General features: G+C 36.4%; 65 protein-coding genes. 52 read left to right on the forward strand and 13 right to left on the reverse strand.

Annotated features, from left to right (window positions below):
- Positions 1-191 precede the first annotated feature (191 nt).
- From EGT49_RS01505 to EGT49_RS01520, 4 genes are read right to left on the reverse strand one after another with little or no spacing between them, the layout of a single operon-like run.
- The gene (locus tag EGT49_RS01505) at positions 192-716 is read right to left on the reverse strand and encodes a hypothetical protein (protein ID WP_135371197.1); all 525 of its coding nucleotides are present in this window, start codon (positions 714-716) and stop codon (positions 192-194) included.
- Positions 717-740: 24 nt separating this feature from the next.
- Positions 741-1,211, reverse strand: a complete 471-nt coding sequence (locus EGT49_RS01510) for a helix-turn-helix domain-containing protein (protein WP_135371198.1) — start codon at positions 1,209-1,211, stop codon at positions 741-743.
- Positions 1,212-1,229: 18 nt separating this feature from the next.
- Positions 1,230-1,805, reverse strand: a complete 576-nt coding sequence (locus EGT49_RS01515) for a hypothetical protein (RefSeq protein WP_135371199.1) — start codon at positions 1,803-1,805, stop codon at positions 1,230-1,232.
- A 53-nt stretch (positions 1,806-1,858) separates the two neighbouring features.
- Positions 1,859-4,552, reverse strand: coding sequence for a glycoside hydrolase family 65 protein (locus tag EGT49_RS01520; RefSeq protein ID WP_135371200.1), 2,694 nt, complete (start codon positions 4,550-4,552; stop codon positions 1,859-1,861).
- Between the two features lie 202 nt (positions 4,553-4,754).
- Between EGT49_RS01520 and EGT49_RS01525 the strand changes: the two genes are divergently transcribed.
- The 4 genes from EGT49_RS01525 (at position 4,755) to EGT49_RS12380 (ending at position 8,721) form a co-directional block, all read left to right on the forward strand.
- Entirely contained in the window at positions 4,755-6,722 is a 1,968-nt protein-coding gene (locus EGT49_RS01525) for a PTS sugar transporter subunit IIABC (protein ID WP_135371201.1), read from the forward strand.
- Between the two features lie 168 nt (positions 6,723-6,890).
- On the forward strand, positions 6,891-7,421 hold the full coding sequence (locus EGT49_RS01530) for a GNAT family N-acetyltransferase (protein ID WP_135371202.1): 531 nt from the start codon (positions 6,891-6,893) through the stop codon (positions 7,419-7,421).
- A 395-nt stretch (positions 7,422-7,816) separates the two neighbouring features.
- On the forward strand, positions 7,817-8,554 hold the full coding sequence (locus EGT49_RS01535) for an Abi family protein (RefSeq protein WP_342772223.1): 738 nt from the start codon (positions 7,817-7,819) through the stop codon (positions 8,552-8,554).
- 23 nt (positions 8,555-8,577) lie between these two features.
- Complete coding sequence (locus EGT49_RS12380) at positions 8,578-8,721, forward strand: hypothetical protein (protein ID WP_167849716.1); 144 nt, start codon at positions 8,578-8,580, stop codon at positions 8,719-8,721.
- 52 nt (positions 8,722-8,773) lie between these two features.
- Here the strand turns inward: EGT49_RS12380 and EGT49_RS01540 are convergent, their stop codons facing one another.
- Positions 8,774-9,631, reverse strand: a complete 858-nt coding sequence (locus EGT49_RS01540; protein WP_135371203.1) for a MurR/RpiR family transcriptional regulator — start codon at positions 9,629-9,631, stop codon at positions 8,774-8,776.
- Between the two features lie 141 nt (positions 9,632-9,772).
- Between EGT49_RS01540 and gnd the strand changes: the two genes are divergently transcribed.
- The 4 genes from gnd (at position 9,773) to EGT49_RS01560 (ending at position 14,619) form a co-directional block, all read left to right on the forward strand.
- On the forward strand, positions 9,773-10,672 hold the full coding sequence (gene gnd / locus EGT49_RS01545; RefSeq protein WP_135371204.1) for a phosphogluconate dehydrogenase (NAD(+)-dependent, decarboxylating): 900 nt from the start codon (positions 9,773-9,775) through the stop codon (positions 10,670-10,672).
- 83 nt (positions 10,673-10,755) lie between these two features.
- A complete protein-coding gene (gntK, locus tag EGT49_RS01550; protein WP_135371205.1) occupies positions 10,756-12,291 on the forward strand; it encodes a gluconokinase in 1,536 nt (511 codons plus the stop codon).
- A gap of 73 nt (positions 12,292-12,364) precedes the next feature.
- Complete coding sequence (locus EGT49_RS01555; RefSeq protein ID WP_135371206.1) at positions 12,365-13,717, forward strand: gluconate:H+ symporter; 1,353 nt, start codon at positions 12,365-12,367, stop codon at positions 13,715-13,717.
- A gap of 239 nt (positions 13,718-13,956) precedes the next feature.
- Positions 13,957-14,619 carry a DPBB and LysM peptidoglycan-binding domain-containing protein gene (locus EGT49_RS01560; protein WP_135371207.1) on the forward strand — a complete coding sequence of 221 codons (663 nt, stop codon included), beginning with the start codon at positions 13,957-13,959 and terminating at the stop codon, positions 14,617-14,619.
- A 123-nt stretch (positions 14,620-14,742) separates the two neighbouring features.
- Here EGT49_RS01560 and EGT49_RS01565 read toward each other — a convergent pair whose 3' ends face one another.
- Entirely contained in the window at positions 14,743-15,456 is a 714-nt protein-coding gene (locus EGT49_RS01565; protein WP_135371208.1) for a VIT1/CCC1 transporter family protein, read from the reverse strand.
- Positions 15,457-16,103: 647 nt separating this feature from the next.
- Here EGT49_RS01565 and eutM (EGT49_RS01570) point away from each other — a divergent pair.
- The 18 genes from eutM (EGT49_RS01570) to eutM (EGT49_RS01655) are packed head-to-tail and all read left to right on the forward strand — an operon-like array spanning position 16,104 to position 30,045.
- Positions 16,104-16,388, forward strand: a complete 285-nt coding sequence (eutM, locus tag EGT49_RS01570; RefSeq protein ID WP_135371209.1) for an ethanolamine utilization microcompartment protein EutM — start codon at positions 16,104-16,106, stop codon at positions 16,386-16,388.
- Positions 16,389-16,401: 13 nt separating this feature from the next.
- Entirely contained in the window at positions 16,402-17,418 is a 1,017-nt protein-coding gene (locus tag EGT49_RS01575) for a DMT family transporter (protein WP_135371210.1), read from the forward strand.
- Positions 17,418-17,699, forward strand: coding sequence for a hypothetical protein (locus tag EGT49_RS01580; protein ID WP_179949605.1), 282 nt, complete (start codon positions 17,418-17,420; stop codon positions 17,697-17,699). Before EGT49_RS01575 ends, EGT49_RS01580 begins: the two co-directional genes overlap by 1 nt.
- Positions 17,700-17,716: 17 nt before the next feature.
- Complete coding sequence (locus EGT49_RS01585) at positions 17,717-18,013, forward strand: BMC domain-containing protein (RefSeq protein ID WP_135371212.1); 297 nt, start codon at positions 17,717-17,719, stop codon at positions 18,011-18,013.
- 18 nt (positions 18,014-18,031) lie between these two features.
- Positions 18,032-18,337 carry a BMC domain-containing protein gene (locus EGT49_RS01590; RefSeq protein ID WP_135371213.1) on the forward strand — a complete coding sequence of 102 codons (306 nt, stop codon included), beginning with the start codon at positions 18,032-18,034 and terminating at the stop codon, positions 18,335-18,337.
- Positions 18,338-18,353: 16 nt separating this feature from the next.
- Positions 18,354-19,781, forward strand: a complete 1,428-nt coding sequence (locus EGT49_RS01595) for an aldehyde dehydrogenase family protein (RefSeq protein WP_135371214.1) — start codon at positions 18,354-18,356, stop codon at positions 19,779-19,781.
- Between the two features lie 24 nt (positions 19,782-19,805).
- The gene (gene cutC, locus EGT49_RS01600; RefSeq protein ID WP_135371215.1) at positions 19,806-22,346 is read left to right on the forward strand and encodes a choline trimethylamine-lyase; all 2,541 of its coding nucleotides are present in this window, start codon (positions 19,806-19,808) and stop codon (positions 22,344-22,346) included.
- 24 nt (positions 22,347-22,370) lie between these two features.
- Positions 22,371-23,321 carry a choline TMA-lyase-activating enzyme gene (gene cutD / locus EGT49_RS01605; protein ID WP_135371327.1) on the forward strand — a complete coding sequence of 317 codons (951 nt, stop codon included), beginning with the start codon at positions 22,371-22,373 and terminating at the stop codon, positions 23,319-23,321.
- A gap of 26 nt (positions 23,322-23,347) precedes the next feature.
- Positions 23,348-24,472, forward strand: a complete 1,125-nt coding sequence (locus tag EGT49_RS01610) for a 1-propanol dehydrogenase PduQ (RefSeq protein ID WP_135371216.1) — start codon at positions 23,348-23,350, stop codon at positions 24,470-24,472.
- A gap of 4 nt (positions 24,473-24,476) precedes the next feature.
- On the forward strand, positions 24,477-24,992 hold the full coding sequence (locus tag EGT49_RS01615; protein ID WP_135371217.1) for a hypothetical protein: 516 nt from the start codon (positions 24,477-24,479) through the stop codon (positions 24,990-24,992).
- The gene (gene eutJ, locus EGT49_RS01620) at positions 24,989-25,831 is read left to right on the forward strand and encodes an ethanolamine utilization protein EutJ (RefSeq protein WP_218960986.1); all 843 of its coding nucleotides are present in this window, start codon (positions 24,989-24,991) and stop codon (positions 25,829-25,831) included. Before EGT49_RS01615 ends, eutJ begins: the two co-directional genes overlap by 4 nt.
- Positions 25,832-25,834: 3 nt before the next feature.
- Positions 25,835-26,143 carry a BMC domain-containing protein gene (locus EGT49_RS01625; RefSeq protein ID WP_246013772.1) on the forward strand — a complete coding sequence of 103 codons (309 nt, stop codon included), beginning with the start codon at positions 25,835-25,837 and terminating at the stop codon, positions 26,141-26,143.
- Positions 26,137-26,400 (forward strand): EutN/CcmL family microcompartment protein, encoded by a 264-nt coding sequence (locus EGT49_RS01630; RefSeq protein WP_135371219.1) that lies wholly within the window; start codon positions 26,137-26,139, stop codon positions 26,398-26,400. Before EGT49_RS01625 ends, EGT49_RS01630 begins: the two co-directional genes overlap by 7 nt.
- An 11-nt stretch (positions 26,401-26,411) precedes the next feature.
- The gene (locus EGT49_RS01635) at positions 26,412-26,984 is read left to right on the forward strand and encodes a hypothetical protein (RefSeq protein WP_135371220.1); all 573 of its coding nucleotides are present in this window, start codon (positions 26,412-26,414) and stop codon (positions 26,982-26,984) included.
- 20 nt (positions 26,985-27,004) lie between these two features.
- Positions 27,005-27,502, forward strand: coding sequence for a BMC domain-containing protein (locus EGT49_RS12695; protein WP_135371221.1), 498 nt, complete (start codon positions 27,005-27,007; stop codon positions 27,500-27,502).
- 21 nt (positions 27,503-27,523) lie between these two features.
- Entirely contained in the window at positions 27,524-29,059 is a 1,536-nt protein-coding gene (locus EGT49_RS01645; RefSeq protein ID WP_135371222.1) for an acetaldehyde dehydrogenase (acetylating), read from the forward strand.
- Between the two features lie 8 nt (positions 29,060-29,067).
- Positions 29,068-29,730: a phosphate propanoyltransferase gene (locus tag EGT49_RS01650; RefSeq protein ID WP_135371223.1), complete on the forward strand. Its 663-nt coding sequence runs from the start codon at positions 29,068-29,070 to the stop codon at positions 29,728-29,730.
- Between the two features lie 33 nt (positions 29,731-29,763).
- The gene (eutM, locus tag EGT49_RS01655; RefSeq protein ID WP_135371224.1) at positions 29,764-30,045 is read left to right on the forward strand and encodes an ethanolamine utilization microcompartment protein EutM; all 282 of its coding nucleotides are present in this window, start codon (positions 29,764-29,766) and stop codon (positions 30,043-30,045) included.
- Positions 30,046-30,108: 63 nt separating this feature from the next.
- Here eutM (EGT49_RS01655) and EGT49_RS12590 read toward each other — a convergent pair whose 3' ends face one another.
- Together EGT49_RS12590 and EGT49_RS12595 are read right to left on the reverse strand one after the other, a co-directional pair.
- Positions 30,109-30,459 carry a GyrI-like domain-containing protein gene (locus EGT49_RS12590; RefSeq protein ID WP_246013773.1) on the reverse strand — a complete coding sequence of 117 codons (351 nt, stop codon included), beginning with the start codon at positions 30,457-30,459 and terminating at the stop codon, positions 30,109-30,111.
- A 168-nt stretch (positions 30,460-30,627) separates the two neighbouring features.
- Positions 30,628-30,945 carry a MerR family transcriptional regulator gene (locus EGT49_RS12595; protein WP_246013774.1) on the reverse strand — a complete coding sequence of 106 codons (318 nt, stop codon included), beginning with the start codon at positions 30,943-30,945 and terminating at the stop codon, positions 30,628-30,630.
- 425 nt (positions 30,946-31,370) lie between these two features.
- Between EGT49_RS12595 and sufC the strand changes: the two genes are divergently transcribed.
- The 8 genes from sufC (at position 31,371) to EGT49_RS01700 (ending at position 39,771) form a co-directional block, all read left to right on the forward strand.
- The gene (gene sufC, locus EGT49_RS01665) at positions 31,371-32,162 is read left to right on the forward strand and encodes a Fe-S cluster assembly ATPase SufC (protein ID WP_135371225.1); all 792 of its coding nucleotides are present in this window, start codon (positions 31,371-31,373) and stop codon (positions 32,160-32,162) included.
- A gap of 13 nt (positions 32,163-32,175) precedes the next feature.
- Positions 32,176-33,351, forward strand: a complete 1,176-nt coding sequence (gene sufD, locus EGT49_RS01670; RefSeq protein ID WP_246013775.1) for a Fe-S cluster assembly protein SufD — start codon at positions 32,176-32,178, stop codon at positions 33,349-33,351.
- A complete protein-coding gene (locus EGT49_RS01675; RefSeq protein WP_135371226.1) occupies positions 33,320-34,549 on the forward strand; it encodes an aminotransferase class V-fold PLP-dependent enzyme in 1,230 nt (409 codons plus the stop codon). Before sufD ends, EGT49_RS01675 begins: the two co-directional genes overlap by 32 nt.
- The gene (gene sufU / locus EGT49_RS01680; RefSeq protein WP_135371227.1) at positions 34,546-34,992 is read left to right on the forward strand and encodes a Fe-S cluster assembly sulfur transfer protein SufU; all 447 of its coding nucleotides are present in this window, start codon (positions 34,546-34,548) and stop codon (positions 34,990-34,992) included. Before EGT49_RS01675 ends, sufU begins: the two co-directional genes overlap by 4 nt.
- Complete coding sequence (sufB, locus tag EGT49_RS01685) at positions 34,985-36,376, forward strand: Fe-S cluster assembly protein SufB (protein WP_135371228.1); 1,392 nt, start codon at positions 34,985-34,987, stop codon at positions 36,374-36,376. The genes sufU and sufB overlap by 8 nt, the downstream gene beginning before the upstream one ends.
- Positions 36,377-36,388: 12 nt before the next feature.
- Positions 36,389-36,706: a metal-sulfur cluster assembly factor gene (locus EGT49_RS01690; protein ID WP_135371229.1), complete on the forward strand. Its 318-nt coding sequence runs from the start codon at positions 36,389-36,391 to the stop codon at positions 36,704-36,706.
- 336 nt (positions 36,707-37,042) lie between these two features.
- Positions 37,043-38,470: a C69 family dipeptidase gene (locus EGT49_RS01695; protein WP_135371230.1), complete on the forward strand. Its 1,428-nt coding sequence runs from the start codon at positions 37,043-37,045 to the stop codon at positions 38,468-38,470.
- 467 nt (positions 38,471-38,937) lie between these two features.
- Positions 38,938-39,771, forward strand: coding sequence for an alpha/beta hydrolase (locus EGT49_RS01700; protein WP_167849717.1), 834 nt, complete (start codon positions 38,938-38,940; stop codon positions 39,769-39,771).
- Positions 39,772-40,049: 278 nt separating this feature from the next.
- On the opposite strand, the gene EGT49_RS01705 is transcribed toward EGT49_RS01700, so the two are convergent.
- A complete protein-coding gene (locus tag EGT49_RS01705) occupies positions 40,050-40,484 on the reverse strand; it encodes an ACT domain-containing protein (protein WP_135371232.1) in 435 nt (144 codons plus the stop codon).
- 116 nt (positions 40,485-40,600) lie between these two features.
- Here EGT49_RS01705 and EGT49_RS01710 point away from each other — a divergent pair, with 116 nt between their 5' ends.
- The 6 genes from EGT49_RS01710 (at position 40,601) to EGT49_RS01735 (ending at position 43,718) form a co-directional block, all read left to right on the forward strand.
- A complete protein-coding gene (locus EGT49_RS01710; RefSeq protein WP_246013776.1) occupies positions 40,601-41,302 on the forward strand; it encodes an NAD(P)H-dependent oxidoreductase in 702 nt (233 codons plus the stop codon).
- A 2-nt stretch (positions 41,303-41,304) separates the two neighbouring features.
- Entirely contained in the window at positions 41,305-41,487 is a 183-nt protein-coding gene (locus EGT49_RS01715) for a hypothetical protein (protein WP_135371234.1), read from the forward strand.
- Between the two features lie 91 nt (positions 41,488-41,578).
- Positions 41,579-42,226: a DUF6198 family protein gene (locus EGT49_RS01720; protein WP_135371330.1), complete on the forward strand. Its 648-nt coding sequence runs from the start codon at positions 41,579-41,581 to the stop codon at positions 42,224-42,226.
- Between the two features lie 132 nt (positions 42,227-42,358).
- The gene (locus EGT49_RS01725) at positions 42,359-42,634 is read left to right on the forward strand and encodes a hypothetical protein (RefSeq protein ID WP_135371235.1); all 276 of its coding nucleotides are present in this window, start codon (positions 42,359-42,361) and stop codon (positions 42,632-42,634) included.
- A 116-nt stretch (positions 42,635-42,750) separates the two neighbouring features.
- Positions 42,751-43,203 (forward strand): MarR family winged helix-turn-helix transcriptional regulator, encoded by a 453-nt coding sequence (locus tag EGT49_RS01730; protein WP_135371236.1) that lies wholly within the window; start codon positions 42,751-42,753, stop codon positions 43,201-43,203.
- A complete protein-coding gene (locus EGT49_RS01735) occupies positions 43,200-43,718 on the forward strand; it encodes a GNAT family N-acetyltransferase (protein WP_342772218.1) in 519 nt (172 codons plus the stop codon). Before EGT49_RS01730 ends, EGT49_RS01735 begins: the two co-directional genes overlap by 4 nt.
- Before the next feature lie 117 nt (positions 43,719-43,835).
- On the opposite strand, the gene EGT49_RS01740 is transcribed toward EGT49_RS01735, so the two are convergent.
- Both EGT49_RS01740 and EGT49_RS01745 read right to left on the reverse strand, forming a co-directional pair.
- Positions 43,836-44,996 (reverse strand): MFS transporter, encoded by a 1,161-nt coding sequence (locus EGT49_RS01740; RefSeq protein WP_135371332.1) that lies wholly within the window; start codon positions 44,994-44,996, stop codon positions 43,836-43,838.
- Positions 44,997-45,152: 156 nt separating this feature from the next.
- Positions 45,153-45,908 (reverse strand): NUDIX hydrolase, encoded by a 756-nt coding sequence (locus EGT49_RS01745; RefSeq protein ID WP_135371237.1) that lies wholly within the window; start codon positions 45,906-45,908, stop codon positions 45,153-45,155.
- A gap of 217 nt (positions 45,909-46,125) precedes the next feature.
- Here EGT49_RS01745 and EGT49_RS01750 point away from each other — a divergent pair, with 217 nt between their 5' ends.
- Positions 46,126-46,737: a WxL domain-containing protein gene (locus tag EGT49_RS01750; protein ID WP_135371238.1), complete on the forward strand. Its 612-nt coding sequence runs from the start codon at positions 46,126-46,128 to the stop codon at positions 46,735-46,737.
- A 66-nt stretch (positions 46,738-46,803) separates the two neighbouring features.
- On the forward strand, positions 46,804-47,850 hold the full coding sequence (locus EGT49_RS01755; protein ID WP_135371239.1) for a WxLIP family cell surface protein: 1,047 nt from the start codon (positions 46,804-46,806) through the stop codon (positions 47,848-47,850).
- Positions 47,851-47,909: 59 nt separating this feature from the next.
- On the opposite strand, the gene EGT49_RS01760 is transcribed toward EGT49_RS01755, so the two are convergent.
- Positions 47,910-48,221, reverse strand: a complete 312-nt coding sequence (locus EGT49_RS01760) for a DMT family transporter (protein WP_135371240.1) — start codon at positions 48,219-48,221, stop codon at positions 47,910-47,912.
- A 184-nt stretch (positions 48,222-48,405) separates the two neighbouring features.
- Between EGT49_RS01760 and EGT49_RS01765 the strand changes: the two genes are divergently transcribed.
- The 5 genes from EGT49_RS01765 (at position 48,406) to EGT49_RS01785 (ending at position 51,694) form a co-directional block, all read left to right on the forward strand.
- Positions 48,406-49,113 (forward strand): hypothetical protein, encoded by a 708-nt coding sequence (locus EGT49_RS01765; protein ID WP_135371241.1) that lies wholly within the window; start codon positions 48,406-48,408, stop codon positions 49,111-49,113.
- Positions 49,114-49,214: 101 nt separating this feature from the next.
- Entirely contained in the window at positions 49,215-49,715 is a 501-nt protein-coding gene (locus EGT49_RS01770; RefSeq protein WP_135371242.1) for an ATP-binding cassette domain-containing protein, read from the forward strand.
- Between the two features lie 11 nt (positions 49,716-49,726).
- Entirely contained in the window at positions 49,727-50,521 is a 795-nt protein-coding gene (locus tag EGT49_RS01775; RefSeq protein WP_135371243.1) for a DNA/RNA non-specific endonuclease, read from the forward strand.
- Between the two features lie 44 nt (positions 50,522-50,565).
- Positions 50,566-51,123 carry a sugar O-acetyltransferase gene (locus tag EGT49_RS01780; protein ID WP_135371244.1) on the forward strand — a complete coding sequence of 186 codons (558 nt, stop codon included), beginning with the start codon at positions 50,566-50,568 and terminating at the stop codon, positions 51,121-51,123.
- Between the two features lie 82 nt (positions 51,124-51,205).
- Positions 51,206-51,694 carry a MerR family transcriptional regulator gene (locus EGT49_RS01785; protein ID WP_135371245.1) on the forward strand — a complete coding sequence of 163 codons (489 nt, stop codon included), beginning with the start codon at positions 51,206-51,208 and terminating at the stop codon, positions 51,692-51,694.
- A gap of 23 nt (positions 51,695-51,717) precedes the next feature.
- Here EGT49_RS01785 and EGT49_RS01790 read toward each other — a convergent pair whose 3' ends face one another.
- Positions 51,718-52,518 carry a fumarylacetoacetate hydrolase family protein gene (locus tag EGT49_RS01790; protein ID WP_135371246.1) on the reverse strand — a complete coding sequence of 267 codons (801 nt, stop codon included), beginning with the start codon at positions 52,516-52,518 and terminating at the stop codon, positions 51,718-51,720.
- 106 nt (positions 52,519-52,624) lie between these two features.
- On the opposite strand from EGT49_RS01790, the gene EGT49_RS01795 reads away from it, so the two are divergent.
- The 5 genes from EGT49_RS01795 to EGT49_RS01815 all read left to right on the forward strand — a co-directional run bounded on the left by EGT49_RS01795 (position 52,625) and on the right by EGT49_RS01815 (position 56,913).
- Positions 52,625-53,332, forward strand: coding sequence for an AzlC family ABC transporter permease (locus tag EGT49_RS01795; RefSeq protein ID WP_135371247.1), 708 nt, complete (start codon positions 52,625-52,627; stop codon positions 53,330-53,332).
- Positions 53,319-53,645, forward strand: coding sequence for an AzlD domain-containing protein (locus tag EGT49_RS01800; RefSeq protein ID WP_135371248.1), 327 nt, complete (start codon positions 53,319-53,321; stop codon positions 53,643-53,645). The genes EGT49_RS01795 and EGT49_RS01800 overlap by 14 nt, the downstream gene beginning before the upstream one ends.
- 108 nt (positions 53,646-53,753) lie before the next feature.
- Complete coding sequence (locus EGT49_RS01805; RefSeq protein ID WP_135371249.1) at positions 53,754-54,941, forward strand: NADH-dependent flavin oxidoreductase; 1,188 nt, start codon at positions 53,754-53,756, stop codon at positions 54,939-54,941.
- Positions 54,942-55,187: 246 nt separating this feature from the next.
- On the forward strand, positions 55,188-55,715 hold the full coding sequence (locus EGT49_RS01810; RefSeq protein WP_135371250.1) for a PadR family transcriptional regulator: 528 nt from the start codon (positions 55,188-55,190) through the stop codon (positions 55,713-55,715).
- Between the two features lie 28 nt (positions 55,716-55,743).
- Positions 55,744-56,913 (forward strand): MFS transporter, encoded by a 1,170-nt coding sequence (locus EGT49_RS01815; RefSeq protein ID WP_135371333.1) that lies wholly within the window; start codon positions 55,744-55,746, stop codon positions 56,911-56,913.
- Positions 56,914-57,135 lie beyond the last annotated feature (222 nt).

Genomic DNA, 57,135 nt, shown 5'->3' on the forward strand with positions numbered 1-57,135 from the left:
AACTTTTACAATATCCGGCTTTTCGTCCATTAAAAATACCTCACCATTTATTTTGATGAGGTAATCATATCGCTTATTGTGGACCGAGAGAATACGGTCGGTTATTTACTGCTTACGTTCATTTTATATATTCAATTATATTTTATTTTAATGAAAATAGTTACAATAATAGTGTGAACAAAAAAGACCTCCTATTCGGGGGTCTTTTTTGTTTTAGCTTTCGTAAGAGAGAATTCATTACTTTCGAATTTCTTTTTAAACTTACTATACATATCAATTACATTAGGATAATCCAAAGTTTCAGATGTTATATTGCTGATTATTTTACTGATATAATTCATTGATGGTTTTGCCAAGATAAGAATATTATTTTGAACAAAATTGTTAAATATCTCTGGATCTTTCATTGGTTCATATAACTCAATCAATGAATTATATTTACCAATAATTACTTGATTTTCTTTTTCGGATTCATCATATTTTTGACTATAACCATATACAAAAGCTATTTGAAATAAAATATGTTTTCCATCTTTATTCACTAGAAGATTGATATTAAATTGAGCATTATTATTTAGTTTATCAATGTCATTAAAATTTACGTCTGAAAGGACAGGGTCATTCAATGAGTTTACTATATTTTTAGTTACATTTTGTGGACCACTAAATAGAAATTCCTGCTTAGTGTTTACTAACTTAACATATTCCTTTTTCATAATGTACCTATTTTCTAAAATTTATTAAATCATAGATACTTTTAAAACATAGTTAGCAGCATAATTTTTTTCTACTTCACTTTTTGTGAAAACAGCCTCTATTGAATTTCTTGCCGCGTTTGTCTTATTGTGCTTAACAGGGGTAAAGCCATTTTTAGAAGAATTTAAATTTTTATTTAACATTGATGTCTTATCATCATTTAACCAAAGTGAAAAAGAAAGAAATTTATTATTTATTTTCTTTAAATTTTCTAAATATTCTTGTAGATTTTTTACTGTGTAATTATTGGTTCCACTTTCAATTTTAATATAGTCTAGGGTTTTTATTTTTAAATATTTAGCTGCGTCTTTTTGACTCAGATTATTTGAAACTCTAAATGATAAAAACTTATTTCCAATTTCATTTTTATCAGATTCCATAAATTTCACGAGTTGATGATAATTAGAATTGTTCTGGTATCTTTTCCTAAATTCTTGATTAAAATCGTATTTCAATGACATCATCTCCTTGTCCTAAATATTCTTCTCTATTTTTTTTGAGCTTGAGATGCCTTTCGCTATTAATTCACTTTCAGACGCAAAATTATTCAATTTATCTAATATGTTATCGTGTCCTATTGTTTCTATGCGTTTAGTAAGGCCAAAAGTCAAAATAGATTGTTCTTTAAATAAAAAGAATAAAATTCTGGGATAGATATCCCCACCGTCAAGTCGTATCTCGTAAATAGAATTGTGTCTTACCAATTTCTTTATTATTGTTAAAGAAACTAATTTTCCATTTAATGGATTTTCAAATTGCTCTGTTATTTCTCTAAGAATATTTCCAGTAGAATTACTAGATATTAGTTCATTATTATCATTAATATCTAAGTTGGATAAAATGATTTGAACTTTTTGTAAGAATAACCGGTATCCTATATCTATATCAAATAATTTGTATATGTATTTAATTGCAATATCAGAACTATAATCTTCATTAAAACATTTTAAGATGAATTTACTCTCTTGTTTAATCATTACAATCCTACCAGTCATATTATACTGAGATTCTACACTATATATAAATAATCTTGCAATCGTTTTTGACAAAAAAATAGGGCCTCTGAATAAGAGACCTTATTTTTTTACAATCAATAATGTATTTAGTACGTCAATTGAATTTCCTGGTTTGCAATCAGTGGTAACTTCTTGCCTAAGAACAATACTTCAGTGTCTTTGTCGGTCATTACGATAAAGGTGTTATTGGTTACGCGGATATTGTAATTGACGTTTCTGAAGTTCATCTTGAAGGCTACTTCTTCCCATTGTTTTGGCATATGAGGATTGATTTCGAGCATTTCGCCACGGTAATCAACACCGGCAAAATAAGATGTTACTACATTTAATGTTGCACCCATGACGCCGAGATGAATTCCTTCAGCAGTAGTTCCACCTTGGATGTCGACGTAGTCACTAGTTAAGGCTTCATAGAATAGTTGCCAAGCAGTTTTTTCGTCGTGTACTTTTAGACAAAGCATTGAGTAGACGATTCTAGAAAGAGTTGATCCATGGGTAGTTCTGGCTAGATAGTATTTAATATTGTCAGTAATGAACTTATTTGGATCGGCAATTGGATAACCTAAATCAGCCATGATTTGTAAGAAGGTTGCTTCTCTCAAATTGAACAAGGCCATTAAAGTATCGGCTTGTTTGGAGACTTGATACTTGTCAGGTGAGTCATGATGAGCTTTTAGGATGCGATCCATTCTAGAAATGTTGCCATATTTTTGACGATATTTGTCAAAATCAATTTCTGCTAAGTCGAAGTAATTTTCAAATTGACCGAGGATATCGCCTTTAAAATCTAATTTTAGATTGTGTCTGATTTTGTCTAGTGAAGCGACGTCTGTTTCGGTGAAGTTGGTTCGTTTGAAATTATCTTCAATCACTTGAGCGGGTTCTTGTTTGATCAATTCAGTCAATTTCTTGAAGAACCAACTGGTCATGATATTGGTATAAGCATTATTTTTTAAACCTTGATTTTTCTTATCATTAGGATAATCTTCGTGGAATTCGTCTGGCCCCATTACATTTGAAATGGTGTATTTACCATTTTTCAAAGTTGTCATACTGATCCAAAATTGCGCAATCCGAAAGAGCATTTCTAAGCCATATTGGCTCATGAATTCTTCGTCTTTAGTAGCATTATAATAATTCAAAATATTATAAGCGATGGCTAAGGAAACGTGGCGTTGTTTTCTAGAGTTGTCGGGGTCCCAAGTGTTGGTGATGGGATTGAGATGGACTTCTTGAGATTGCTCATCGCCATACATCCCACTTTGCCAAGGGAACATTGCTCCTTTGTGTCCACTGTCGGCGGCATACTTCATAGCAGCATTCAAACGGTTGTAACGATACATCAGAAGATTCTTGACCAATTTTGGCGAGTGAAGTAGGTAATAATCCATGTCGAATAACTCGTCCCAGAAAATGTGACCACGATAGCCTTCGCCAGTTAAACCCCGAGAACCGACAGAAGCGTCAAGATATTGGTTGGCCTTGTTTTGAGCTGCGATGGTCATGTTGTAACTGTTTAGGTGTAACAATTTTTGCGCTGTGATGTCTCCAGAAACGACGACACTTTCATTTTGCCAAATTTGTTGCCAGTCTTTAGCAATAGTTGCTTTAGCGACTTCGAAGGAAACAAATTTGTGATTTTTAGCCGCTACTAGGACGTTTTGCTTTGTTTCTAAAGAAGTGTAGATCGTTACGGCTTTTTCCAGTGTATAGGTCTGATTGATCTTAGCTGCAAATTCAAGGTATTGACTGGCAATTTCTTGACTATTTTTGGCATAGTAAATTGGATTGTCGATGTCAAGGTAGGAGATGTCCGTTTTGATGCCGATTTGAATTTGCGACTGATTCGTATGGGTTGCAACAAGTACGGCTTTGTCGTTGTTTTCGATCTTGTCGACTACGAGATGCTTCTTAGCTAAATTACGGTATCTCTCGACATTTTCGTTAGTAACTGAAGCATCTGTTTGAGTTAGGAGAGTAATTTTTCCTGAGAAGTTTAGTGGTGTGATGGAATATTGCAAGTAATAATCGTGGAAATTTTTTAAGTCGGCAATTTTCTTTTCGATGATACGCAATTTTTTTCCATCAGGTAGTTTGATAACCATGGTGATAGTCAGTAAACCGTGTTTCATGTCGAGTGATCGGATTGATTCCGCAATTAAGTTTTCGTCGATTTGGAAGAATTCTCCATCGTTAATTTTGAAGGTGATGTATTGTGAGTTAGGTAGATTGACTAAGTCTTCGTTGATGACGTTGCGGCCATTGATAGGGGTGGATAATTGGTTGAAGACACCGGCAACATAAGTAGCGGGATAGTTATCTTGATTGTACTTGGCTTCTAAATATGTGCCACGTAATCCTAAAAAGCCATTGCCAATTGTCTGCATGGATTCTTGACCATATTGGCGCTTTTGGTGGTCGATTCCTAGATGGTCGAGGTGCCAGCCAGCATATTTAGTTCTTTCATTGGCAGCAAGGGGAAGGTTGGAATTTTTTACGTCTTTGAGATTAACGACAGGGATGTGGAATATATTTTCTAAATCATTGGTACAGTCAACTTCTGTTCGATTAAATTCGATTAAATTTTTATTTAGTAAACTTTCGTGAGTGTCTGTAAGTACCAGGACATCGATTGGTACAGAAATAGTTTTTGCAAAATTTTGAAGATTTTCTTTCAGTTCTAGTTCAGAATTAAGTGGATAATTTTGTTCGTCAATTGAATTTACATCGGTCGAATAGGCGATTTTATTTGCCGTAAATTTCAGATATAAGGGTTTCATAAATAATTCCTCCATAAACTAAACATCTATTTATTTGTTTAAACATGTTCATACGTTATGTATTATACACCCTCTTAATACTTGAATAGTGCGAATTTGATAATAAAAAATGTTCAAAATTGATGTTTATACATGATGTATTGTATTATAGTGATAAATGAAGATGCGATCGGTTACAAAAATATCAAGGAGGTGCGTTTTTATGAAGAAAGTAGTTAAGATGTTGGCTCCAATCGACGGGTCAGCAATTCCAATTACTGATGTTCATGATCCAATGTTTTCTGAAAAAGCAATGGGCGAAGGCTTTGGTGTGATTCCCAACAATCAAGAAGTAGTGGCTCCAGTGTCTGGGAAAATCATGTTGGTAGCTTCAACTAAACATGCTATCGGCTTTAAGACTGAAGAAGGACTCGAAGTTTTACTACACATGGGTGTGGATACAGTTGAACTGAACGGCACACCTTTTGAATTGTTTGTTAAAGAAGGCGACAATGTCAAAGCTGGTCAAAAAGTTGCCACGATGGACATTGATGCTGTTAAAAAAGCAAATAAGGTGACTGATGTTATCGTAGCCATCACGAATACTGATAAGATGGTTAAAGAAATTAACGTAACTAAAGGCGACATCAAAGCCGGTCAAGACGTGGCTGAGATTGGCTTATTGTTACCAGAGGAATTAGAGGCCAAACCGAGCAAGAAAGTTGACTATAACCAACTCGGTCAAGCTATCGTTAAAAATGTTGGTGGCGTAAGCAACGTCGAAAATGTTATCCATTGTATTACTAGAGTCCGTTTCTATTTGAAAGACGAAAGTAAAGCTAATGATGACGTGATCAAGAATCTGCAGGGAGTTCTCGATGTTGCTAAAGCTGGTGGTCAATATCAAGTTGTCATTGGACCAGCGGTAGAAGATGTTTATGATGCAGTAGTAAAGGCTTTAGGACCAGGCTTTGGAGGTTCTTCAGAAGTGAAGACTCAAAAGGCTGTGGCCCCAAAAGGTCTTTGGCCAAAAGCGAAATTCTATTTCAGTGCTTTAATTGGTGTTATCACTGCCAGCATGATGCCGGTAATTGGTTTGTTGGCAGCTTCCGGTATTTTGAAAGGTTTACTAGCTTTAATAGTTTCTGCCAAATGGATTTCCACAACTAGTTCGACTTACATGATTATTAACGCGATGGGTGATTCAGTCTTTTATTTCTTACCAATTTTAGTCGGCTTTACAGCTGCGAAAAGATTAGGTGCTAATCAGATCATCATGGGTGTGATTGGTGGGGTACTAGCTTATCCAACCTTAGTTTCAGTTGCTACTAAGACTTCTAGTACTGCGATGAATATCAACGGTGATTTCTTCGGCATTCCGATTCATATTGCAAATTACACGTATTCAATTTTTCCAATGATTGCCGCTGCTTGGCTAGCATCAAAAATTGAACCTTGGTTAAAGAAACATATTGTGACATCATTGAGAATGATTCTCAGTCCTTTATTGGAAGTATTTATTGTCAGTGCCATTATTATTGTGGTAGTTGGACCAATCATTACGTTATTGAGTTCTTACTTAGCTAATGGAATTGTCGCTCTATTGAAATTCAGTCCGGCAATTTCTGGTTTGATTATCGGTGGATTGTATCAATGCTTAGTAATCTTTGGACTTCACTGGGCAGTTATTCCAGTCGTAGCCAGTCAAATTGCAACTACTGGACATTCAGCTTTGAACGCTATTGTTTCCGCAACTATGGTCGCTCAGGGTGCCGCTGCTTTAGCAGTTTTCTTCAAGACAAAGAAGAATATTGAAATGAAACAAATTGCCGGTGCTGCTGCACTTTCAGCCTTTGCGGGAGTCACAGAACCAGCAATGTACGGTATCAATTTGAAATACGGTCGTATTTTCTGGACTGCCAACATAGGTAGTGCAGTGGGTGGTCTGTTGACTGGACTCTTGCACGTTGACATGTGGGGCTTTGCCGGTTCATTGATCGGTTTTGCTTCATTTATCAATCCTCAAGGAATCGATTCAAGCTTTACTGGTTACTTAATAGCTTCTGTAGCAACGATTGTCGTTGCCTTCATCTGTACTTATCTCTTCGGATTTAAGGAAGATGATCTAAAGGCAAGTCACGCTGTAGAAAAAGTTAGATTAGGTAGTAGAGAACCCGTAGAAGCTAACTAAAACGGTTTTAATTTAAAAAAGAAGCTATCCTAATGATTTTTCTCATCAGGGTAGCTTCTTTTAGATTTTACATAGTTTATTGATAAAGAGAAATTTATAGAATATTTTTACAATTTTTGGAATTAGAATTATACTAATTTTATTAAAGATAATTAAGGAAGATAAATAATGAATGAAGTCAAAATAAGACAGGCTCGACCAGAGGATTTGGAAGATTTCTGGCAATTAGCCTTTAGTGATCCCAATGCCGCTTGGACAAAATTAAATGGACCATATTTTCACGATGATTTACCAAGTAAGGAAGAATTTCTGAATAAGTTAGCAGATAAGGTTTGGTTGAATAATCAAAATCATTTGCTAATTACTTATAATGAAAAAATTGTTGGTTCAGTCGGAGCAGGTTTTAAAGATGGTGATTTGGCTAAATGGCTTGATATGGGAATTACCATTTATGATCCAGAAATGTGGGATAAACATATTGGTGGACAAGCTCTAAAACTTTTTATTACCTATTTATTTAAAACGTATGATATTCCTCATTTAGGATTGACCACATGGTCAGGAAATCCCCGAATGATGCATCTTGCAACCAAAATAGGCTTGAAACAAGAGGCATGTATTCGAAAAGTTAGATTCTATGAAGGAAAATATTATGATTCTGTTCAGTATGGCATTTTGAGAGAAGAGTGGGGCAGATGATTTATGAAAATTTGAATGAAATGTTAAAATAAAAAATGAATTCACTGTGGATTTCTTGACAACAAACTGGATGAAAGTATAATGAATTTAAAGATGAGCGGTAGTATCTCTACGGAGACTATTGCGATTAATTCCTTCATTATTTTGTGTAATGGGGGAATTTTTTTGTCTAATTCAAAGGATTTTAAAAATCTAAACGATCAAATTTCAATACTTAGCAATAGAGGTTTGCGTATTAATGATTATGAAAAGTGTAAGCAGTATCTTTTAACGAATAATTATTACAACATTATTAATGGTTATAGTAAATTTTTTCAAAAAAATGATAATGATATATATATATAGATAATGTCACTTTCGATGAGGTATGTGATTTATACTTATTTGATAATGAAATCAAACAAACCATATTTAGAGCCATACTGAATGTAGAACATCATTTGAAATCAATCTTTGCGTATAGATTTGCTGAGGCGTATCCAAACAAATGTTATTCGTATTTGGATATAAATTGCTATTCTTCTGATAAAGCTTTAGATGTGGGTTACATTATTTCTAAACTATCGATGATCATCAATAAGCATAAAAGATATCCCAACAATGCAATTAATCATTATGTAAAGAAATATAATGATGTTCCTATTTGGGTGATTATTGACTTTTTAGATTTTGGCGAATTGGTGAGCTTAATAAATTGTGTTCCGCGTAGTTTACAGAATAAAATTGCTAAGGACTTGGTAAGTTTTATTAAAGATAATGTTCCAGACTTTAACAAGCAGTTCACTCCTGAAACAATGATTTCTCTGATAAAGAATATTAGAGAAACTAGAAATGTTTGTGCCCATAATAATCGTTTGCTTGATTTTCGATGTCGTTCGGATTCGATTTTTTTCCCTGCTATACATGGTTCAAGCGGAATCCACAAGGATGAAATGAGAAGGGAACTTTATTCAACATTTGTTAGTATGCAATGTTTTTTAAGCAAAACGGAATTTGCAATATTAAATAATACTTTGAGAAAAAAATTCCGACATTTAGCAAATAAGATAAAATCCATTGATATAAACAATATCCTGGATTCTTTAGGGTTTCCTCATGATTGGTATCAGAAAGAAAAAATTCTTCAGTTTTAGTGTTGAGGATGTTTTAAATATTTATGAAAAAGGTAAATCTATTATTCGTATATGAATTGGTGATCTTAGGCGTGATTTATTTTGCATTGATCACGTTTAATGTGATGATCAAAAACTTCAATGTCAAATTGATTCTAGGAGGTTTGATAATCTTATATCTAGGTTAATTGTGGTATTTTAAGCATAAAAAAATGGTTAAGGAGTAATCCTTAGCCATTTTTATTTATCTAAACGTGTGTCATTGATAGTTGCTCGAATTTCTTGGAAGACGTCAGTTGTTTGCAAGTCGTCAGTCATTGCAGTTAAAACAAATAAGGTATCGATTAATGAAATTTGTGCAATGATGGCATGAAGCGCTTCGTCTTGATAATTAGTTTCTTCTGAGATTGAAAGTAGGGTAACATCAACAATCTTTGTTAGTGAAGAATTACCATAACTAGTGATACCGATAGTCGCAATGTTTTTTTCTTTCAATTTTTGAGCAATTCGTAAGGCATCTTTGTTCTCACCACTATGGGAAATAATGACCGCACAACTGTTGGCTTTTAAAGTCGTTGCCATCATTAATTGCATATGATAATCGTTAGCAAACAATGGTGTTTTATCAGAACGCAAGAATTTATGATAACCATCTAAAGCCACAATCGCTGAAGCCCCTAAGCCGAAGAAAGCAATTGAAGTCTTTTGAGTGATGATTTCCAGGGCATTTTCTAATTGTTTTTGACTAATTGTATCTATCGTTGCATTTAGAGCTGATATATTAGAAGTGAAAATCTTTTTCGCCATATCCTTCAGATTATCGGAAGGATTGATTTCTTGAAAAAGATTATTAGCTTCTTTTTTTTCGTTGGTTGACGTTAATAAATTGATTTTTAATTCTTGGAAATTGTTAAAACCTAGTTTCTTTGCGAACCTTGAAATGGAAGAAATCGAGGAGTTAGTTTCCTTTGCCAAATCAGTAATTGTCAAGGCAGAACTAGTTTGGGGATGTTTTAAAAGATAATCTGCAATATCTTTAGATGTTCCATTTAAGTTGTCGTAATACGACTTGATCAACATATTAATATTCTTTTGCATAGGCTTTACCTCACAATAATAAAATAACACAATCTGAATTGTCTGAAAAGATTTTTCTAAAATAATATTGATTTTTAAAAATAATTTTCATATAATGTAGTCGATAAATGAAAACGCTTTTACAAAAAGGAGATTTTACACATGGATCTAGCAATGATTGGTTTAGGAAAAATGGGTATCAATTTAGTTGAGAACTTACTTAGAAATGAAAATCATGTGGTAGCTTTTGATTTGAACGATGATGCCGAAAAAGCGGCGGCTAAACTTGGCGCTAAGACGGTCGACAGTTTGGAAGAAGCAGTGATTGCTTTAAAGAAACCTCGGATTATTTGGGTAATGTTGCCTGCTGGTAAACCTACTAATGAAACAATTAATAAATTGAGTCAACTTTTGGATAGTGATGATATTGTGATCGATGGTGGAAATTCATTTTATGAAGATTCACTCAAACACAATCAAATCCTGACAGGAGAAGGAATTAAGTTCTTTGACTGTGGAACTTCCGGTGGCAAGAGCGGTGCTAATCATGATGGCAACTTCATGATCGGTGGAGATGACTACGAAACTTTCAAATATATCGAACCAATTTTTAAAGGTATTGCGATGAAAGATGGTTACCTATATACAGGAAAAGCTGGTAGCGGTCACTACTTGAAGATGGTTCACAACGGAATTGAATACGGAATGATGGAAGCAATTGCGGAAGGATTCGACGTTTTGGAACACAGCCAATTCAATTACGACAATGAAGCAGTTGCCAAAGTTTGGAGCAATGGTTCCGTAATTCGCGGTTGGCTGATGGAATTAGCTCAAGATGCCTTTTCAAAAGATAAGAATTTGGAACACATCAAAGGAGTCATGCATTCATCCGGTGAAGGTAAGTGGACCCTTGATGAAGCCTTGAAGTTGCAAGTTCCAACTCCAGTAATCGGCATGTCCTTGATGATGCGTTATCGTTCATTAGAGACTGATACTTTTACAGGAAAAGTAGTCTCCGCTTTGCGTAACGAATTCGGTGGTCACGCAGTCGATAAGAAGTAACGATATATCAAGATGTCTAAAAAAATTTGGTAAAATATGCAATAATGTTAATTGTCTAGAAAAAGTTTACAAGGAGTTTAATTATGGAATATATGATTGGCGTTGATATTGGAACAACTAGTACCAAGAGTGTCTTGTACGACATGAAAGGTAAAGTTATTGCATACGCTAATAGCGGTTATCAATTGTATCAAGATGTACCAGATATGGCTGAAGAAGATCCTGATGATATTTTTGATGCAGTGATTGAAGTTTTAGGTCAAGTTATTCGTAAAGGTAAAGTTAAAAAAGGTGAGTTAAAGGGTGTTTCCTTCTCATCCGCGATGCACAGTTTGATTTTGATGGATCAAGATGATCAACCATTGACTCGAGCTATCACTTGGGCTGACAATCGTGCCGCTAAGTATAGTGAAGAATTAAAAGAAAATGGTGTCGGTGCAGAAATCTACGCCAAAACCGGGACGCCAATTCATCCCATGGCTCCTTTATCAAAGATTCTTTGGATCAAGAATGAAAAACCTGAACTGTTCAAACAAACGAAAAAGTTCATTGATTTGAAATCTTACGTTTTCTTCCGTTTATTTGGCAGCTATAAGATGGAATATTCGATTGCTTCAGCAACAGGGATGTTCAATATCTTTAAATTAAAATGGGACAAACAAGCTTTAGATTTGTTGGGCATTACTGAAGCGCAATTGCCGGAATTAGTCGAACCAACTGATTACATTACGGGTTTGAATCCTAAATATGGTGAAATCTTAGGAATCTCAGAAGATATTCCATTTGTGTTCGGAGCTAGTGATGGAGTTCTTTCCAATTTAGGTGTTGATGCGATTGATCCTGGAGTGGTTGCTGTAACAATTGGAACTTCTGGAGCCGTTCGAGTAGTTGTCGACAAACCAGTAGTTGATCCGAATGGAAATCTGTTTTGTTATGCTTTGACGAAAGATAAATGGGTCGTTGGTGGACCAGTTAACAATGGTGGAATTGTCTTTCGTTGGGTCAAAGACCAGTTATTTGCTCCTGAAAAAATCACTGCGGAACAAATGCAAGTTTCAACGTATGACATTTTGACGCAAATTGCCGAAAAAATTCCGGCAGGTTCTGATGGCTTGCTCTTCCATCCATATCTTGGTGGAGAACGGGCACCTATCTGGGATGCTTATGCCAGAGGTTCATTCTTCGGATTAACTCGTAAGCATACTAGAGCTCATATGGTTCGAGCTGCTCTGGAAGGAATTGTCTATAACTTGTACATTGTGATGTTGATGATCGAAGGTGTTGCCGGCAAACCAAAGAGTATCCAAGCCACAGGAGGATTTGCCCGTTCAGCACTTTGGAGACAAATGTTAGCCGATATTTTTGAACAAGATGTGACGATTCCTGAGAGTTTTGAAAGTTCATGTCTAGGTGCAGCAGTTCTAGGAATGTATGCTCTAGGATATGTTGATGATCTTTCGGCAGTTAAAGGAATGGTCGGTGTAACTGATGTCCACAAACCTAATGAAGCAAACTTTGAGGTTTATCGTGAGCTACTACCAATCTGGATTCGACTATCAAAAGTTTTGGAACCAGAATATAAGAGTATTGCTGAATTCCAGAAAAAACACATGAAATAAAAAAAGAGTGCGCCAATGACGCACTTTCTTTATCAAGAATTTTGTAAGCGGTAACAAAGAGGAGGAAACTACCATGGCTTTCTTAGTATTAATTTTGGGAGTAGCTTTATTGCTATTTCTAATTATCAAATTAAAATTAAATACCTTTCTTTCATTAATTATCACTTCTATAGTAGTAGGAATTGGTTTAGGAATTCCGATGACTAAAATTGCTACGAGTATCCAAGACGGAATCGGGGGTCAATTAGGAGAATTGTCGATTGTCTTTGGTTTCGGTGCCATGTTAGGACGGTTAGTTGCTGATGCTGGTGGTGCTTATCGAATTTCACATACTTTGATCGAGAAATTCGGTAAAAAGAGATTACAACTAGCAATTGTTTTAGCATCGTTTATTATTGGGATTGCTTTGTTCTTTGAAGTCGGAATGGTCTTATTGATTCCAATAGTTTTTGCCATTGCCGTAGAAGCAGGAGTTTCAATTCTTTATTTGGGAATTCCTATGGCAGCTGCACTGTCGGTTACTCACGGATTTTTACCACCCCATCCAGCGCCAACTGCTATCAGTGCAGTTTTGAATGCTAATGCCGGACACGTTTTGTTATACGGAATCATCGTAGCTATTCCAGCGGTAATTGTAGCTGGACCTATTTATACTAAAATCGCACAAAAATTAGTTCCAGGAGCTTTTAATCGTAAAGGTAATTTAACGGCTCTAGGTCCACAAAAAGAATTTAAGTTAGCTGATACACCAGGATTTGGAATCAGTGTCTTAACTTCACTATTTCCAGTGATCTTAATGGCCATCACAACAATTTATCAATTAGTTTTTAATGGTGGCAAAGTTCCCAAAAATTCAACTTTACTAGATTCGATTATTGCCTTCATCGGAACACCTGCCATTACAATGACTATTTCATTGTTAGTTTCGATGTATACCATGGGCTGGGCTAGACGTTTTAAAACACCAGAAATTATGAAAAGTCTTGAAGAAGCTGTTAAATCAATTGCAATGTTGCTATTAGTAATTGGTGGTGGCGGTGCCTTCAAACAAGTTCTAATCGACGGTGGAGTAGGGGATGCCGTAATGAAGCTGTTCACGGGAGTCAATGTTTCTCCATTATTATTAGGCTGGTTAATTGCCGTTGTTCTAAGAGTTGCTCTAGGTTCAGCGACTGTAGCTTCACTAACAGCAGCCGGTCTAGTATTACCATTGATGACTTCTGCTGGAGTAAATCCAGCTTTGATGGTTTTGGCAATTGGTGCAGGTTCACTAGCTGCTTCACACGTCAATGATGCTGGCTTTTGGATGTTTAAAGAGTACTTTGATTTAACGGTTAAGGAAACATTAATGACTTGGACAGTGCTCGAAACCTTAATTTCCGTGGTTGGAATCATCTGTGTAATGATTTTAAGCGTCTTTATTTAATGATTTTTGTAAGAATAATCTCATATTTTCAGAATAAGTTTTAATTATTTTCAAATTAATAAAATCTAGAATAGCCTTATACCAACGATAGATAGAACATTTGTTTCAGAAGTATTACTAAAATTACATAAAAGTCCACTTTTGTAACTTGACAGACGTTGTCGTGTAATAAATACCTGTTAATATGGCTACATTAGCAAATGAGGGCTAAATAAAAATATTAAGGATGTAATTAATTCATGAAAAAAGTTTTATCTATCGCTTTAGTAAGTGCTACAGCACTAGCAGCTATCACAGCAACATCAAAGACAGCTCAAGCTGCAGTCTCACTCGACAGTAACCATGTTCAAGTTGAAGCAGGAGATACATATAAGAGTATTGCTGCTAACAACGGTGTAACAATCGCTGAACTAGAACAAGCAAACGGCCGCGAAATTGGTGGATTTGACTTGATCTTCCCTGGTGATGTTGTAACAATCCCTGGTGTAACTAATACACAAGCAACACAACAAACACAAACAGATACACAAGTTCAAGAAACAAGCTACCAAGCACCAGCACAAGAAACTACAACTCAAGAAACAACACAAACTCAAAGTGCTAGCCAAGCACAAACAACAACTTCAACAACTGGTACATCACAAGGTTCATTCAAGATTTCTTTCTATGATCCAGCCGTACTAGGTTCAAACATGGGTTACGGCGGTGTTGCTGCTAACCTTTCAGTATTCCCTAAGGGTACAACACTTAAGATCACACTTTCTGACGGTACAGTCTTGATCAGAACAGTTAATGATACAGGTACATTTGCATACAGTAACCCTAGACAACTAGACGTTGCTATGCCAAATAACCAAATCCCTTCATACGGTGTTACAACAGCATCTGTTGAAGTACTTTAATTGAAACAGAGAGTTGCTCTTGTGTAACTCGTTTCAGTTAGAGAGTGGAACAAGGGCGTTCAGCTCTCGAGTATTAAGTTAAATAGGCCCAGGTAATCAAAATGATTACCTGGGCCTATTTTTTTATGACATGAAAGTTCCAATAAAGTAGGTGACGACCATCGTTCCCAAGCCGACCAGAAGATTTCGAAGAATCCCTTTGATCACATTTGAGTTTCCTAAACGACTGCTGACATAACCTGTGAACGTTAAAGCAATAATTACTGAAAACATTGTTCCAGAAACTTTATATGGATAAGGGATAAAAGTAATGGCAATCAGTGGTAGAAGTGAACCGAGAATGAATGAAAAGAATGATGAAAAGGCGGCGTGCCAAGGACTTAAATAGTTTTTAAGTTCAAGATTAAATTTGGCCTTCAAAGTGGAAGTTAAGGAATCAGTTTCCATCAGTTCTGAAGCTACCTCGCTCGATAAGTCGTAGCTTAAACCTTTACTAACGTAATAATTGATCAATTCGTTTTTTTCGCGATTAGGATTAGCTGAAATCATTTGTTCTTGTAATTTAGCTAAGTTCTTTTGTGTATCTCGTTGAGTACTGACAGAGACATATTCGCCACCACCCATAGACAAAGCACCTGCTAACATTCCGGCAAAACCAGCGATAAATAATGTCATTTGGCTCTGTTGAGCACCTGCTACACCGGTTACGATTCCAGCAACAGAGATGATTCCATCGTTGGCTCCTAGAACACCAGCACGAATTACATTTAATCTTTCTGATAAGTGAAGTTTTTCAATTTTACTTGGTACGAGTGAATTCTTTAAATAGTTATTCATGTTTTTCTCCTTTGCTTTTGAGTATCAGAAGTTACGCAACCAATGTAAACGCTGCCTTAAATATACTATATAGATTTCGGAAAATAAAGATGAATAATTTTTTAGACTTCTCTTGTATCATTTCTAAACTTAAAAATGAACCCTGATATTTTTTTAGAAAATGCCGAGTTTATAAGAGTAAACGTTGCTTAATTGAAATGTTTTTATTCTTTAAAAAATCCATTTTTTTCTATTAAATAAAAATTATTCTTGATTGATCAGAAAATTATTACTATCTATTAAAGGAATATAAAATTTCAAAATTATTACTAAGGTTTATAAGGTAAACCTTAGGGTAGGAGGCGATTTTATTGATGAAAGTGCTGATATACGGGCATATGAAAAATAAATATAAAAAAAATTAAGGAATAATGACAAAGATAATATTCATTGTGAAAAAATGTACATGAAATAAAGTCTATATTTGTAGTCATATTTTACTCTTACAATTCCTAAAAAAATTAGAAATCCTTATCTGTCAACAAATAAGCTCATTCCGAAAGCTTTTTTTGATCTTTTTTTCCAAACTAGGTTGACTCGTACCATAGGGTCAATAAATATACTGAAATCACAATAAAATGTAAACGCTTTACAAGGAGGAAATTATTATGAAATACGATGCATTAGGAATGATCGAAACTAAAGGTCTTGTAGGTTCTATAGAAGCAGCCGATGCCATGGTTAAGGCAGCCAACGTTTCATTGATTGGTAAAGAATTTGTCGGTGGCGGTTTAGTTACAGTTATGGTTCGTGGTGATGTCGGAGCAGTTAAAGCAGCTACAGATGCCGGTGCCGCTGCAGCTCAAAGAATTGGTGAACTACTATCCGTTCACGTTATTCCTCGTCCACATGCAGAGGTTGAAGGTATTTTGCCAACCCCAAATACTAAATAGGGAGTAATTGAAGATGGAAATCGAAAAGGGAGTTATGAAGAGACAGCTTTCCTTAGCTGATAATAAGAAGAATGCTTTGACGAAGAAGTTCAAAACGACAGGTTTAATCAATGGTGTGATTTCTGGTTTGACCTACGGTATCTATTCAACTTTAGTCATGGTTGCTAGCGGATATGATCCGTTGGTAAGTGCAGCAGGATTCTTAGCCGCACCGTTCGTTTGTTCAGGCTTAAACGATTTTATCGCCGGAATTTGGTTATTATTCTACAACGCTAAGAAAGGTCGTTTAAAGGAATTAGGTAGAACACTTAAAACTAAACCTGGTCAAATGTTAGTTATTGGATTCCTTCTAGGGGGCCCAATCGCTAACGGAGCATACTTAGTTGGTTTAGCAATGGCTGGTGCCTATGCAATTCCAATTTCAGCAACATGTAGTTTGTTTGGAGCATTGTTCGCTTGGATGTTCTTGAAACAAAAGCCTACTAAGCGAGTAGTTTTAGGAATGGTCCTTTGCGTAATGGGAGCAATCATTATTAATTTTGTTAAACCTGAAGGTGCACCAAACTTTACTCTTGGAATTATTTGTGCATTGATTGCTGCTATCTGCTGGGGACTTGAAGGAGTATTTTCAAGTTTCGGTGGAGCAATGATCGATACAGACGTTGCAGTTAACTTGAGAGAATTAATTTCTGGTTTAGTTGTTTTGATCCTTTTGGTTCCTGCAGTTGGAGCTCTTAAATTACTCGGTGGCACAATCGTCGCTGGAACACCATTACTATGGTTAGCAATTGCCGGTCTTAGTGCAGCGATTTCTTTCGTAACTTGGTATAAAGCCAATGCTACTGTAGGTTGTGCAATCGGTATGTCACTAAATGTTACTTATGCATTCTGGGGCGTTTTGTTCTGTGTTCTTTTCTTGGGACAAACATTAACTCCAACAATTGTAATCGGTTCAGTCGTTATCGTACTTGGAGCCATTATCGTAACAATGAATCCTTTAGATCTCTTTAGAAAAGGAGAGGTGGAATAATGTCTTTACCAAGCCGAATGGCAGTACTCAATTATATGAATGAACATGATTCAGTCAATGTAAAAAGCGTTATGGAAGCTTTGAAACCTTTTTACGGTAATGAGAAACAATTTAATGAAAATCTATATTTAGAACATTTTATGGCTCTCGAAGCAAATGGATTGGTTGAGTTAGCTAGTTATAATCTCGATGATAAAGAAAACTTGATCATGAATTATCGAATTAATGATGATGGCCGTGAAGCAGTAGAAAAATACGTCGATAAAAAATATCGGAACTAGAGCATGAGGTAAATTTTATGAGATATAGAGGCAATGAAGCTCTGGGACTCATTGAAACAGTCGGATTAGTCCCAGCATTAAAAGCTGCAGATGAAATGTTAAAGGCAGCTGAAGTCGAATTGATTTCATATGAGAATATTGGATCTACTTTAGTTACTGTCATTGTTAAAGGCGATGTTGCAGCAGTTAAATCATCAGTTGAAGCTGGAGCCAAAGCAGCATCAGAAATTGGTAAGCTTACCGCCCAAAATGTAATGCCACGTCCAATACCTAGTGTTGGTGATATCGTTTCGGTTCATGACGTTGATCAATAATTTTAGGAGTAAACAAAAATGGAGAATTACAAAGCAATAGGTTCGATTGAAACATTCGGATTAGTTTTTGTTTTAGAAGCGGCAGATGCGATGTGTAAAGCTGCGGATGTAGATGTCGTCGGATATGAAAATGTTGCTTCCGGATATATTTCTGTAATTGTTCAAGGTGATGTTTCAGCTTGTAAAAGTGCAGTGGCCGCGGGAGTTAAAGCTGTGGAAAATATGGGAGCAGAAGTTTACAGCTCAGTAGTTATCCCCAGTCCTCATCGCGACCTAAGTAAGATTATTGATCGATACGCCTTGAGTAAGCTATTGCCTGAATAACAAGGGAGCAATAATTATGCAATTAATAGACAATGATTTGAAGTCGTTACAAGAAGCGAGAATTGTTTCAGAAACTGCTCGAGATTCATTTGGATTGTTAACGGGATACGGTCAAGTTGAGTTGGACGGTATTTTGAAAAAAGTTGTCGATGGAGTTAGTCAGATCATCCCTGATTTGTTGAAACTTGAGAATTCAACAAAAACAATCGGGGTTTGTGAAGATAAACTTGAACTTTATAACAAATTTGTTCAATTATACAAAAATGATATTGATAATAAACCAGTCGTTGGACCATTACTATTTAATGAAAAGAAACAAATTGAAAAAATAGGAATCCCATTAGGTCCGGTGGCAGTATTGTTACCGATTGAAAATACCGTTTTATATAGTGCTTATGCGTTATATATGGCAATTAAATCAGGAAATTCCTTGATTATGGTACCTGATCCAAAGATGTCGGCAATTTCTGAAAAGATTTATCCTAAGATTCAACAAATTTGTTTGGAAGCTGGATTACCCCAAGGATTCTTGAGTTACATGAACAATGTAACTTTGAACGGAATTAAGGAATTAACGGCTAGTTCAAATGTAGCAGTTGTCATCAATGTGGGATGTCCAGATTACTATGACAAGATTGAAATTCCAAGTAAACCAGTCCTTTATGCTGAAACTGGTTCAACGCCAGTCTTCATTGAAAAGACAGCTAATATTGCGGAAGCTAGTTCTAAAATTATCAGAAGTCGTGCTTTTGATAATGGACTAACCCCAGCCTCGGAACAATTCGTCGTAGCAGAAAGTTCGATTGCTAATGATGCAAAAGAACAATTGATCCAAAAGGGTGCCTACTTCATGTCACCTGAAGAAGAAGCTAAGTTAAGAAAAACTTTATTCAGAGGACTTGAAGTTAATCAAGAATATATTGGTAAAGATGCAACCTGGATTGCTAATCGATCCGGTTTCACGATTCCAGACAAAGCCGTCGTTTTGGTTTCAGAACAACCTTATATTTTTGAAGAAAATCCTTTTACCGTGAAATTGAAATGTCCAGTGATGGCATTTTATCAAGAACCTGATTGGAAACGAGCTTGTCAAAAATGTATTCATCTTTTGAAAGAAAGACGTAGTGGACATACCTTAGTAATCCATTCGAATAATAATGAAGTAATTAAAGAATATGCGATCCAAAAACCAGTTGGTCGAATGATCGTGAACGATTCAGTTTACTTATCAAGTTTGGGAATCGGTTCTGATTTTCCTCTTTCAATGTTTTTAGGTGGTCAAACAACCGGACGAGGTTGTACAGCAGAAAATATTGTTGCCAAAGACCTAACTTATCAGCGAGCAATTTATTATTGCGGAGATAATTCAAATCACTCGACTAAAGATAAGACCATTGAAGAAGAAGTTTTAAAGAAATTAATAACAAAAATTTTAGAAAAATAATTCCGCGAGAAGTGAGGGAATGAAATGGATATTAAAGATTTTTCAGCCAAGTTATCTGAAGCAACTAAAGATCTAAGTGATGAAGAACGTCAAGCTTTGGTAAAAATGTTCGCCTCAGTTTCTAAAGATGTAGTTAAGGATGATGCTCCAAAAACTACTTTAGTAGAAGAAACTGAAACAGAAATTCCAGACGACATTACTCCAAGACTTAGAAAATTAAAGGATAACTACTTAAAACAAGTTCCATCAATCACAACTTATCGTGCACGTGCCATTACTAAGATTGCCAAAGAAAATCCTGGTATGCCAAAGATCATGTTGCGTGCTAAATGTTTCAAGTATTGTTGTGAAACAGCTCCTTTAGTAATTCAAGACAACGAATTAATCGTTGGTGCTCCAAACGGTGCTCCTAGAGCCGGTGCTTTCTCACCAGATATCGCTTGGAGATGGATGGAAGACGAAATCGATACCATCGGTACTCGTGCTCAAGATCCATTCTACATTTCTGATGAAGATAAGAAGATTATGCGTGAAGAACTTTTCCCATTCTGGAAAGGCAAGTCAGTTGATGAATATTGTGAAGATCAATACCGTGAAGCTGGAGTTTGGGAATTATCCGGTGAATCATTTGTTTCTGATTGTTCATATCACCAACTAAATGGTGGTGGAGATTCCAACCCTGGTTATGACGTTATTTTAATGAAAAAAGGTATGATCGATATTCAAAATGAGGCCAAAGCTCATCTTGAAAAATTGGATTATGAAAATCCTGATGATATCGACAAGATTTACTTCTACAAATCAGTTATTGATACAACTGACGGTGTAATGATTTATGCCAAGAGAATGTCTGAATATGCCAAAGAAATGGCTAATAAAGAAAGTGATCCAAAGAGAAAAGCAGAACTATTGAAGATTTCTGAAATCAATGCCAAGGTTCCTGCTCACAAACCAGATACATTCTGGGAAGCAATCCAAGCCGTTTGGACAATCGAATCACTTCTAGTAGTCGAAGAAAACCAAACTGGTATGTCAATCGGACGTGTTGACCAATACATGTATCCAATGTTCAAGAAGGATATTGAAGAAGGAAATATTTCCAAGTTCCAAGCCTTTGAACTTGCTGGTTGTATGTTAATCAAGATGTCAGAAATGATGTGGATCACTAGTGAAGGTGGTTCTAAGTTCTTCGCGGGATACCAACCATTCGTTAACATGTGTGTCGGTGGTGTTACTCGTCAGGGACTCGATGCTACTAACGACTTAACTTACTTACTAATGGATGCTGTTAGACATGTTAAAGTTTACCAACCATCACTTGCATGTAGAATTCACAGTAAATCACCACGTGAATACCTCAAGAAGATTGTTGATGTTGTTAGAGCCGGAATGGGATTCCCAGCTTGTCACTTTGATGATACTCATATCAAGATGATGCTTGCTAAAGGTGTTTCCATTGAAGATGCTCGTGACTATTGTTTGATGGGATGTGTTGAACCTCAAAAATCAGGTCGACTATATCAATGGACTTCAACAGCTTATACACAATGGCCAATCTGTATTGAATTAGTACTAAATCATGGTGTTGATCTCTGGTATGGCAAGAAAGTTTGTCCGGATATGGGTGACTTGTCACAATTTAAGACTTATGAAGAATTTGATAAAGCCGTTAAGGGAGAAATTCAATACATTACAAAATGGACTGATGTTGCGACAGTTATTTCTCAAAGAGTTCACAGAAGTTTAGCTCCAAAACCATTGATGTCAATCATGTACGAAGGTTGTATGGAACATGGTAAAGACGTTTCAAGTGGTGGAGCAATGTACAACTTTGGACCTGGTGTTGTTTGGTCAGGACTTGCTACTTATACCGATTCAATGGCTGCCATTAAGAAATTAGTCTTTGATGATAAGAAATATACTTTGGAAGAATTAAATCAAATTCTTGTTGATGACTTCAAAGGCCATGATCAAGCTCGTAAAGATTGCTTATCAGCTCCTAAATATGGTAACGATGATGATTACGCTGACTTAATTGCTGCTGACATCATTGCTTATACCGAAGAAGAACACAGAAAGTACAAGACACTTTACTCAACATTGAGCCATGGTACATTGTCAATTTCAAATAACACTCCATTTGGACAAATGACAGGTGCTTCAGCCAATGGTAGAAAAGCTTGGTCACCATTATCAGATGGTATCAGTCCAACTCAAGGTGCTGATTATAAAGGACCTACAGCTATTATCAAATCTGTCTCCAAGATGGCCAATGATTCAATGAATATTGGTATGGTTCACAACTTCAAGATTATGTCTAGCTTACTAGATACTCAAGAAGGTGAAGAAAGTCTCATCATGTTACTTAGAACAGCTTGTGCTTTAGGTAATGGACAAATGCAATTCAACTACTTAGATAACAAGACTCTATTGGATGCCCAAAAGCATCCTGAACAATATCGTGATTTGATCGTCCGTGTTGCCGGATACAGTGCCTTCTTCGTTGAGTTATGTAAGGATGTTCAAGACGAAATCATTAGTCGTACAGTATTGACTCACTTTTAATTAACAAATCAGGAGATGGATATGATGGCTACAGATATTGATAATGGAATCGAACGTCAGGCAATGATCTTCAACGTTCAGAAATATAGTTTGTATGATGGGCCTGGTATAAGAACCATTGTATTCATGAAAGGTTGCCCATTAAGATGCAGATGGTGTGCTAATCCTGAAGGTATGCATAGAAAATTTGAAGTTATGTTCAAGGAAAGTTTATGTAGTGACTGTATGGCTTGCGTGGAAGTTTGTCCAAGAGGAATTCACTACATTGACGAAAATGGTAATCACCGAGTTAGAAGAGATAGATCTTGTATTGGTTGTCACAAGTGTGAAGAAGTATGTCCTATGAATGCGCTTCATATCACTGGTGCCATCAAGACAATCCCCGAATTAATGAAAGTTATTCATGAAGATGATGCTTTTTATCAACAATCCGGTGGTGGCATAACTTTAAGTGGTGGTGAATGTACTTCACAACCTGATGCTGCTTTAGCTCTATTGAAAGCATGCAAGGCAGATGGAATCAATACTGCAATCGAGACTTGTGGCCATAGCCGAATGGATCGATTAATGGAAATGGCAGATTATATTGATTTATTCTTATTTGATCTAAAACACATGGATCCAGTTAGACATAATGAATTGACCGGAATTAGTAATGAAAGAATTCTAGCTAATTTGAAAGAACTCTTCGAACGTGGATATCAAGTGAAAATCAGAATGCCAATGCTTAAAGAAGTTAATGATAGTAAAGAAGAAATTCAAAAAATTATTGATTTTCTAATGCCATATCGTGATTATCCTAATTTCCATGGAATTGACTTACTACCTTATCACAAGTTAGGGGTTAATAAATATGGACAACTAGGAATCGATTATCCAGTTAAAGGTGATCCTAGTTTATCAAATGAAGACTTGGACCGCATTGAGGGATGGATTAAAGCATACGATTTCCCAGTTAAGGTTATTAGACATTAAAAATTTTAGTGAAGGGAGGGAATTATATGAGTAAATTCAGTATTAAAACAAAAATTTATAGTGGTGATAATTCAATCAGTGAATTGAAAAATATGACAATAAAAAATGCCTTGATCGTCTGTGATCCATTTATGGAAAAATCAGGCAAAGTAAAAGACATTACTGATATCTTGGATGAATTAAAAGTCAATTATGATATCTTTTCCGGAGTTGTTCCTGATCCAAGTATTGAAGTTGTTTCAAGTGGTTTGATCAAAGGAATTTCGGTTCAACCGGATACTATTATTGCTCTAGGTGGCGGTTCAGCCATGGATACGGCAAAAGTTATCAGACAGTTACTTGATAATTTCCAAGCCAAGTTGATTTGTATTCCAAGTACTAGTGGTACTGGTAGTGAAGTTACCTCCTTTGCAGTTATCTCGGACCCATCAGTTAATGGTAAATATGCCTTAGTTGATGACAAGATGATTCCTGATATAGCGATTCTGGACCCTAATCTTACTAAGAGTGTTCCACCAGCAATTACCGCAGATACGGGGATGGATGTAATCACCCATGATTTGGAAGCTTATGTTTCGTGCGACCATACTAATTTTTCCGATGCGTTTGCTGAGAAGTCGATTCGCATCGTTTGGAAAGATTTGCCAGTTGTCGTTAAAAATGGTGACAATATGGAAGCTCGCAAGATGGTACATGACGCATCTTGCATGGCCGGAATGGCTTTCAGTGAAGCATCGCTTGGAATTTGTCATAGTTTAGCTCATGCGCTAGGCGGTAGATTTCATAAAGCTCACGGTCGATTGAATGCAATGCTTTTGCCATATGTTATTCAATACAATTCAGAATTAGATGCAAATCAAGAAACAGAAACTTTACACCGCTATGCTCAAATTGCAAGGTTGCTAAACATTTCGTCATATTCAGACAAATCAACAGTTAACTTGTTGATTGGAGGAATCAAACGTTTAACTAGTCAGTTATCGATTCCAAAGACCATCGATGAATTAGGCGTTGATGTTGAAGAATATAAGAAAGCAGTTCCTGAAATGGCTAAGGCAGCATTAAAGGATAGATGTACTAAGACCAATCCAGTTGTACCAACACAAAAGGATTTGGAAGACATTTATCTAAAGCTAGTCAAGGGAAGCTAGAGAAATGTTTATTACTGAAAGAGAATTACAAGGACTTTATCACCAAGCAGCCTTTCACGAGTATAAAGTTGCCAAAGGAGATCGACTAACTCCGGAAGCAAAAAGTTTTTTAACAGGTAAGGGAATAAAACTAGTAGAAGTTGAGCAAGCGAATCCTGCTAGTAGCCAGCAAAGTGTCACGAATGATAAAACGACGCTGGAACTTTTAAGATTAGACTTACAGTCAGCCGTAGCACAAGCCTACGAAATTGATTTGCGATTAGGCGACAGTGTTTTTGAAACCTATGAGTTACTTGATCAAGAAATGCCACCAAATTTACACATTTATTCATGCGATGCCAAAGAAGTACTTAGTAAAACTATAACAAAAGAAATGTTTAGAAACCCTAAGTATAAAGTGATTATTCTACTGAAGAAATGTTTATCCAGATTGTGTGGAATCCAAATCGATTCAAAAGATCGATTGAATTTAGTCAAAGTAGAGTTAGTTAATCAAATTAATAAATTAATGGAGGAATGATTATGGAACAGAATCTACAAACATGTAATGAATTGGTTGCAAAATTTGAATCCGTCATCACAAATCCAATAATCAAAGAACACGAAACTTATTATACTGGGGTCGATTTAGGAACTGCCTGTGTAGTTTTAGTAGTCATGAACGAGAAATATGAACCAGTCGCTGGGGCATATGAATATTCAGACGTCGTTAAAGATGGAATGATCGTTGACTACTTTGGTGCTATTACCTTAGTTAAAAAATTGAAAGCTAAATTAGAAGAACAGCTGGGAACGCAACTTCTTTACGCAGCTTCTGCGATTCCACCTGATACTGAGTCGTTAGACGGTGGGGCAATTAAGAATGTTATCCAGAGTGCTGAATTTGAAATCACTTCGATTCTTGATGAGCCGACAGCTGCTAATAATGTATTGAAGATTAAAAATGGTGCCATCGTCGATATTGGCGGTGGAACAACCGGAATTTCAATCATTAATAATGGCAAAGTGGTCAAGGTTTCTGATGAAGCCACAGGTGGAACTCATTTAACGTTAACTGTTGCTGGAGCGATGCATAAATCTTTTGATGAAGCTGAATTGTTTAAGCGAAATAAAGCCCATCATCAAGAATTATTGCCAATTCTGAAACCGGTGATCGAAAAGATTTCCACAATCATCACCGATCAAGTTGCTGGATATGACGTGAATGATTTGTATCTGGTTGGTGGAACAGCATGTTTAGCTGGAATTGAAAAGATAATCGAAAAGAGAACTGGAATAACAACGCATAAACCAATTAATCCGATGTTTGTTACTCCTCTAGGAATCGCAAAAAGTTGTACCGATATTATCACAGTTTAGGAGATGAGTAATGTGGATTGTAGAATTATCAAATCGCCTAGCGAAGGAACCATGGCCATTTTAAATCGTCGTAAAGGCTCCGGAATTAGGGATAAGATTGAAAATGTTGACGCCGTTGGTTTAGTCCAGGGTCGATTGATTGAAATGGTTGTCGCATCCGATATTGCTGAAAAAGCTGTTGGTGTCACCGTTGAGGATATTAGAGGTAGTTGCCCACAAAATATGATCATGCTAGCGGTTTTTGGTGATACTGCATCCGTTACTTCAGCCATCGAAGAAATTAAGAAACAGTGGGACAATCCAGAATGGTAACAGCTAAATTAATTGATAATGTTTGGGCAACTAGAAAAGCTGATAGTCTCAACGGTTTAAAGTTGATGTTAGCTAAGGTAATCGGTGGCACTCGTGCCGGTGAACAAATTGTTGTATGTGACGTGATTGGAGCCGGAATTGGTGATCGAGTAATTGTTGCTAGCGGTTCAGCAGCCAGAAGAATGCTAGGCGATAACGATATACCAATAGATGCAGCCGTAATTGGAATTATTGATGAAAATTGTACGACGGTCTAGGGGGTATAGAGATGAAAAAAGTACTTTGTGCGAGCGAAATTGAAAGCGCATACACAAATAACGAAAATAATATTGAAATTGATTCCGAAACAATTATTACCCCCTTAGCCCAGGATTTAATTGATGAATACGAATTAAATGTTGAAGTCAAACCAGTACAGTCAAAAAACTTAAATCCCAACAGTATTTCCAAAGAATTGATTCTCTCAATTTTAAAGAAAATACTGAATGATAATTTTCTGACGAAACTTGATTCTAATGGTTTAAAGGTAATCGACGGTGACAGTCTGGTATTTCAAGATATTCCCAATTGTTTAAATAACGGAACTGGAAAGTATTGCAATTTCCATTTGGGTGATAGGGATCAAACAAAATTCGGTCTAGTAAAGTTGGCCAATACTGAGTTTACTAATATTGCTAAAGCAAATGCTTACTTGTATATCTCTTCAGGTTGTTTCGATATTTCAATTGGCCAAGATTCCTGTGTAGCAAAACAAGGCGACATCATCTTTATTCCTAAAGAAGTTCATGTCACGATCAAAGTATTAAAAGAAGTCAAATTTGTTTATTCGATCAACGAATAAATTTGTAATTGGAGGTAGTTATGCAAGCTTTGGGCCTAATAGAAACAAACGGATTAATAGCTGCCATTGAATCTAGCGATGTCATGTTAAAAACATCCGAAGTCAGTTTGATAAACCGAGAATTCGTCGGCGGTGGACTGGTAACCATCTCAGTATGTGGGGATGTTGGAGCGGTTAAGACGGCCGTGGATGCTGGAGCTAGTGCAGTCGATCAGTTAGGTGAAAATCTACTTGTTTCTAAACACGTAATTGCACGACCAGATTCAGAAATCGATAAAATTGTTAAAAATAAAAAAGATACAGACACTTCCGTAGAAAGTTCACAAGAAGTTAATGATAAACAAGTTGATAATTCTGAAAAAACAAATTCAAAATTAGCTGAGCTTGAATCAAAACGAATTAACGAATTGAGAACAATGCTCAAGAATAAATCAGCCAAGATTTCCGATGCTGACATTCAAAAGATGAGCAAAAAGCAAATTATCACAGAAATTCTAAACGCTGATAAGGAAGGTTAGTAATCGTATAGGAGTACAAAAATGGAGAATTTTGATAAAGACTTAACATCTATTCAAGAAGCCAGAAACCTTGCCAAGAAAGGTCATCAAGCCTCACTAGAACTTGCCACATTTAGCCAAGAAAAAATTGATGCAATTTTGAAAGCAATGAGTGTTGCTGGAGAAGAACATGCTGTCGAATTAGCCAAGTTGGCAGTGGAAGATACTGGTTTTGGTAATGTTCCCGACAAAACTTATAAGAATCATGCAGCTTCAACTTTGCTGTATGAACAGATCAAAGATGAAAAAACAGTTGGAATTATTAAAAAGGATCCTGAGTTAAAGACGATGGATGTTGCCCAACCAATTGGATTAGTTATGGGAATTGTTCCTTCAACCAACCCAACTTCAACCGTTATTTTCAAATCTATGATTGCTTTGAAGAGTAGAAATGCGATTGTATTTGCACCACATCCGGCTGCTGCCAAATGTACCTTTAGAGCCGCAGAAATTATGAATGACGCAGCTAAAGCTGCTGGTGCACCGGACAATGTTGTTACTTGTGTTTCTACAACAACCATGGGATCGACAAATGAATTGATGCATTCAAAAGAAGTTGGCTTGATTATTGCTACTGGTGGTCCAGGAATGGTAAAGGCAGCTTACAGTTCAGGGAAACCTGCAATTGGAGTTGGAGCTGGTAATTCTCCATCGTATATTGAACGTAGTGCCGATGTTAAAGATGCTGTTGCAAAAATTATTGCAAGTAAATCATTTGATTATGGAACAATTTGTGCTTCAGAACAATCAATTATTTGTGAGAGTTGTAATGAAGCCGAAGTTGTTAGTGAATTAGAAAAACAAGGTGGATACTTCATGAGTGAAGCTGAAACTGAAGCAGTCTGCAAGTTGTTGTTCAAAAATGGTGGACATGCTATGGATGCCAAATTCGTAGGTAGATCACCACAAGTTATTTCACAAGCAGCTGGATTTACTGTTCCCGATTCAATTAAGATTTTAATTGGTCGCCAAAAAGGTGTTGGTGAAGGTAATCCATTATCATATGAAAAATTAACATCTGTCTTAGCATTTTATGTAGTTGAAGATTGGCAAGAAGCTTGTCAATTGAGTATCGACCTATTACAAAACGGAATTGGTCATACGATGAATCTACACACTAACCGTGAAGATATTGTACTCAAATTTGCTGCTAAACCTGCTTCAAGAATTCTTGTAAACACTGGTGGTAGTCAAGGTGGTACTGGTATTAGTACAGGCTTGCCAATTTCATTTACATTGGGATGTGGAACACTTGGTGGAAGCTCTGTTTCTGAAAATGTTAGTCCAAAACATTTGTTGAATATTAAGAAAGTTGCATACGGTTTGAAGGATGTAACAACTTTGGTTCAAGATGATAAATCATTCAATCATCCAGAGTTAAAGAGCCAAGTTAAACAATGTTTAAACGACCACAAATGTGATCACACGGTTGAAAAAGCAACAAAGAATATGTCAGATAAAGATTTGGAACTATTAACCGAATTAGTCAGAAAAACTTTATCTGAGATGAAAGCGTAGGTGTTTACATGGAAGACTATGAAAAGCTTTTAGAAAAATTAGTGATTAATTTAACTTCAGAAAATCAGACAAGTGTTTCCGAGTTAAAAAATGACAATCATGATTTAAGCATTCCAGTCGGAGTTTCCAATCGACACATTCATTTGTGCCAAAATGATTTGGAAAAACTCTTTGGACATGGATATGAATTAAATCCCTTGAAAGATCTATCTCAACCAGGACAATATGCAAGTAAGGAAACCGTAATACTTTGTGGTCCTAAGGGTTCAATTAGTAAGGTAAGAATTCTTGGCCCAGTTAGAAGTAGAACTCAAGTTGAAGTTTTGAGAGGCGATACTTATAAGCTTGGTATCAAAGCCCCATTGAGACTTTCTGGAGATTTGGATAATTCTGGAAAAGTTACGGTCATTGGTCCAAATGGCTCAATTGAATTGAATGAAGGAGCCATCGTTGCTCAACGTCACATTCACATGTTACCAAGTGATGCACAAAGATTTGGTGTTAAAGATGGCGATATCGTGACGATTGTTGTCGAAGGTGATCGTGGTGGTGAATTGAACAATGTCGCTATCAGAGCCAAGAATAATTCTGGTTTAGAGTGTCACATTGATACTGAAGAAGCCAATGCTTTAGGAATGAATTCAAAGAGTAGAATTCGGATTAAAAAATAATAAAAATAATAATTTAATTTGGAGGAATTTATAATGAAATCTGACGCATTAGGAATGATCGAAACAAAAGGTTTAGTAGCTTCAATTGAAGCAGCCGATGCAATGGTAAAGGCAGCTAATGTTACATTGGTAGGTAAGGAACGTGTAGGTGGCGGTATCGTCACAGTCATGGTTCGTGGTGATGTTGGAGCTGTTAAAGCAGCTACAGATGCCGGTGCAGCCGCAGCCCAAAGAATTGGTGAATTACTATCAGTTCACGTTATTCCTCGTCCACATGCAGAAGTTGAAAACATTTTGCCAAAGGCAGCTGAATAAAGATAATTTTCGAATATGAATAAAATACCCCAAGGCAATCGAATTGATTACCTTGGGGTATTTCTATTTTTTATTTGCTGGAATCAGAAGTTCAGTTACGAACATGTTAATATCAGTTGTCGTCCAATAGTCGACAACGAAACGTTCATAAACTTTTGGACCACAAGAGTAACCATTTTCCTTAGCCCAATATTCCATATCCACGTAGCGTTTGTACATATTAGTGTGATCACCAATATAGTAAGAAGAAATAAAAGTGCTACCACCGATATTATCTAAAGGTAAGTCACTAGAATTATTTCGAACTGGTTGTTGCATAATTGTCGTCCGATTGGTTAACTCTAGTGAGCGCTTTTGACAGTCATCAAAGGCTAGAATGACCGGCCCAGTAATTTCGGCATTGTGTTCTTCCAAGTACCTGATCCAAGGAACGTTGATAATCGAATCCTTGTAATCGTATTTGAATTCTTGGTTTAAATAAAAATATTGATTTGGTTGAATATATTTAATATTGATTGATTCAAAACCACTTTCCTTGACGTTATTCCCCTCATGAATAAGTTCAAGCCAGTCAACTAAGGCCTAGTGTGAGTTTTGAATGTGTTTTTCTTCTTCTTCCAAGAAAGAAATTTGATTTAAAAAGTTTCTCTCATGGAAAAGACAACTGTTATTTTTTCCAACTCCTGTCATTTCCTGTAATTTGAAGCCCATCTGTTTGTAATACTTTAAGATCGGCATCAGTTGAATCGTTGATTCGCTATAGTATCTATAACCGTTGGTAGGGCAAATATAATCTGGTTTTAGGATCCCCAATTCCTCATAAAATAATAAAGTTTTTCGTGAAACCTTACATAATTTTGCCGTTTCACCTATGGTATGCAAATTATCTAAATTAAGCATTATCTTCCTCCGTAGTGTAACGATCAGCCTCAATATTCATTATATAACAATTTTTGTGGAAATGTTTACACACATTGTGATTTTTTAGCATTGTAGAGAGTAATTTTTACTTTTTTCTTTCTTGTAAATGATTTTTCTAAATTTTTGTCAAATTTGTGTATCCGTTTTCCCTAAAGTGTTCTTTCTTACTCCCGCTTGTTGTAAAATACTAGGTAAAGGATGATTATTTAATTGATTAAAAATGAGGGGGAAAATAAGTAAAAATTTTTTCTGTAGGTTAAAAATTGAGAAAACAATCACAATGTTCAATAACGATGCGTGTTCTTTAACCAATCGACAGAGAAGATACAAACTAACTTTTGATAAAATTTATAACTCTATAAATGGATTTTGAATTAATCACTACTGAAAGCAGGAAATTAAAAATGGCAGAATTAGAAATTAAAGATCTTCACGTTGAAGTTGTTGATGAAGAAACTAAAACTAGTAAAAAGATTTTAAAAGGTGTGAATTTGTCAATGAAGACGGGGGAGATCCATGCAATCATGGGTCCTAATGGAACTGGTAAATCTACCTTGTCGCAAACGATCATGGGTCAAAAAAATTATCACGTCACTGGTGGAGATATTTTACTAAATGGTGAAAGTATTTTGGATATGCCAGTTGATCAAAGAGCTCGTAAAGGCTTATTTTTAGCGATGCAATATCCTGCTGAAATTCAGGGTGTCACCAACGCTGAATTTTTAAGAGCAGCCATTAATTCTCGAAGAGCTGAAGATGACAAGATTTCGGTGATGGATTTCTTAAAAGAACTCGATAAGAATTTGGAATTACTTGATATGAGTGAAGAGATGACAGAACGTTACTTGAATGAAGGTTTCTCTGGTGGGGAAAAGAAACGAAATGAAATCTTGCAATTGTTGATGATCAAACCAAGCTTTGCTTTGTTAGATGAAATTGATTCTGGCCTTGATATCGATGCTTTGAAAGTTGTTTCAAAAGGCGTCAATTCGATGCGTGGCGATAATTTTGGAGCTTTGATCATCACCCATTATCAAAGACTTTTGAATTATATCACGCCAGACGTGGTTCACGTGATGATGGACGGAAAAATTGTTAAAACTGGTGATGCACAATTAGCACAAAAACTTGAAGATGAAGGTTATGCTGGTTTGCGTGACGAATTAGGTCTTGATGTTAATTTGGTTGATGAATGAGAGGTATTAGATATTGAATAATTTAGTGAAAGTAGAAAACGAGCCAACTTGGTTTACTGAAAAAAGACAACAAGCCTTGGAATTAGTTTCGAAATTACCATCGCCAAAAATGCAACGATTCGATTTTCGCGATTGGCAATTGACACCACCAACGATAAAAATTATTAAAACTAAGCTCCCTAAGGCGGAAAACTTTGTTTTGATGGATATTTTTGAGGCAATGAATGAATATCCTGATCTAATTAAGCAATATTTCATGAATAAAGTAATCAAATTTGATGAAAACAAGCTAACTGCCTATCACACCGCTTATTTGAACCAAGGGATTTTACTGTATGTGCCCAAAAATATCGTTGTGGAAAAACCCATTGAGGTTGAATTGAATCAAGATTCAACGCAGCCATTTGTGTCACACATTTTGATTATCGCTGAAGAAAATTCACAGTTTTCTTTCATTCAGCGGATGAAAACAAAAGGCGATGGGAAATCAGTTGCTAATTGTGTAGTTGAAGTCGTTGCCTTGCCTAATAGTGAGGTTAAGTATGCAGCTGTTGATGAATTAGGTAAAAACGTTACTTCATATTTGAGTCGTCGAGCTTTTGTTGATGATAATGCCTATGTTGATTGGTCGATTGGTTTAATGAATGAAGGTGATACCGTCGCTGACTTTGATACAGATTTAGTTGGTGAAGGGGCTCACTCAGAAATAAAAGTCGTCGACATTACCACTGGAGACCAACAAGAAGGAGTTAACACTCGCGTTACTAATTATGGTAAACATTCAATTGGTAATATTAACCAGCGTGGAGTGATTGCCGATAAGTCAAAACTGATCTTTAACGGAATCGGCCACATTATTAAAGGTGCCTCTGGTGCCAATGCCGAACAACAAAATCGAGTTTTAATGATGTCTAGCGATGCCCATGGTGACGCAAATCCAATTTTGTTGATCGATGAAAATGATGTCTTGGCTGGTCATGCGGCTAGTGTTGGTCAAGTAGACCAAAACCAACTCTATTATTTAATGAGTCGAGGATTGGATCAAAAGACCGCTCAGAGATTGGTTATTCGTGGTTTTCTAGGAGATGTTTTAGTCTCAATTCCTTCTAAACCGATTCGCCAAGAATTAATTCAGACTATCGAAAGGAAATTGGCCGATGGACAAAATAAAACAACAGATCAAAGATGATTTTCCAATTCTCAATCAACAGATCCATGATGAGCCGCTAGTTTATTTAGACAGCGCGGCGACTTCGCAAAAGCCTCGAGCGGTAATTGATGGAATTACGCAATATTATCAAACGATAAATGCCAATACCCATCGCTCAGTTTATACACTGGGACAACAGGCTACGGATCAATACGAAGCAGCCCGTGTTAAGGTCGCTAAATTCATCAACGCCAAGCTCGCTGAAGAGATAGTTTTCACTAAAGGAACCACTGACAGTTTGAATTTAGTTGCTCAAAGCTTTGGGCAAAGTAATATTCAAGCAGGTGACGAAATAGTCATCACTTATATGGAACACCATAGTAATTTAATTCCTTGGCAACAATTAGCTATACAAAAGCAGGCCGTTTTGAAATATATCAAGTTGACTGAAGATGGCCAATTAGATATGGCGGATGCTGAAGTAAAAATCACTGATAAAACTAAGATTGTTGCGGTAGCACACGCTAGTAATGTACTTGGGGTAACTAATGACGTTAAGAAATTAGGACAATTAGCCCATGAACATAACGCCGTTATAGTTGTTGATGGAGCTCAGTCAGTTCCGCATTTTCCGGTAGATGTGCAAGACTTAGATGCAGACTTTTATGCTTTTTCGGGACATAAGATGCTTGGCCCGATGGGAATCGGTGTCCTCTATGGTAAGGAACAATTATTAAGAGCTATGCCACCTTATCAATATGGTGGAGAAATGATCAATTTTGTTGAAGAATATCAGAGCTCTTGGGCTGATATTCCACTGAAATTTGAAGCGGGGACTCAAAACGTCGTTGGTGCAATCGTATTAGGGCAAGCGATTGATTATTTGCAGTCGATCGGTATGGATGAAATTGCCAGCTATGAACATGAATTAGTTGCTTATGCCTTACCCAAATTACTAGCTATTGATGGCCTAACAATTTACGGTCCCAAAGATCCTAATCTTCATAACGGCGTTATATCATTTAATATTGCCGGATTACATCCACATGATGTGGCAACGGCTTTTGATATGGATGGAGTTTCCGTTCGTGCCGGTCACCATTGTGCACAGCCGTTGATGAAATATTTAGGTGTAGTCGCAACAGTTCGGGCTAGTTTTTATTTGTACAATACCAAAGAAGATATTGATAAATTAGTTCAAGCAATTATAGATACAAAGGAGTTTTTCAAAGTATGAGTTTAGCAGGAATGAGTAACTTATATCGTGAAGTGATTTTAGATCACTCAGAGAATCCACATCATAAACAAAAGCTGGAAAAAGTAACTCAGGATATGACTTTGAAGAATCCAACTTGTGGTGATGTGATTCACTTAGAATTATTGATTCAAGACGACAAAATTGTTGACGCAGCTTTTACTGGCGAAGGCTGCACAATCAGTCAAGCTTCCGCCAGTATGATGACCGATGTTATCATTGGCAAAAGTTGTGATCAAGCAATAGATATGGCCCATATTTTTTCTGATATGGTCATGGGTAAGACACATTCGGCAGCTGATTTAGAAAAATTGGGTGATGCCGCGATTCTTTCAAGTGTTATGCAATTTCCAGCGCGAATTAAGTGTGCCACCCTTTGTTGGTGGGCTTTGAGAAAATCGTTAGGAGAAAAGAGCGATGATTGATTTAAATGATACAGAATACGAATACGGTTTTCATGATGACATTGAGCCTAAGTTTTCCACTGGACGAGGTTTGACTGAAGAGACAGTTCGCATGATTTCGGCCGAAAAAAATGAACCTCAGTGGATGTTAGATTATCGACTAAAATCGTATGAAATTTATAAAAAACTTGATATGCCTCATTTTGGACCTGACTTATCAGATTTGGATTTGGAACATATGCTGTATTATCAAAAGATGACTGACAAAAAGTATCGTGATTGGAACGATGTTCCCGATAAGATGAAACAGACTTTTGATCGTCTAGGAGTCCCAGAAGCAGAGCGGAAATATTTAGCTGGTTCGTCAGCTCAATATGAATCAGAAGTGGTTTATCACAATATGCGCAATGAATTTGAAAAAATTGGTGTCTTGTTTACAGATACCGATACCGCTTTAAAAAAGTATCCTGAGCTTTTCAAAAAATGGTTTGGGAAATTGGTCCAACCAGCTGATAATAAGTTTGCAGCTTTAAACGGTGCTGTTTGGTCGGGTGGTTCATTTATTTACGTTCCCAAAGGGGTTCGGTGTGATATTCCAATTCAGTCATATTTCCGCTTGAATTCGGAAAACTCCGGTCAATTCGAAAGAACTTTGATCATTGTTGATGAAGGGGCCAAAGTGGATTATGTGGAAGGTTGCACGGCTCCCAATTACTCTTCTGATAGTCTGCATGCGGCAGTTGTCGAGGTCAATGTAGAGCGTGACGCTTATTGTCGATACACCACCATTCAAAATTGGTCCGACAATGTTTACAGTTTGGAAACTAAACGCGCTGCTACAGAGGAAAATGCCACGATGGAATGGGTCGACGGAAATCTTGGCTCAAAAGTCACAATGAAGTATCCTAGTGTCTATTTGAACGGTGATAACGCCCGAGGCACGATGTTGTCAATTGCAGTTGCAAGTAACGGGATTCATCAAGATTCTGGTGCGCGGATGATTCATAATGCCAAGAATACTTCCAGTTCGATCGTCTCCAAGTCGATTGCCAAGACAGGTGGTTCAGTTGATTATCGGGGTACAGTTCGTTTCGGTAAGCACTCTGATGGCTCAAAAGCACACGTTGAATGTGACACGATCATTATGGATGATCAATCTTCCTCAGATACAGTACCTTACAATGAAATTGACAATGCTAACGTTTCAATGGAACACGAAGCTAGAGTTTCAAAGATTTCTGAAGAACAATTGTACTATTTAATGAGTCGAGGAATTTCGGAAGAAAAGGCCACCGAGATGATCGTTATGGGCTTTGTTGAGCCATTTACTAAAAAACTACCGATGGAATATGCTGTTGAATTAAATCGTTTGATTAGTTATGAGATGGAAGGTTCGATTGGTTAAAGGATAAAACTTATGAATGAAGATCAGGAAAAAAAAGACCAAATTATGATTGAATTAGAAGACGTCATTGACCCAGAACTAGGAATTGATTTAGTCAATTTAGGGTTAATTTATGGCGTTGAAATTAGAAATGGCAATGAAGCAATTGTCACGATGACCCTGACCACTATGGGTTGTCCCTTGAGTGATATGTTGAATGATTCGATTATTGAAGCGGCTGAATCAGTTCCTGGAATCGATAAGTGTCAAGTGGAGTTGGTTTGGTATCCAGCTTGGGATATTTCCAAGATGAGTCGTTATGCTCGGATTTCTTTAGGAATCAGGGAATAATCGAATTTATTTACTAGATTAAAATAATCGTTAATCCTATACTAGAAGTCATAGAGTCCTTGTTAAATTTTGATTAGTGATAAACTACCGTCTTCTGTACAAGTCCTGTGATGGGCTGGAACGCTGCCGGCACAACTTTGAGCTTTTTCAAACCCGGAAAAATCTCAAAGCTTGGCCTTCCTGTAAGTGCTAAAGCACCAACAAGAATTTGGCGGCTGAGCCATCACAGGACTTGTACTCCAGACTAGATAAATGGTTTTATTTTTAATCCCATTTAATTTAGAGTGTTTTTCATAATCAATGCATTACGAGGACTTCAAAGAGGGGGAAGCAAAAATGAAAAATCCTAATTCCGATTGTACGGAAATCCTAGTCGGTAAAGCCGCTAGTATGGATGGTTCTACCATTGTCGCCCGCAATGAAGACGGTTATGGCCCAATTAATCCAATTAAATTTGTGGCACACATTGCTAAAGATCAACAAGATGCTTTTTATGTATCAAAGACTACCGGTGTGAAAGTACCGCTACCTGAACACGCATATCGTTACACTGCTACACCACAGGCAGATCAAAGTGATGGTGTTTATGAAGAGGCTGGTATCAACGAATTTAATGTTGGTATGAGTTCAACTGAAACAACAGCTACTAATGCTCGAGTTTTAGGATACGATCCACTAGTTCATGATGGTGTCGATGAAGAGGCTATGTTGACCTTAGTTTTGCCATATATCAAGACTGCTAAGGAAGGTGTGATCCGCCTTGGTAAGTTGTTAGAAAAATATGGTACTGGTGAATGCAATAGTATTGCTTTCAATGATAAAAATGAAATTTGGCTTTTGGAAACTGCTGGTGGGCATCACTGGGGAGCTATGCGCTTGCCTGACGATACTTATGCCATTGTTCCTAACCAAACAGTCGTCCAAGAGATTGATGTAAACGATACGGATAATTTCTTAGTGGCAACTGATCTAGTTGAATTTGTTGAAAAATATCATTTGAATCCACAACCAGGTCACTTTAATTTCCGAGAGATTTTTGGTACACAAAGTGAAGCTGATGCTTATTACAACACGCCAAGAACTTGGTATGGTCAAAAGATGTTCAACCCAGAAATTGAACAGGATCCAACTTCACAAGATATGCCATTACTGAGAAAGCCAGCTAAGAAAATTGCCATTGAAGATGTCCAAGCTTTCTTGTCATCACACTATAATGGTACGAAGTATGATCCATTTGGAACATTTGCTTCAGGAACGAAGAAGGAACAATTGCAATTCCGTTCAATTGCGATGGATAGAAATCAAGCTTCATCAATTTTACAAATTAGAAATGACGTTGACGACGACCATGCAGCTATTCAATGGCTAGCAATGGGCTTCTTCGCCTACAGTCCATATGTTCCTTTCTATACTAATATTACTGATACACCAGAAAATTATAAGAATACTACTAATGAAGTTTCACTCGACAACATTTACTGGTTAGAAAAGACCTTGTCAGTTATGATTGAACCTCATTACCACGAGTATTCAGATATGATTCACGCATACTTAGATGGATGCCAATCATATGCTCGTCAAAGAGTCGCCCAAACTGATGTTGTGATCGATGAATTTACTGAATCACCATCGCATTATTTGACTGACAGCAACCGTAGAACCGCTCAAGAAATTACAAAGCGGACTCACCAGCTGTTCAATGATTTAGTTAAGAAAGGTTTGTTACTTTCAAAGACAACTTGGGAAAAGGGTCAAAATCTTTAAAATAGCGAAAGAGCTTGGGACATAACTACTTTTTACTCCTAAACTTTGCGCTTAAAATAAATAGACCGTGGTAATCAAAAAGCGATTACCGCGGTCTATTTGCCTTAATATTCGATAGTTGACCATGTCCTGTCTTGCTCTTTATCTGAAACGAGTTACACAAGAGCAACTCCCTCCGAGATAACAAAATTTCAGGAATCACTCGCAAAATGCGACGAGCAATTCCTGAAATTACGTTATCCTCCGGGAGCTGAGCGCTCTTGTTCCACTCTCTAACTGAAACGAGTTACACAAGCCAGACTCAGACAGATAGCTACATTTCCCAAATCACACACAAACCCGGTGTGCAATTCGTGAAATTAGGCTATCTGTCTGAGTCTAATCGGGCTTGTTCCACTCTCTGCTTTTTTGTTGACTAAACTGTTAAATGATTTATCATTCTAGATAAATCTAAAATGGTGGCCAAAATGAGAAAAAAACGATTTTTATTACGAATGATCTGCATCCTTTTAGTAAGTGTGTGTGCAATATCTTTCAATCAACAGCCGGTGCATGCTAGTTCAAAAAGACAAATGCCAACATTATTCTTCCACGGTTTTGGAGGAACGGTTCACTCAATGGATTATTTAATTGATCAATCGCAAGCTGATGGTTTTGCAACCAGGACTTTAACGATTTTTGTGTCACGTAAAGGTAAGTTGAGTATTGATGGTTACTGGCCTCAAAATGCTAAGAATCCGGAAATTCAAGTGTTATTCGGAAATAATCACGAGTCGGATTATCATCACACAGCCAAGTGGATCAATTCGGTGGTTAAGATGTTACAAAAAAAGTACGGTATGACTCGTTTTAACGCGGTTGCACATTCTTGGGGTAACAATGCAATTATCTATTATTTACAAAAATATAGTGCGAAAAAAAATCAGCCTCAAATCGATTCATTGGTTAATATTGCCGCACCGATGCAAGTTTTGAATCGTGATATTTATCGTCGAAATGATTGGCGTTATTCAAATCAATTGACGAAAGATTTTCGCATGTATACGACTCCTGATTCAACGATTAGGAGACTTCATATTCGAGAATTAAATATTATTGGTCAGCTTTCTAAGCGAGATCATTTTGATAAGGCAGTACCAGTTTCATCTGCTAAATCGTTGAAAAAAGTCTTTAAAGGGCCTCATCAAACTTACCAGGCGCGAATCTTCACTGGACCTAAAGCGGAGCACAGCGCTTTAACTCGCAGAAATCCAAGAGTCTTACACGATATAGAAAATTTTTTATGGAACAAACAAGCGTGATAGGCACATAAACTACATAACAAATTCATCATTTCATCACATTTGTTCTTTAGAGTATTAAGTAAAAATAGGAAAATGGTGACAGGATGAATTTCTTAATTATGGCAATTGTGTTTGTTTTGGGAATTTGCTTCTTGATGTCGGGCAGTCACGTCAAGAGTAGGATAATTTCCCGAATTTTTTACTTTATTGGAACTTTCGGTGTACTTTTGGCAATATACATCGCCTGGCCAAAATAAAATCCCATCTTTAATCAAATGATTAGGAGATGGGATTTTTTATTCGATTGAGATGAGGCGGACGTTATCAACGAAGTCCGACAATTTTAATTTGTCTAATAAGTTGTCGATAGTTCCATTCAAGTGACTAATATCCAGTGAAATCACCACTGTAGCGATGCCATGGATAGGAATATTTTGATTGATAGTCAAAATACTAGCGTTAGATTCAGAAATATCGACTAAAACTTTAGAAAGAATCCCTTGTTGATGATGCAGCATCATTGAAATAACCGCTTTACGATCATTTAATTCTTCGTCAGGTAAGAAAACTAAATCTTTGTATTTATAGTAAGTTCCACGACTGATGCCAACAGCTTTGACGGCTTCACTGACGTTGTGAACTTTTTTTGTTTCAAGTAGATTCCGAGCTTGAATCACTTTATCGAATGACTCGGGCAAAATTGAACTATCGACAATATAATATTTTTCCATGGTTTTCCTCCTAATGTTGTTGTATAAATTATATCATTTGCTAATTTGATTTAGTGATTTTATCACAAGAAACTGTATATGTCAGCGCTTTTCTGCTATTCTATGATTGATTGGAGATGTTAATTTTGAAAACATTAGTCGTGGTTTCTCATCCAGAGATAAATAATTCGCAAACGCAACAATTTTTGATGCAGGGAGCAAAGATGCTTGATGTTGTTTGGCATCACGTTGAAGGATTGGAAAAAATTGATGTCAATAAAGAGCAGAAGTTATTAATGGAAGCTGATCGAATAATTTTCCAATTTCCTCTGTATTGGTATGCCGCACCGGCTGGTCTAAAAGACTGGGAAGATAAAGTTTTGACGAGAAATTTTATTTACGGTGACGGTAACGATAATTTAATGGATAAAGAATTTGGTATTGTTGTGACAACTGGGATGCCTTTGAAGGATTTTCAAAGAGGTGGCAGTGAAAATATCACGATCGATCAAATGATGGCACCATTACGAGCCATCGCTGATCGAGCTAAAATGCGAGTCTTACCCGTTTTTACCATTGCCCAATTTCAGTATTTAAAGGAAAACCAGCAAATGCAATTGTTGATTGATTATCAACGCTATTTAACTCAAAAATATCCTAATTCACTCAAGCATCGTCAAGAGTGGTTTATTCGAGAATTTAGTGATCGTTTCAAAAATTTTGATGAAACTAATTATTCGGAATGTGAAACGATTTTGGATACTTTTATCCAGCAAAAAGAAGATCTGGAACAATTAAGAAGTACCATCGACCTAATTAAGCAAGGGGAGGAAGATTGATTATGGAAGAGAGTACTGGTATTTGGTTAGCAGAACAAATTGAGGCACTTTCTAAAAAGCAAAAAGAGTATGAAAATCGAGCTTTTTTGGTAGCTTTGAAAACAGCTGTTGAGGAGCAAAATGATCGTTTGAAGCTCTTAAAAGGTGAAGTTGACGGTCGACTTTGGAATCATGAACAGTGGTAATTTCTGAAAATACAAGAATTTTTGTCACTCAGTACAAAAGTGTTGTACCATTAAAAACATACTGTGAGGAGTGATATTTATTAAAAATTCAATGCAAGCGCGAGTCATCGGCCTAGTCAGTGGACTGATCCTGAACGCTTTTGGAAATGGCCTATGCATATCTGCCGACATGGGGAGTGGTCTTTGGACTGCCGCAGCGGTTAATTTAAACAGATGGTTTGCATGGAATACCGGGTTAATTTTATTCGTTTTTGGAGTTGTCAATGCTCTGACTAACCAAGTTTTGATTAAGAGGTTTGACGGAAAAAGACTTTTAGGACAAATTTTGTACGTCATGTTCTTTAGTTACTTCGTAAATATTTTTACGAATTTACTGACAGCGGTGGGTGTACCTAATTTACCAATGTTAGTGAGAATGTTTTTATCCTGTTTAGGCGTAGTCTTTTTCTGTGTAGCAATTTCGTTGTATCAACGTGCCAATATCGTCATGCATCCAAATGATGATACAACTAATATTTTGCGATTCTTCTATTTGAAGGGGAATTCAACTAAAGCTCAGATCATCGACTTTTTGCCACCAATTATTATTATCATCATTGCTGCCTTTGGAATTCACACAGTTTATTCAGTGAATGTAGCAACCTTGTTCTCATTTATCTTTAATGGAACTTTAATTGCAATGTCTGATAAATATATTTGGCCACAATTAAAACATAATTTTAAAACACAAACAGATTAATATTTTATTATCCTGGTTTTGACTGAAATTTTTCACTATTAGTCGTATAATGGACATACAAGATTAGGAAACGCTTACATATAAGTGATATCTTGTGAGAAGTTTTAATAATTAATTAGGTGGTGCGTATTGATGAAACTAAAAGACAATACAGAGGCAAAGAGAATTTTATCGGAGCTATATACCGATATTAATAATGAAAAAGAACTCGACAAAAATGACTATAGTAAAGATTTCGTTTTGAAGACATATAAATTATTAGATAAGAATTATTCAGAAGCCTATCTATTTGGGCGACTTCGAGATGATCGTCAGGTTCAATCAGTTCTGAAACGTATGGATAACGGTCCAGAATATCGTGAGCAGATTGATCAACTCTCCCGTAATTTGAATTATGCGATCAACTAAAATTTGAATAAAAAAGCAGCCAGAAATGATGAGCTGCTTTTTTTATTATTATAATTTAGTTGCAAATGCAACAATAATGAAGTAGAATACTTTTATTATGAAAAGGGGTAAGTCTGTTGGTAGAAATATTGCGTTCGATTGGTGTGATTGCAAGGTCGTTAGATTCAATCAGTAATATCGAGTTTAAAGAATTGGAGTTAACGAAGGGACAATATCTGTATTTGGTACGGATTTATGAGAATCCGGGAATAATTCAAGAACGATTGGCTAATTTGATTAAGGTTGATAAGACAACTGCTGCTCGGGCTATCAGAAAACTGGAAAAAAACGGCTTTATAAAAAGGTATCAGTCCGCCGATAATAAAAAAGAAAAGAAGCTGTACGTGACTGAAAAAGGTAAGTCGGCTTATCCAATTATTCATCGTGAAAATATCTATTCAAATCAAGTAGCATTAAAGGGGTTAAGTGAAGCAGAGCAGCGAGAAGTTTTTGCTCTATTAAAAAAGGTTGAAGAAAATATTGCCAGTGATTGGGAATATGTGAAGAAAGGGAACAAAAGACAATATTGAAAATTAGAAAATGTGATTTAAATGATTTAATTGATTTGCAAAAAATAAGTCGTGAGACTTTCCAGGCAACGTTTGGAAAAGATAATACTGAAGAAAACATGCAAGATTACTTAGACGAAGCTTATAACAGTCAAGCTCTAACACAAGAATTGAGTAACCCTCATTCGGCATTTTATTTTGTTTATCACGAGGCTAAATTAGCCGGCTATTTGAAATTGAATATTTTGGATGCTCAATCTGAATCAATGCCAGATAATTATTTGGAAATAGAACGAATTTATTTCAAAAAGGACTTCCAACATCTTGGATTAGGAACAAAATTATTTGATTTTGCTTTGCAACGAGCACAAGTTTTGGAAAAACAATATATTTGGTTGGGTGTTTGGGAAAATAATTTTCCTGCCCAAAAGTTTTATCAAAAGATGGGGTTCCAACGTTTCAGTCAACATCATTTCGTGATGGGTGATTCTGACCAAACTGATTATTTACTCAAAAAGAAATTGAATTTTGAGTAGTAAGAATTACCATCTTCCATAGCTAATTAGCAATTTAATTTAAATTTGGAAGGAAAATAAGCCAAGGTAATGTATTTTGATTACCCTGGCTTATTTAGTTTGAATGAACAATTACCTTTAATCCATAACTAAATCTTTTTGATCATTATCTACCATACCAAAAACTAGGATCAGGATTCCGACAATTAATGAACCGACGAAATAGAAGAATATTATGGCGATACTTAAATTGATACTCAAGGAAAAACCAATTAGATAAGGTCCAATGGTTGCCCCAATTCGTCCAATCGATTGAGTGAAGCCTATTCCGACTCCACGAATTTCCATTGGATATTGAGTTGGAGTTAGGGCAATTAGAATTCCCCAGGCTCCAAGGGTAAAGAAAGATAATAAACAACTACTGAAGACGACCCAGAAGGTTGTTTGAGCAGTTCCAAATAGGAAAGCTCCAATGATTGTTCCGACTAAGTAGATCTCTAACACACGTTTTCGAGTCAATTTTCCCATCAAATAAGCAGCTAGAAAGTATCCTGGCAATTGGGCAAAACTCATTACTAGTGTGTAACGAAAACTGTGAACGACTGAAAAGCCTCGTTTGATCAAAACACTAGGTAGCCAAAGAAACATTCCATAATAGGTGAACATGATGATAAACCACAAGAGACTCAGACAAATGGTGGCACGGAGATATTCGGGTGAAAAAATTTGTGATAGTGCTTTTTTTAAATTCAGGCGTGCATTTTTAACATTTGTCTGTTGGGGTAAATGACGCCGAATGACTAAAGTGTAAAGTGCCATTACTGAAGTGATGATAACTGTAAAACGCCAGCCATAAATTGGCATGAATAAGAAAGCTAAAAGGGATGCTAAAATCCAACCAATAGCCCAGAAACTGTCGACGAGAATCAACATTTTAGATCTTTTGTGACCGGAAAAAGAATCGGCAATGATGGTTGTAGCAACAGGCAGTTCACCACCTAAACCAATTCCAGTTATGAAACGTACGAACATGAATTGTTCCACGTTGGTTGTTAAGGCTAGGACTAGATTGCTGACAGAGAATAATAATAGAGTAATGATAATAATATTTTTCTTGCCAAATTTGTCAGCTAAATAGCCAAAGAGAAGTGCACCAATCATCATACCGACGGTGGTGATCGAACTAACCAATCCAATTTGATTATCATTTAAAAACCATTCTTTTTTAATTAATGGCATGATAAATGAAAGTAACGCCACATCTGCAGCGTCAAAGAGCCAAGCAGTACCGATGACCATTAGTAACTTTAGGCCACCTTTATCCTTTACTTGTGCATCCAAAACAGAAAGTACCTCCTAGAATTATAGTATGAAATAAATATAATTATTAAAGGTAAAATTTACCTTTAATAACGCAAATCAAGACTATCATTAGTCTTGAAAATGGTCAAGTACTCACTTTAATTTATATAATTTGGCAGGCCGGCCACTTTTACCATGTTCAATGCCAACTTCCATGAATAGTTGCGCGTGGGTTTTGCGAAAATTAGAGTTATCGATTTGTTGATAAGGTTCTTTCCAAAAGGTTGCATAAACCTCACGAGCCTCTTTTAAGGTAAATTGATCTCCCAAAATTAAGAGGATGGTTGGTGAATAATTTAGCCGATTAGTGACTCGTTCAAAAGCGTGACGCAAGATCAGTTCATGATCACTACTCAAATGTTTCTCATTTCGATATGAGTCGATGGTCTGATAATATTCTTCGTCGGAAATTTGTTTTTTGATGGTTTGAAAGACTAAATCAGCATTTTTCAAAGCAAAGAAATTTTCAAAATAATCGACGCTAAACCATCTAGCATCGCTGGCACCAAAGCCAGGTACTAATTCTGGTGTCGATGGCAAATAGGTCATGTAGCTGAGGGCAACTTCACGATCACCGATTGAGCGATTGATATCACTAAAAGTTGCCAATTGTTCAGTGTAAAAGTTAGGTAGGTTGATACCGATTTTGTCATTTATCAAGCGAAGCGAGGCTTGTTCAGCATTTTCATCAGCACGTAAGATAGTTGTTGGTAAGGACCAACAATTGATTTCAGGTACATAAGAATTTTTAACTAAAAGGATTAAGATTTTTTTGCTGGCGGAATCAAAGCTCCAAATAATATTGACGATACTGATTTTCAAATGTTCATTGATTTTAATATTACTCATTTCACATTCTCCATTGTTGATTTGTCACCATTATAATTGACTTGTGGTATAGTTCCAATAGTTTTCCTTGTGTAATTTAGCGTTTCCATTTATAACTTAGTTAGAGACCAAAGAGGGTCTCTAAAGTGATGGTTAGTTTTAAACCCGCAGAATCTAAATTGCCATCACGTAAGGTTCTGCTCATATCAATAATGTCGATTATGAGGGGGAAACATATATGAAAAAACTTTTAAGAAATAGCTTATTACTTGGAGCCGCTGTACTTGGGTTTAGTTCAGTTGGTAGCGTAGTTGAGGCCGCTCCAGTTGATAGTTCTGCTACAGCAGACATCACGCCAGGAACGATTTCGTTGAGTTCAGCTCCTAGCTTCAGTTTTGGAACAGTACCTGCTTCGGCAAATGATGCCACGTACACATCAACGTCGGTAACGGGAAATATTTCTTTAGCTGACGCTGGTTCGGGAACTGGTTATACGGTAACCGTTTCAGCTAGTCCATTTACAGCAACTGATGGATCATCATTGAAAAATTCACAATTGCTACTTGATAACTCCGTTACAACACCTGTAACGGCAGTCGATGCAGATAACGTTTCAACGCCACCTACATTGGTATCAAGTTTAACATTGTCTAGTTCACCAGTGACAATTTTGAGTGCCGCTAGTGGTTCAGGTGTTGGTGCCTATACGGCAACATATGCAAATAGTGATGCTTCACTAAAGGTACCAGCTGGTAATATTGGTGGATCATATAGTTCAACGTTAACTTGGACTTTATCAGATACTCCAACGACAGCTCCAACAACTCCAACTTCTACAACGACAGCATAATTAAAAATCTTTGAGGGCCTGTGACAGATTGTCGCATGCTCTCTTTTTTTCAAGTGAGATGATATTTTGAAGAGATATATTAGGACTTTCATGATATGTTTGATTAGTGTTTTAGGGCTTGTTTTTTGCGACACAATGAAGGTACAAGCAGCACAAACGCCAGCACAACCAGCAATTAATTATAGCGTCACGCCGATTCAATCACAGTATCAATTGGACAAGAAGGTAGGGTATTTCGATTTGAAAGTGACGCCTAATCAAAAATTGTCCGTCAATTTCAAAATCAACAATAACGATACCAAAACGCATACATATACCGTTATGATAAATCGTGCTTCAACTGATACTAATGGTGTTATCGTCTATAACGATAACAATATTAAACCTGATAATTCCTTGAAATATGACATTCAAAAACTAGTCAGTTATCCTAAGAAAGTTACCGTTGAGCCAAAGGCCTCTAAAGAAGTTACAGTTAATATCAATGCTCCAAGTGGAACTTTCAATGGTGTTTTGTTAGGAGGAATTTTGGTTGAACAAGACAATCAAGTTTCCAAAAAGAATCCTAAGGGTGTCACACTCAAGAATAAGTACAATTACGTTCTAGGTTTACAATTACTTCAAAATACTAAACCGGTTAAAGCCAACTTGAAATTTATCAAGGCTTATGAAACAACCGAAAATGGACAAGTATTTGTGAATGCTTTACTAGATAATGATGTACCAAGAATTGAATCAGGAGTTTCTATCAATAGTAAAGTTACTGATAGTAATCAAAGGGTCGTTTTACAATCGAAAAGAAGTAATATGAATTTAGCTCCAAATAGTTACTTTAATTATCCAATCAACGTTAATACGGTGATCGGTACGAATAAGAATAAACGCTTAAAGCCAGGTACTTACTTAATGACGTTGAATATTTCTGCCAATAATGGTAAAGATATTTGGAATTTACAACGTAAATTTACTGTCACTAGCAAACAGACTAAAGCCATCAATAAGAAGACACCAGTTGATCGTGGTTCTAAGGATCTAATTATTGGAATCATTGCAGGGGTAGCCGTCATTGGTGGATTGGTAATTTGGTACTACAGAAAACATAGACTGAACTAAATTGCGTGACACAAAAAAATATCCTTAGTAATCAAATTTTTGACTACTAAGGATTTTTTTTAAAAGACATTGATCAAAACAGTGCCGGTAACAACTAAAAAGAGGCCAATAATTGAATAAATTGAAAGTGTTTCTTGGTAAAAGACGATTCCGGCGATTGTTACCAGGATTAGGCCGACGCTTCCCCAGGTCGCATAAGTTAAACTTAAGGGAAGTCGTTTCAGGACGTGTGAAAGGACAAATAGACAAATAAAATATGAGATCAGTGTCCCTAAGGTTGGGAGTAGGTTAGTAAAGCCGTTGGTTTTCTTGAGTAGTGAAGTCCCCAAAACTTCAAATCCAATTGAAACCAATAATAGTAAGTAGTTCATAAGCTTTTCCTCAGCATCTAAAAAATTCTTTCATAATCATACACGCTTTTTTGTAGAAATACACCAATTATTTTTTGTATTTTAATATAAAAATCACCATGTTTAATTATATTCAAATTATGATTGACATTAGTATTAGATTATATTAATTTTATTAGGACTTTTGATGGGGAGGGGCTTATATTTGTTATTTGAAAATGATGTGGCAATTTTTATGATTCAACTAAAAATTGCCTTAAAAGAAAAGTTTTATTTTGTTTATACATTGTTGTTACCAATCTTTATGGTCTTTTTGAATAAAAATTTAAATTTTCAAGATGACGGTTCACTCTATATTTATTGGTCCTATATCGTTGTGACCACAGTTTTCAACGGCTTTTTGATCAACATTATTCGTTTGCGGGAAAGTGGTTTTTTTAAAACATTGATTTTTCTAGTTGAATCTAAAAATATGATTCTATTGTCGAATATTTTTGTTCAATTAATAATCGTGCAACTAGAAATTTTGTTATTCAATATCTTTGTGACCTTATTCATTACTCATCTTTCTTTAATAACTTTTTTGTATGGTTTTTTAACATCGTTTTTAGCCACGTTGTTATCAGCGGCGATGATGGTTGTCTTGTTGTTCGTCAAGATGAAGCAAGATTCATTTAATTTTTTAATCGGAAGTTTGTTTGTTTTAGGAATTGCTTTGTTAGGACTACATCCAAACGGAATTTTAGAATATCTGCTAACAATTTTGAATCCATTTCAAATGATTTACGAACTTTATATTGTTCACTGCTCATCAAGTACTTTAAAGTTTTTAATTGGCAGTTGTACAATTTTGTATTTAGCAATAGCGGGGTTCTTGCTTCCAAAAATTTCAATTAATCGGTATTTAAAATGAAAATAGAAAACTTTAGTTATTATCAAAAAAAACACGTAATTTTTCATGATGCCAATTTTTATTTCGAAGATGGGAAAATCAATTTCATTTTGGGAGCAAAAATGAGTGGTAAATCAATTATTTTGGATCAAATTGCTGCCGAGAATTCAAATTTCAGCGGTTTTCCGAAAGCAAAAGAGATTGCTTATTTGGCACAAGAAAATCATTTTCGAATTGGTTTGACAGTTCGAGAGATTATTGGATTTATTCGCCAATTGAGTAGCGCTAGAAACTTGGCTTTACCGTCAACCTTGCAACGGATTTTAGATATAAAATACTGTGACTTAGTCTTTAGTGATCGAAAAATTTTATTAGTGTATTTAAATTTATTGGTTGATAAACAATTGTATTTATTTGATGAGCCAGAAATGGGATTAAGTTTGACTCATTCCAAAATTATTTTCGATTGGTTGCGGACTTTAGTAGCAGAGGATAAGACAGTTATCCTGACGACTAATAAGTTGGACAACATTTTGGAGACTGATAATGTTAATTTTATAAAAAATGCCGAAGAAATTTTGGCTGATAATTATTTGAAAATTAAGTCACGCATGGCTTTTTAGGGGAGAAAATTTTGAAAAAAGCAATTTTATTTATTTTAATGCTGCCATTACTTTTGACGGGATGTTCCAATTTGAGTAGTGGTCAAGCTACCAATTCAACTCAACAAGTGAGTGCGCAAACTATTAGTCAATGGACCTATCGCTCCAACGATAAACCGGTCAAGATAATTAATGGTGACAAGCCGACTATCAGTTATAAAGCATTTGAGCAATCACATATTGATTTTGGTGGCTTAGATGATTTACATCGGACTAAAAGAGCCACTGCATACTTAACTCGCAATAATTTGGGGCGTTCTTATACCCGAACTGAACAGACTTGGCGACCAACTGGCTGGCACAACCAACCAAAATACGTTAACGGTCAAAGAGTGATTGCACAAAATCGAGGTCATTTGATTGCTTATACAATGACTTTTAATTTGAATAAGGATGGTAAACCTGATCAGGGACAGTTAGGTAGTATCGATAATCCTTACAATTTATTTACTCAAACTGAGTTTTCAAATCAAAAGACGATGGTTGAAATAGAACAGACTGTTCGTAATGCCTTAGCAAGAAATAAAAAGATGATCTATCAGGTGACACCAATTTTTCGAGGCCAAGAATTGATGGCCCGTGGGGTCTGGGTTCAGGGAATCTCTAACGATGGCAGTGTTAAATTCAATCGTTACCTTTGGAACGTTCAAGATCAAGTTCAATTCGATTATGCAACGGGAAGATCACGAGTGAATAGGGACTTTCGAGTGCCAGAAGTAAAGCAACAACATTATCAGTCAAAGAAATATCATCATAATTCTTATTGACTTAAACATAGGTTTAAGTACTAAACTGCAGTTGAGGTGAGAGTATGAATGAATTAGAAAAACTAGATAATGGCGATTGGTATTACTTTATTGATAAAGGTGTCGCCAACAGAAAAGCTCAAGCAGCTAAGTTGTGTCAAGAATTTAATAGCATTCCAGCAACAGAACCTGACAAACAAACTAAAAAAATTAAACAGATTTTAGGATCATATGGTAAAAATCTTTCCGTCCAGAGTACTTTTACTTGTGATTACGGTAAAAATATTCATGTCGGGGATGACTTTTTAAGCAACTTTAATTTAACAATCTTGGATGTGGCTCCAGTGAATATTGGAAACAATGTCATGATTGGACCCAATGTTGATATTTATACAGTTAATCATCCAATGACAGCTCAAGGTCGTCGTGATTATTTAGGAAAAGGAACGCCAGTTACGATTGGCAATGATGTTTGGATCGGTGGTAAAGTAACCATTATTCCTGGCGTTACTATCGGTAATAATGTAGTCGTTGCTGCCGGGGCAGTCGTTACCAAAGATGTTCCAGACAACGTCTTAGTTGGCGGGGTTCCTGCTAAGATCATTAAAAAATTAGAACAATAAAAAATTCCACTCAATTGTGGAATTTTTTTATTCTGGTTTATGATTTAAGTATATCTTTAAGTCAAGAAGGGATTTTAAAATAATGGAATATTTAATTGGCGATGTAGCTAAAAAGATGAATATCAACTCTTCAACTATCCGTTTTTATGATAAGGAGGGTTTGATGCCTTTTGTTCAAAGAGATGCAGCTGGGCGTCGTAAATTCAAACAACAGGATATGAACTTTTTAGAAGTAATCGATTGTTTGAAAAAAAGTGGTGTACCTGTGAAAGATATTGCTCACTTTGTGCGTTTATGTATGGAAGGTGACGGAACTTTACAGGAAAGATATGACTACTTGGACCAAGAGGAGAAAAATCTTCAGGGTAAAATAGATGAGTTGAACGACAAATTAGATTTCTTACGGTTCAAGAAATGGTATTATAAGACCTCAGTTGAAGCTGGAACAGAGAAAATTCATTTTGTCCCTGGTCAAAACTTAGTTGATCCAGAAACTAAATCGCAATACCAAGCTCAATTAGCTAAGACTGACAATCTTCGAGATTTAATTGACCTGAAGAAAAAAGCTTGATTCTCAAAAGGAATCAAGCTTTTTTAGTTAAAATTAATTGTTAATTGGCCTAATTGGTCGATCTTACTGATTAATTGATCACCAGGATGAAGAAATTCTTTTGGATTTCTACCTGAGCCGACACCACCTGGAGTCCCGGTAAAGATTAAGTCGCCGGGATATAGTTCCGTAATACTGGAAAGGTAGCTGACTAAATCATTCGTGTCAAAAATTAGATTTTTCAACTGACTATGTTGCTTTTCTACACCATTCACTTCAGTCGTGATGGTTAAATTGCCTAAATCATCGATTTCATCTGGAGTTGTTAGCCAAGGACCGATTGGCGAGAAATTTTGGTAGGATTTGGCAAGTGAAAACTGAGGATTGGCATTTAAAAACTGCAGCTTTCGATCGGACAGATCTTGGCCAACCATGAAACCGGCGATGTGCTGAGCAGCTTGTTCGACCTTGATATTGCGACCGCCACGGCCCACGACAATCACGAGTTCTGTTTCCCAATCAGTCTGTGGACTAGGAATTTTGACCAATGGATTTGGTCCAGTTAATGAACTGACAAATTTAGTAAAGATGTTGGGAACTTTAGGAGCAGTAGTTTTTAATTCCTGCATGTGGTCACGATAATTGAAACCAACGGCAAAAATTTGTTTGGGATCAGCAATCGGGAGTGAGAAGTCACGCATATCAGGTTTGGCTCTTTTTTCACTGAGAAACAGATGGTCATCCAAATGTGGCAGCATTTCTTGTAAGTTTTTGACGCCATTTACGAGTTGAATATTATCGTCATTGACTAAGGCAACACGATCGTTATACATAGCAAATTTCATTTTTAACCCTCTTTTATAAATACTTATATTTTATAACTTCTGTCGATAATTGACATGTAATCAAATTAAAATTATTATAATTATTTATAAATGAGGAGGGATACGAATGGATAGCAGTTTAAGCGTTAGGACAGCCGTTAAAGATACTCTACCCACGGTATTCGGATACATCGGTATTGGGATTTCGTTTGGTATCGTTGCGGCCGCCAGTGGGTTAAGTGTTTTGATGGCAACTTTGATGTCACTGATCGTCTATGCCGGTTCGGCACAGTTTATCTTAGTGAGTCTGTTAGTTATTGGAACACCAATAGTATCAATTGTTTTATCAGTTTTTTTAGTCAATTCACGCATGATTTTAATGAGTATGACAACTGCCACATTTTTCAAAAAAAATACTATGTTAGAGAATATTCTAATAGGAAGTTTAATTACCGACGAAAGTTTTGCCTTGAGTATGAATAAGTTAAATTATACCGATGGTGAATTATCGTTTAAGTGGTTCAATACGGTAAACGTTTTGGCGTATTTAGTGTGGGCCGCTTCAACTTTTCTTGGAGCAATGCTAGGCAAAGTCATCACGAATCCGGAACAACTAGGCTTAGATTTTGCTTTAGTGGCAATGTTCATCGGATTATTGTACTTACAGTTGATCAGTGATAAATCGATCTCATTAAAAGTTCAATTATTAGTGATTTTGATAATGTTGCCATTAGTTTATTTTGGTTTAGTTTTTATCTCAAGTGATCTCTTGATTTTAATCGTGACCTTAGTAGGTTGTGCAATTGGGGTGGTGTTGAAGCATGCCATCGACTAACTTTATTATTTGGACAATGATTTTTTGCGGACTGGCGACATGGCTATCACGAATCTTGCCATTCGTGTTACTTAAAAAGTTCACCTTACCACCAAAAGTAGTGGAATTTTTAGGCTTTGTGCCAATAACCATTATGGCGGCGTTATGGTTTGAAAACTTATTTCATCAGCAAATCGGTCATCTACCACAGGTCGATTTACCCAATTTATTAGCTTCAATTCCAACCGTCATAACGGCTATTTTAACAAAAAAATTACTTTTGATCGTAATTGTGGGAATTATTTCACTAGGCTTAGTACGACTAATAATTTAGTTTATTTGACAATATTTTAAGCATTTATAAAATCTTGTCTCATTCGAATGAAAAGGTTTACATTTGTCATCGTTGTGATAATCTGAACTTGAAAGTGAGGTTATTGCAATGGCGGATTATAATTTTTTGACACCATATACGTTTAAGAAAGGCGTTACAGTTAAGAATCGAATTGTCATTCCACCGATGACAGAAGAAATGAGCTTTTCTAATGGTGAAGTTACGACCGATGAATTACGATATTATCACTTACACAGTGGTGGAGCAGGGATGTTCATTACTGGTGTAGCCAATGTTAATGCGCTGGGCAAAGGTTTCGAGGGTGAGCTCAGTGCTGAGGATGACCGTTTTATTCCTAGTTTGACTAAATTGGCGGATGCAATGCACAAAGATGGTACTAAAGCTATTTTACAAATTTTTAGTGCTGGTAGAATGTCTTCAACTGCTATTTTGAGAGGTCAACAGCCGGTCAGTGCTAGTGCTGTTAAAGCGACAAGAAGAAATTCAGAAACACCTAGAGCTTTGAGTGAAGAAGAAGTTGAGCAAACTATCAAAGACTTCGGTCAAGCAGCTAAACGGGCGATTTTAGCTGGCTTTGATGGAGTTGAGATCCATGGCGCAAATACTTATTTGATTCAACAATTCTTCTCACCAAATTCTAATCGTCGGACTGACAAGTGGGGTGGCAGTCTAGAAAAGCGGATGGCCTTTCCACTAGCAATTATTAAAGAAGTTCAAGCAATTATTGATAAGTATGCTAAAAAGCCATTCTTGATGGGCTATCGAATTTCACCAGAAGAAATCGAAACCCCTGGAATTCGTTTCGATGAGACTTTGAAATTCATCGATGTTTTGAAAGAGACACCAATCGACTACTTACACGTTTCCATGGGAAATGTTTGGAGAAAGTCATTGAATGATAAGTCAGTTACAACTCCTTTGAATTTGACAATCAAACAACACATTGGTGATTTGCCATTGATTGGGGTTGGTGATATTCAAACTCCCGCCGATGCTCAAAAAGTCCTTGATGAGGGAATCGACTTTGCGGCATTAGGTCGTGAGATGTTGCGTGAACCTAAGTGGGTTCAAAAAGTTGAAGCCGGTGATGAAAAAGCAATCCGTTATACAATTTCACCAGAAGACCATGAAGAACTTGGTCTAGTTGGAACATATTGGGAGTTCTTAATGCAAGGCTTCCACGATGGTTTGCAATTGAGTAGTGAACCAATTACCGAAGAGAGTCGGCAAAAATTTAATAACGCCTTAGATCATATCTTTGGCGGTGGTGAATAGATATAATTATAAAAGCTTGGGACATAACTACTTTTTATTCCTAAACTTGCAGCATAAACGCGGAACAGGACATAACTCTCTCCGCTTAAAACAAATAAGCCAAGGTAATCAAAGTGCGATTACCTTGGCTTATTTGTTTTAATGCTCAAGAGTTGACCATGTCCTGTCCCGCTCTTTTGCTATTTGACACATATATCAGCCTGATATATATATATTAAACTAGTTGTTTTTGTCAAGGAGAGAAAAATGTATGACTTGTTTGTTTTAGGACAACTGATGGACGAATCGATGAGCGGATACTTAATGCGCCAAATTTTGCAGCAATTAGTCGGATCCAGTCGCAAGATTAGTTTTGGAATGATCTATCCATTATTTAAACGCTTAGATGAAGCAGGTTTCATCGAATTAAATGAAACTAAAACATCTGGTCGAATTAAAAAGGTTGCCACGATTACCAAAAGCGGTCGCCAACAATTCTTGAAATTAATGGAAAAGAAGATTCCGGTCAATTCAAATTTGGAATTCACCTATAATGTGAAGTTTCGCAATTTTCATCAAATAGATAGGAAGTTACGTCAACAAATATTGCGTGATTACTGTCAATATTTGACCCAGGAAAAAAATTTGCTCAAAAAACAAATGGCTGACTTACCACAGACTAATATTTCAAATCTGGATCTACAAAATGCGTTGTGGGTCAATGACTTGAAGGTCGCAAAAATTGTGGCTGCTTTAAATTGGGCCCAAGATTCGTTAAACAAGCTTGAGAAATAGAGGGGATATTTTGGAAGAACCACGTACTATGTCGAAAAAGACAATCTTATTAATGGCAATCGTAACTGGGGTTATCGTTGCCAATTTAAATTTTATTCAACCAATTGAAAACTTAATTGCTAATGACTTTGGAGTTTCAAAATCAGTCGTTGGAATGTTGGCGATGGTGACTCAATTAGGTTACGCCTTGGGACTATTGTTAATTGTGCCTTTAGGAGATATTTTCAATCGCTACAACTTAATTCAATTTATGATGATTTTATCAATTATTTCGTTATTATTAGCCTTTTTAGCACCAAATGCAGCTGTCTTTGCCATTGCCACGGCTTTAATTGGCATCACCTCGGTTGCGCCACAGATCATTATTCCTTACGCCGGTTACTTAGCGCCAGCCTTAGAACGGGGTAAAGTGTTAGGAATCGTCTTGAGCGGTTTATTAACAGGTATCTTATTGTCACGGTCTTTCAGTGGTTTATTAGGTAGTGTGATGCCATGGCAGGATATTTACTTGTTGGCGGCCGGAATTGACTTAGTATTTCTAGTCATCGTTCATCTATTTTTACCAAAAGATGCTCGGGGACACCAAGATTTGAAGTATTTACCAGTCATTAAAACTTTACCCAAATTGTTCACTAGCCAAAAGGCCTTGAGAAGTTCAGCCATCAACGGTTTTTGCATGTTTGGGATGTCAAACGTCCTCTGGTCAACTTTAGCCTTTTATTTAGCTGATCAATATCACCTAGGCAGCAGTGTCGCTGGATTATTAGGACTTTTAGGAATTGCCGGAGTTTTAGTAGCACCATGGGTCGGCACCTTAGTCGACGAACGCTCACCAAAACTGACAATCGGTTTAAGCATGATTCTTTCAGGACTAGGTTTCTTAGTATTTTGGTTAATCGGTTTTTGGATGATTGGTCTAATCGTCGGAATCGTCTTGTTAGATTTAGGGACACAATTTAGTCAAGTGTCAAACCAGGCAATTGTCCAATCACTCAATCGAAAACAGAGTAGTAGAAACAATTCCATCTTCATGTTCAGTTATTTCTTAGGTGGGTCATTTGGAACCCTCTTTGCTACCTGGGCTTGGAGCCACGCTGGCTGGTCCGGAGTTTGTTTGGTCGCCTTAGTATTTTTAATTATTGCGATTATTGATCACTTTGTATTAGGGGAACCTGAGAAGCTGAATAGAGAAGCGTAGTTTGAGATTATGGATGTTTAGATGCCGTCTTCCGCAACAACTCGGGGAAATGCTGGAACGCTCTGGACACGACTTGAAGCCTTTTTCAAAACCGGAAAAAGTCTCCAAGCTCGGTCTTCCACTAGGCGCTGAAAGCGCCAAGAGGAATTTCAGGGCTGAGCATTTCCCCGAGCTGTTACTCCAGACTAGATTTCAGTTATTTGCAGCTATTTCTGTAAATTC

It is taken from the genome of Companilactobacillus suantsaicola (assembly GCF_004745525.1).
In the GTDB taxonomy this organism is placed as follows: Bacteria; Bacillota; Bacilli; order Lactobacillales; family Lactobacillaceae; genus Companilactobacillus; species Companilactobacillus suantsaicola.

What these genes read in the sequence shown, in the direction of transcription:
- EGT49_RS01505 (WP_135371197.1), bottom strand. Translation starts at nt 716, where the DNA reads ATGAAAAAGGAATATGTTAAGTTAGTAAACACTAAGCAGGAATTTCTA.
- EGT49_RS01520 (WP_135371200.1), bottom strand. Translation starts at nt 4,552, where the DNA reads ATGAAACCCTTATATCTGAAATTTACGGCAAATAAAATCGCCTATTCG.
- EGT49_RS01525 (WP_135371201.1), top strand. Translation starts at nt 4,755, where the DNA reads ATGAAGAAAGTAGTTAAGATGTTGGCTCCAATCGACGGGTCAGCAATT.
- EGT49_RS01530 (WP_135371202.1), top strand. Translation starts at nt 6,891, where the DNA reads ATGAATGAAGTCAAAATAAGACAGGCTCGACCAGAGGATTTGGAAGAT.
- EGT49_RS12380 (WP_167849716.1), top strand. Translation starts at nt 8,578, where the DNA reads ATGAAAAAGGTAAATCTATTATTCGTATATGAATTGGTGATCTTAGGC.
- EGT49_RS01540 (WP_135371203.1), bottom strand. Translation starts at nt 9,631, where the DNA reads ATGCAAAAGAATATTAATATGTTGATCAAGTCGTATTACGACAACTTA.
- gnd (WP_135371204.1), top strand. Translation starts at nt 9,773, where the DNA reads ATGGATCTAGCAATGATTGGTTTAGGAAAAATGGGTATCAATTTAGTT.
- gntK (WP_135371205.1), top strand. Translation starts at nt 10,756, where the DNA reads ATGGAATATATGATTGGCGTTGATATTGGAACAACTAGTACCAAGAGT.
- EGT49_RS01555 (WP_135371206.1), top strand. Translation starts at nt 12,365, where the DNA reads ATGGCTTTCTTAGTATTAATTTTGGGAGTAGCTTTATTGCTATTTCTA.
- EGT49_RS01560 (WP_135371207.1), top strand. Translation starts at nt 13,957, where the DNA reads ATGAAAAAAGTTTTATCTATCGCTTTAGTAAGTGCTACAGCACTAGCA.
- EGT49_RS01565 (WP_135371208.1), bottom strand. Translation starts at nt 15,456, where the DNA reads ATGAATAACTATTTAAAGAATTCACTCGTACCAAGTAAAATTGAAAAA.
- eutM (WP_135371209.1), top strand. Translation starts at nt 16,104, where the DNA reads ATGAAATACGATGCATTAGGAATGATCGAAACTAAAGGTCTTGTAGGT.
- EGT49_RS01575 (WP_135371210.1), top strand. Translation starts at nt 16,402, where the DNA reads ATGGAAATCGAAAAGGGAGTTATGAAGAGACAGCTTTCCTTAGCTGAT.
- EGT49_RS01580 (WP_179949605.1), top strand. Translation starts at nt 17,418, where the DNA reads ATGTCTTTACCAAGCCGAATGGCAGTACTCAATTATATGAATGAACAT.
- EGT49_RS01585 (WP_135371212.1), top strand. Translation starts at nt 17,717, where the DNA reads ATGAGATATAGAGGCAATGAAGCTCTGGGACTCATTGAAACAGTCGGA.
- EGT49_RS01590 (WP_135371213.1), top strand. Translation starts at nt 18,032, where the DNA reads ATGGAGAATTACAAAGCAATAGGTTCGATTGAAACATTCGGATTAGTT.
- EGT49_RS01595 (WP_135371214.1), top strand. Translation starts at nt 18,354, where the DNA reads ATGCAATTAATAGACAATGATTTGAAGTCGTTACAAGAAGCGAGAATT.
- cutC (WP_135371215.1), top strand. Translation starts at nt 19,806, where the DNA reads ATGGATATTAAAGATTTTTCAGCCAAGTTATCTGAAGCAACTAAAGAT.
- cutD (WP_135371327.1), top strand. Translation starts at nt 22,371, where the DNA reads ATGGCTACAGATATTGATAATGGAATCGAACGTCAGGCAATGATCTTC.
- EGT49_RS01610 (WP_135371216.1), top strand. Translation starts at nt 23,348, where the DNA reads ATGAGTAAATTCAGTATTAAAACAAAAATTTATAGTGGTGATAATTCA.
- EGT49_RS01615 (WP_135371217.1), top strand. Translation starts at nt 24,477, where the DNA reads ATGTTTATTACTGAAAGAGAATTACAAGGACTTTATCACCAAGCAGCC.
- eutJ (WP_218960986.1), top strand. Translation starts at nt 24,989, where the DNA reads ATGATTATGGAACAGAATCTACAAACATGTAATGAATTGGTTGCAAAA.
- EGT49_RS01625 (WP_246013772.1), top strand. Translation starts at nt 25,835, where the DNA reads ATGAGTAATGTGGATTGTAGAATTATCAAATCGCCTAGCGAAGGAACC.
- EGT49_RS01630 (WP_135371219.1), top strand. Translation starts at nt 26,137, where the DNA reads ATGGTAACAGCTAAATTAATTGATAATGTTTGGGCAACTAGAAAAGCT.
- EGT49_RS01635 (WP_135371220.1), top strand. Translation starts at nt 26,412, where the DNA reads ATGAAAAAAGTACTTTGTGCGAGCGAAATTGAAAGCGCATACACAAAT.
- EGT49_RS12695 (WP_135371221.1), top strand. Translation starts at nt 27,005, where the DNA reads ATGCAAGCTTTGGGCCTAATAGAAACAAACGGATTAATAGCTGCCATT.
- EGT49_RS01645 (WP_135371222.1), top strand. Translation starts at nt 27,524, where the DNA reads ATGGAGAATTTTGATAAAGACTTAACATCTATTCAAGAAGCCAGAAAC.
- EGT49_RS01650 (WP_135371223.1), top strand. Translation starts at nt 29,068, where the DNA reads ATGGAAGACTATGAAAAGCTTTTAGAAAAATTAGTGATTAATTTAACT.
- eutM (WP_135371224.1), top strand. Translation starts at nt 29,764, where the DNA reads ATGAAATCTGACGCATTAGGAATGATCGAAACAAAAGGTTTAGTAGCT.
- EGT49_RS12595 (WP_246013774.1), bottom strand. Translation starts at nt 30,945, where the DNA reads ATGCTTAATTTAGATAATTTGCATACCATAGGTGAAACGGCAAAATTA.
- sufC (WP_135371225.1), top strand. Translation starts at nt 31,371, where the DNA reads ATGGCAGAATTAGAAATTAAAGATCTTCACGTTGAAGTTGTTGATGAA.
- EGT49_RS01675 (WP_135371226.1), top strand. Translation starts at nt 33,320, where the DNA reads ATGGACAAAATAAAACAACAGATCAAAGATGATTTTCCAATTCTCAAT.
- sufU (WP_135371227.1), top strand. Translation starts at nt 34,546, where the DNA reads ATGAGTTTAGCAGGAATGAGTAACTTATATCGTGAAGTGATTTTAGAT.
- sufB (WP_135371228.1), top strand. Translation starts at nt 34,985, where the DNA reads ATGATTGATTTAAATGATACAGAATACGAATACGGTTTTCATGATGAC.
- EGT49_RS01690 (WP_135371229.1), top strand. Translation starts at nt 36,389, where the DNA reads ATGAATGAAGATCAGGAAAAAAAAGACCAAATTATGATTGAATTAGAA.
- EGT49_RS01695 (WP_135371230.1), top strand. Translation starts at nt 37,043, where the DNA reads ATGAAAAATCCTAATTCCGATTGTACGGAAATCCTAGTCGGTAAAGCC.
- EGT49_RS01700 (WP_167849717.1), top strand. Translation starts at nt 38,938, where the DNA reads ATGAGAAAAAAACGATTTTTATTACGAATGATCTGCATCCTTTTAGTA.
- EGT49_RS01705 (WP_135371232.1), bottom strand. Translation starts at nt 40,484, where the DNA reads ATGGAAAAATATTATATTGTCGATAGTTCAATTTTGCCCGAGTCATTC.
- EGT49_RS01710 (WP_246013776.1), top strand. Translation starts at nt 40,601, where the DNA reads ATGTTAATTTTGAAAACATTAGTCGTGGTTTCTCATCCAGAGATAAAT.
- EGT49_RS01715 (WP_135371234.1), top strand. Translation starts at nt 41,305, where the DNA reads ATGGAAGAGAGTACTGGTATTTGGTTAGCAGAACAAATTGAGGCACTT.
- EGT49_RS01720 (WP_135371330.1), top strand. Translation starts at nt 41,579, where the DNA reads ATGCAAGCGCGAGTCATCGGCCTAGTCAGTGGACTGATCCTGAACGCT.
- EGT49_RS01725 (WP_135371235.1), top strand. Translation starts at nt 42,359, where the DNA reads ATGAAACTAAAAGACAATACAGAGGCAAAGAGAATTTTATCGGAGCTA.
- EGT49_RS01740 (WP_135371332.1), bottom strand. Translation starts at nt 44,996, where the DNA reads ATGGTCATCGGTACTGCTTGGCTCTTTGACGCTGCAGATGTGGCGTTA.
- EGT49_RS01745 (WP_135371237.1), bottom strand. Translation starts at nt 45,908, where the DNA reads ATGAGTAATATTAAAATCAATGAACATTTGAAAATCAGTATCGTCAAT.
- EGT49_RS01750 (WP_135371238.1), top strand. Translation starts at nt 46,126, where the DNA reads ATGAAAAAACTTTTAAGAAATAGCTTATTACTTGGAGCCGCTGTACTT.
- EGT49_RS01760 (WP_135371240.1), bottom strand. Translation starts at nt 48,221, where the DNA reads ATGAACTACTTACTATTATTGGTTTCAATTGGATTTGAAGTTTTGGGG.
- EGT49_RS01770 (WP_135371242.1), top strand. Translation starts at nt 49,215, where the DNA reads ATGAGTGGTAAATCAATTATTTTGGATCAAATTGCTGCCGAGAATTCA.
- EGT49_RS01780 (WP_135371244.1), top strand. Translation starts at nt 50,566, where the DNA reads ATGAATGAATTAGAAAAACTAGATAATGGCGATTGGTATTACTTTATT.
- EGT49_RS01785 (WP_135371245.1), top strand. Translation starts at nt 51,206, where the DNA reads ATGGAATATTTAATTGGCGATGTAGCTAAAAAGATGAATATCAACTCT.
- EGT49_RS01790 (WP_135371246.1), bottom strand. Translation starts at nt 52,518, where the DNA reads ATGAAATTTGCTATGTATAACGATCGTGTTGCCTTAGTCAATGACGAT.
- EGT49_RS01795 (WP_135371247.1), top strand. Translation starts at nt 52,625, where the DNA reads ATGGATAGCAGTTTAAGCGTTAGGACAGCCGTTAAAGATACTCTACCC.
- EGT49_RS01800 (WP_135371248.1), top strand. Translation starts at nt 53,319, where the DNA reads ATGCCATCGACTAACTTTATTATTTGGACAATGATTTTTTGCGGACTG.
- EGT49_RS01805 (WP_135371249.1), top strand. Translation starts at nt 53,754, where the DNA reads ATGGCGGATTATAATTTTTTGACACCATATACGTTTAAGAAAGGCGTT.
- EGT49_RS01810 (WP_135371250.1), top strand. Translation starts at nt 55,188, where the DNA reads ATGTATGACTTGTTTGTTTTAGGACAACTGATGGACGAATCGATGAGC.
- EGT49_RS01815 (WP_135371333.1), top strand. Translation starts at nt 55,744, where the DNA reads ATGTCGAAAAAGACAATCTTATTAATGGCAATCGTAACTGGGGTTATC.